This is a genomic window from Janthinobacterium lyxosi (genome assembly GCF_051380665.1).
Lineage (GTDB): Bacteria > Pseudomonadota > Gammaproteobacteria > Burkholderiales > Burkholderiaceae_D > Janthinobacterium.
Map to the genome: position 1 here is coordinate 57,672 of NZ_JBNYXM010000006.1, position 57,671 is coordinate 115,342.

General features: G+C 62.7%; 45 protein-coding genes (2 of these 45 cut by a window edge). 16 read left to right on the top strand and 29 right to left on the bottom strand.

The annotated features are described in order from the left end of the window. A protein-coding gene (locus ACQ4WP_RS07730; RefSeq protein ID WP_436519427.1) for an STM4011 family radical SAM protein crosses the window boundary here: on the top strand, positions 1-850 show its 3' portion. 29 nt of this gene lie to the left of the window's left edge; only the last 850 of its 879 coding nucleotides appear in the window; its start codon lies off the left edge, out of view; the stop codon is at positions 848-850. A 52-nt stretch (positions 851-902) separates the two neighbouring features. On the opposite strand, the gene ACQ4WP_RS07735 is transcribed toward ACQ4WP_RS07730, so the two are convergent. Beyond that, positions 903-3,083, bottom strand: a complete 2,181-nt coding sequence (locus tag ACQ4WP_RS07735) for a prolyl oligopeptidase family serine peptidase (RefSeq protein ID WP_436519428.1) — start codon at positions 3,081-3,083, stop codon at positions 903-905. Between the two features lie 415 nt (positions 3,084-3,498). Here ACQ4WP_RS07735 and ACQ4WP_RS07740 point away from each other — a divergent pair, with 415 nt between their 5' ends. Further along, a complete protein-coding gene (locus tag ACQ4WP_RS07740; protein ID WP_436519637.1) occupies positions 3,499-5,286 on the top strand; it encodes a GGDEF domain-containing protein in 1,788 nt (595 codons plus the stop codon). 68 nt (positions 5,287-5,354) lie between these two features. On the opposite strand, the gene ACQ4WP_RS07745 is transcribed toward ACQ4WP_RS07740, so the two are convergent. The 4 genes from ACQ4WP_RS07745 to ACQ4WP_RS07760 all read right to left on the bottom strand — a co-directional run bounded on the left by ACQ4WP_RS07745 (position 5,355) and on the right by ACQ4WP_RS07760 (position 9,481). Further along, positions 5,355-5,831 carry a DUF4262 domain-containing protein gene (locus ACQ4WP_RS07745; protein WP_436519429.1) on the bottom strand — a complete coding sequence of 159 codons (477 nt, stop codon included), beginning with the start codon at positions 5,829-5,831 and terminating at the stop codon, positions 5,355-5,357. 133 nt (positions 5,832-5,964) lie between these two features. Then, complete coding sequence (locus ACQ4WP_RS07750; protein ID WP_436519430.1) at positions 5,965-7,353, bottom strand: tetratricopeptide repeat protein; 1,389 nt, start codon at positions 7,351-7,353, stop codon at positions 5,965-5,967. A gap of 209 nt (positions 7,354-7,562) precedes the next feature. Next, complete coding sequence (locus ACQ4WP_RS07755) at positions 7,563-8,192, bottom strand: 3'-5' exonuclease (protein WP_436519431.1); 630 nt, start codon at positions 8,190-8,192, stop codon at positions 7,563-7,565. 38 nt (positions 8,193-8,230) lie between these two features. Then, complete coding sequence (locus ACQ4WP_RS07760; RefSeq protein ID WP_436519432.1) at positions 8,231-9,481, bottom strand: Hsp70 family protein; 1,251 nt, start codon at positions 9,479-9,481, stop codon at positions 8,231-8,233. Between the two features lie 284 nt (positions 9,482-9,765). Between ACQ4WP_RS07760 and ACQ4WP_RS07765 the strand changes: the two genes are divergently transcribed. Together ACQ4WP_RS07765 and ACQ4WP_RS07770 are read left to right on the top strand one after the other, a co-directional pair. Next, positions 9,766-10,788 carry an Ig-like domain-containing protein gene (locus ACQ4WP_RS07765; protein ID WP_436519433.1) on the top strand — a complete coding sequence of 341 codons (1,023 nt, stop codon included), beginning with the start codon at positions 9,766-9,768 and terminating at the stop codon, positions 10,786-10,788. Between the two features lie 298 nt (positions 10,789-11,086). Then, positions 11,087-11,554: a substrate-binding domain-containing protein gene (locus ACQ4WP_RS07770; RefSeq protein WP_436519434.1), complete on the top strand. Its 468-nt coding sequence runs from the start codon at positions 11,087-11,089 to the stop codon at positions 11,552-11,554. 52 nt (positions 11,555-11,606) lie between these two features. On the opposite strand, the gene ACQ4WP_RS07775 is transcribed toward ACQ4WP_RS07770, so the two are convergent. Continuing rightward, positions 11,607-12,026, bottom strand: a complete 420-nt coding sequence (locus ACQ4WP_RS07775) for a YidB family protein (protein ID WP_436519435.1) — start codon at positions 12,024-12,026, stop codon at positions 11,607-11,609. A gap of 260 nt (positions 12,027-12,286) precedes the next feature. On the opposite strand from ACQ4WP_RS07775, the gene ACQ4WP_RS07780 reads away from it, so the two are divergent. Then, the gene (locus tag ACQ4WP_RS07780) at positions 12,287-12,499 is read left to right on the top strand and encodes a hypothetical protein (protein WP_034751103.1); all 213 of its coding nucleotides are present in this window, start codon (positions 12,287-12,289) and stop codon (positions 12,497-12,499) included. A 467-nt stretch (positions 12,500-12,966) separates the two neighbouring features. Then, on the top strand, positions 12,967-13,440 hold the full coding sequence (locus ACQ4WP_RS07785; RefSeq protein WP_436519436.1) for a DUF6328 family protein: 474 nt from the start codon (positions 12,967-12,969) through the stop codon (positions 13,438-13,440). Positions 13,441-13,444: 4 nt separating this feature from the next. Here ACQ4WP_RS07785 and ACQ4WP_RS07790 read toward each other — a convergent pair whose 3' ends face one another. After that, positions 13,445-13,903, bottom strand: coding sequence for a DUF421 domain-containing protein (locus ACQ4WP_RS07790; protein WP_436519437.1), 459 nt, complete (start codon positions 13,901-13,903; stop codon positions 13,445-13,447). 38 nt (positions 13,904-13,941) lie between these two features. Beyond that, positions 13,942-14,109, bottom strand: a complete 168-nt coding sequence (locus ACQ4WP_RS07795) for a hypothetical protein (protein WP_436519652.1) — start codon at positions 14,107-14,109, stop codon at positions 13,942-13,944. A gap of 364 nt (positions 14,110-14,473) precedes the next feature. Between ACQ4WP_RS07795 and ACQ4WP_RS07800 the strand changes: the two genes are divergently transcribed. Next, positions 14,474-15,691 (top strand): MFS transporter, encoded by a 1,218-nt coding sequence (locus tag ACQ4WP_RS07800; RefSeq protein ID WP_436519438.1) that lies wholly within the window; start codon positions 14,474-14,476, stop codon positions 15,689-15,691. A gap of 45 nt (positions 15,692-15,736) precedes the next feature. Here the strand turns inward: ACQ4WP_RS07800 and ACQ4WP_RS07805 are convergent, their stop codons facing one another. The 6 genes from ACQ4WP_RS07805 to ACQ4WP_RS07830 form a co-directional block, all read right to left on the bottom strand. Then, on the bottom strand, positions 15,737-16,435 hold the full coding sequence (locus ACQ4WP_RS07805; RefSeq protein ID WP_436519439.1) for an aspartate/glutamate racemase family protein: 699 nt from the start codon (positions 16,433-16,435) through the stop codon (positions 15,737-15,739). 68 nt (positions 16,436-16,503) lie between these two features. Next, a complete protein-coding gene (locus tag ACQ4WP_RS07810) occupies positions 16,504-17,397 on the bottom strand; it encodes a hypothetical protein (RefSeq protein WP_436519440.1) in 894 nt (297 codons plus the stop codon). Between the two features lie 55 nt (positions 17,398-17,452). After that, the gene (locus ACQ4WP_RS07815) at positions 17,453-17,974 is read right to left on the bottom strand and encodes a hypothetical protein (protein ID WP_436519441.1); all 522 of its coding nucleotides are present in this window, start codon (positions 17,972-17,974) and stop codon (positions 17,453-17,455) included. A 24-nt stretch (positions 17,975-17,998) separates the two neighbouring features. Then, the gene (locus tag ACQ4WP_RS07820) at positions 17,999-18,775 is read right to left on the bottom strand and encodes an ATP-binding response regulator (protein ID WP_436519639.1); all 777 of its coding nucleotides are present in this window, start codon (positions 18,773-18,775) and stop codon (positions 17,999-18,001) included. 15 nt (positions 18,776-18,790) lie between these two features. Beyond that, a complete protein-coding gene (locus ACQ4WP_RS07825; RefSeq protein ID WP_436519442.1) occupies positions 18,791-19,525 on the bottom strand; it encodes a histidine kinase dimerization/phospho-acceptor domain-containing protein in 735 nt (244 codons plus the stop codon). 20 nt (positions 19,526-19,545) lie between these two features. After that, positions 19,546-20,376, bottom strand: coding sequence for an alpha/beta fold hydrolase (locus tag ACQ4WP_RS07830; RefSeq protein ID WP_436519443.1), 831 nt, complete (start codon positions 20,374-20,376; stop codon positions 19,546-19,548). 228 nt (positions 20,377-20,604) lie between these two features. Here ACQ4WP_RS07830 and ACQ4WP_RS07835 point away from each other — a divergent pair, with 228 nt between their 5' ends. Then, positions 20,605-21,852 carry a PepSY-associated TM helix domain-containing protein gene (locus ACQ4WP_RS07835; RefSeq protein ID WP_436519444.1) on the top strand — a complete coding sequence of 416 codons (1,248 nt, stop codon included), beginning with the start codon at positions 20,605-20,607 and terminating at the stop codon, positions 21,850-21,852. 371 nt (positions 21,853-22,223) lie between these two features. Beyond that, positions 22,224-24,527, top strand: a complete 2,304-nt coding sequence (locus tag ACQ4WP_RS07840; protein ID WP_436519445.1) for a TonB-dependent receptor — start codon at positions 22,224-22,226, stop codon at positions 24,525-24,527. Between the two features lie 26 nt (positions 24,528-24,553). On the opposite strand, the gene ACQ4WP_RS07845 is transcribed toward ACQ4WP_RS07840, so the two are convergent. The 4 genes from ACQ4WP_RS07845 to ACQ4WP_RS07860 form a co-directional block, all read right to left on the bottom strand. Further along, positions 24,554-24,682 carry a hypothetical protein gene (locus tag ACQ4WP_RS07845; protein ID WP_436519446.1) on the bottom strand — a complete coding sequence of 43 codons (129 nt, stop codon included), beginning with the start codon at positions 24,680-24,682 and terminating at the stop codon, positions 24,554-24,556. Positions 24,683-24,956: 274 nt separating this feature from the next. Further along, on the bottom strand, positions 24,957-26,843 hold the full coding sequence (locus ACQ4WP_RS07850) for a glycoside hydrolase family 15 protein (protein WP_436519447.1): 1,887 nt from the start codon (positions 26,841-26,843) through the stop codon (positions 24,957-24,959). Next, entirely contained in the window at positions 26,815-27,606 is a 792-nt protein-coding gene (gene otsB / locus ACQ4WP_RS07855; protein ID WP_436519448.1) for a trehalose-phosphatase, read from the bottom strand. The genes ACQ4WP_RS07850 and otsB overlap by 29 nt, the downstream gene beginning before the upstream one ends. Continuing rightward, entirely contained in the window at positions 27,606-29,873 is a 2,268-nt protein-coding gene (locus ACQ4WP_RS07860) for an alpha,alpha-trehalose-phosphate synthase (UDP-forming) (protein ID WP_436519449.1), read from the bottom strand. Before ACQ4WP_RS07860 ends, otsB begins: the two co-directional genes overlap by 1 nt. Positions 29,874-30,131: 258 nt before the next feature. Between ACQ4WP_RS07860 and ACQ4WP_RS07865 the strand changes: the two genes are divergently transcribed. The 3 genes from ACQ4WP_RS07865 to ACQ4WP_RS07875 all read left to right on the top strand — a co-directional run bounded on the left by ACQ4WP_RS07865 (position 30,132) and on the right by ACQ4WP_RS07875 (position 33,903). After that, complete coding sequence (locus ACQ4WP_RS07865) at positions 30,132-31,247, top strand: mechanosensitive ion channel family protein (protein ID WP_436519450.1); 1,116 nt, start codon at positions 30,132-30,134, stop codon at positions 31,245-31,247. Between the two features lie 62 nt (positions 31,248-31,309). Then, complete coding sequence (locus tag ACQ4WP_RS07870; RefSeq protein ID WP_436519451.1) at positions 31,310-32,605, top strand: cation:proton antiporter; 1,296 nt, start codon at positions 31,310-31,312, stop codon at positions 32,603-32,605. A 107-nt stretch (positions 32,606-32,712) separates the two neighbouring features. After that, positions 32,713-33,903, top strand: a complete 1,191-nt coding sequence (locus ACQ4WP_RS07875) for a serine hydrolase domain-containing protein (protein ID WP_436519452.1) — start codon at positions 32,713-32,715, stop codon at positions 33,901-33,903. Here the strand turns inward: ACQ4WP_RS07875 and ACQ4WP_RS07880 are convergent. Then, positions 33,900-34,283: a YkvA family protein gene (locus tag ACQ4WP_RS07880; protein ID WP_436519453.1), complete on the bottom strand. Its 384-nt coding sequence runs from the start codon at positions 34,281-34,283 to the stop codon at positions 33,900-33,902. The two genes, ACQ4WP_RS07875 and ACQ4WP_RS07880, sit on opposite strands and share 4 nt — an antisense overlap. 92 nt (positions 34,284-34,375) lie before the next feature. On the opposite strand from ACQ4WP_RS07880, the gene ACQ4WP_RS07885 reads away from it, so the two are divergent. Beyond that, positions 34,376-35,473, top strand: coding sequence for a DNA topoisomerase IB (locus ACQ4WP_RS07885; RefSeq protein WP_436519454.1), 1,098 nt, complete (start codon positions 34,376-34,378; stop codon positions 35,471-35,473). Here ACQ4WP_RS07885 and ACQ4WP_RS07890 read toward each other — a convergent pair. Then, a complete protein-coding gene (locus tag ACQ4WP_RS07890; RefSeq protein ID WP_436519455.1) occupies positions 35,433-35,657 on the bottom strand; it encodes a hypothetical protein in 225 nt (74 codons plus the stop codon). The two genes, ACQ4WP_RS07885 and ACQ4WP_RS07890, sit on opposite strands and share 41 nt — an antisense overlap. A 266-nt stretch (positions 35,658-35,923) precedes the next feature. On the opposite strand from ACQ4WP_RS07890, the gene ACQ4WP_RS07895 reads away from it, so the two are divergent. Beyond that, on the top strand, positions 35,924-39,310 hold the full coding sequence (locus ACQ4WP_RS07895) for a hypothetical protein (RefSeq protein ID WP_436519456.1): 3,387 nt from the start codon (positions 35,924-35,926) through the stop codon (positions 39,308-39,310). Between the two features lie 25 nt (positions 39,311-39,335). Here ACQ4WP_RS07895 and ACQ4WP_RS07900 read toward each other — a convergent pair whose 3' ends face one another. The 4 genes from ACQ4WP_RS07900 to ACQ4WP_RS07915 all read right to left on the bottom strand — a co-directional run bounded on the left by ACQ4WP_RS07900 (position 39,336) and on the right by ACQ4WP_RS07915 (position 43,349). Then, positions 39,336-40,160, bottom strand: coding sequence for a ferritin-like domain-containing protein (locus tag ACQ4WP_RS07900; protein ID WP_436519457.1), 825 nt, complete (start codon positions 40,158-40,160; stop codon positions 39,336-39,338). A gap of 72 nt (positions 40,161-40,232) precedes the next feature. Continuing rightward, on the bottom strand, positions 40,233-41,153 hold the full coding sequence (gene dsdC, locus ACQ4WP_RS07905; protein ID WP_436519458.1) for a DNA-binding transcriptional regulator DsdC: 921 nt from the start codon (positions 41,151-41,153) through the stop codon (positions 40,233-40,235). 20 nt (positions 41,154-41,173) lie between these two features. Next, positions 41,174-42,493 carry a D-serine ammonia-lyase gene (gene dsdA, locus ACQ4WP_RS07910; protein ID WP_436519459.1) on the bottom strand — a complete coding sequence of 440 codons (1,320 nt, stop codon included), beginning with the start codon at positions 42,491-42,493 and terminating at the stop codon, positions 41,174-41,176. A 118-nt stretch (positions 42,494-42,611) separates the two neighbouring features. After that, the gene (locus tag ACQ4WP_RS07915) at positions 42,612-43,349 is read right to left on the bottom strand and encodes an NYN domain-containing protein (RefSeq protein WP_436519460.1); all 738 of its coding nucleotides are present in this window, start codon (positions 43,347-43,349) and stop codon (positions 42,612-42,614) included. A 271-nt stretch (positions 43,350-43,620) separates the two neighbouring features. Between ACQ4WP_RS07915 and ACQ4WP_RS07920 the strand changes: the two genes are divergently transcribed. Continuing rightward, positions 43,621-43,845, top strand: a complete 225-nt coding sequence (locus ACQ4WP_RS07920; protein WP_436519461.1) for a hypothetical protein — start codon at positions 43,621-43,623, stop codon at positions 43,843-43,845. A gap of 340 nt (positions 43,846-44,185) precedes the next feature. Here the strand turns inward: ACQ4WP_RS07920 and ACQ4WP_RS07925 are convergent, their stop codons facing one another. The 3 genes from ACQ4WP_RS07925 to ACQ4WP_RS07935 form a co-directional block, all read right to left on the bottom strand. Next, positions 44,186-46,273 (bottom strand): TonB-dependent receptor, encoded by a 2,088-nt coding sequence (locus ACQ4WP_RS07925; RefSeq protein WP_436519462.1) that lies wholly within the window; start codon positions 46,271-46,273, stop codon positions 44,186-44,188. A gap of 89 nt (positions 46,274-46,362) precedes the next feature. Further along, the gene (locus ACQ4WP_RS07930; RefSeq protein WP_436519463.1) at positions 46,363-46,761 is read right to left on the bottom strand and encodes a DUF2946 domain-containing protein; all 399 of its coding nucleotides are present in this window, start codon (positions 46,759-46,761) and stop codon (positions 46,363-46,365) included. Positions 46,762-46,827: 66 nt separating this feature from the next. Further along, a complete protein-coding gene (locus ACQ4WP_RS07935; RefSeq protein WP_436519464.1) occupies positions 46,828-48,963 on the bottom strand; it encodes a TonB-dependent siderophore receptor in 2,136 nt (711 codons plus the stop codon). A gap of 243 nt (positions 48,964-49,206) precedes the next feature. Here ACQ4WP_RS07935 and ACQ4WP_RS07940 point away from each other — a divergent pair, with 243 nt between their 5' ends. After that, complete coding sequence (locus ACQ4WP_RS07940; protein ID WP_436519465.1) at positions 49,207-52,698, top strand: DUF748 domain-containing protein; 3,492 nt, start codon at positions 49,207-49,209, stop codon at positions 52,696-52,698. A gap of 31 nt (positions 52,699-52,729) precedes the next feature. Here the strand turns inward: ACQ4WP_RS07940 and ACQ4WP_RS07945 are convergent, their stop codons facing one another. Together ACQ4WP_RS07945 and ACQ4WP_RS07950 are read right to left on the bottom strand one after the other, a co-directional pair. Beyond that, positions 52,730-55,024 (bottom strand): ATP-binding cassette domain-containing protein, encoded by a 2,295-nt coding sequence (locus ACQ4WP_RS07945; RefSeq protein ID WP_436519466.1) that lies wholly within the window; start codon positions 55,022-55,024, stop codon positions 52,730-52,732. A gap of 205 nt (positions 55,025-55,229) precedes the next feature. Beyond that, positions 55,230-57,671, bottom strand: the 3' portion of a protein-coding gene (locus ACQ4WP_RS07950; RefSeq protein ID WP_436519467.1) for a membrane-bound PQQ-dependent dehydrogenase, glucose/quinate/shikimate family. Its footprint extends 9 nt past the window's final position; only the last 2,442 of its 2,451 coding nucleotides appear in the window; the start codon falls outside the window, past its right edge — the gene reads right to left on this strand; it ends in the stop codon at positions 55,230-55,232.

A 57,671-nucleotide genomic window follows, 5' to 3' on the forward strand; every position in this document is an offset into this window, starting at 1 on the left:
CCTGCTGTACCGCGGCACGCTAGCGAGCTGCAATTACGCCTGCGGCTACTGCCCGTTTGCCAAGAAGCGCGACAGCCGCGCCACACTGGCGCGCGATGCGCGCGAAGTGGCGCGCTTTACAGATTGGGTAGCACGCCAAACGCGCCCTATCGGCATCCTGTTTACGCCCTGGGGCGAAGCGCTGGTACGGCGCCACTACCGCACCGCCATGCAAACCCTGGCCAGCCTGCCCCACGTGCGCCAAGTGGCGCTGCAGACGAATCTGTCCGGCCCCTTAGGCTGGTTGGATAACATGGACGGGCTGGAAAAAATCGGCCTGTGGTGCACCTACCACCCGGACCAGACCACCCTGGCCCGCTTTCTCGCACGCTGCGCGCGCCTGGACGCCATGGGCGTGCGCTATTCCGTGGGCGTCGTGGCGATGAACGAGCACCTGGAAGCCATCGGCGCCCTGCGCGCAGCACTGCCGTCCCACGTGTATCTGTGGTTGAACGCCTACGACCGCCGTGGCCCCGGCTACTACACGCTGGAAGACCTGGCCTGGCTGGACGCCATCGACCCGTGGTTCGCGCAAAACCGCCGCCCCTCTCCCTCGCGCAGTAAACCTTGCCTGGCGGGCGAAGCGTCGCTGTCCGTCGATGGCGATGGCGAACTGGCGCGCTGCCACTTCGTGCCCGAGCGGCTGGGGAATTTGTACGCGGATGAACTGGCCGACCTGCTGCAGGAACGCCGTTGCCCGCGCTTCAAGTGCGACTGCTATATCGGCTACGCGCAGCGCAAGGATTTGCCATTCCAGACCACGTTTGAAGATGGGGTACTGGCGCGCATCGCGCCTTTGCATCGGACGTAAAAAAGCGCGGGCCAACTGCGCCCGCGCTTTTCAATGCACAACGATTACAGGCTTACTGCGCCGCCACCTTGGCCGGCTCCGCCACTGTCGGCGTCATCTTCAGCGAACGGCTTAGGAAGCCCCAGCGATCCGCCACTTCTTCGATCTGCTTGGTCGTCGGCTTGCCGGCGCCATGGCCCGCCTTGCTGTCGATGCGAATCAGCACGGGCGCCGCGCCGCCTTGCGCTGCCTGGGCAGCGGCGGCGAACTTGAAGCTGTGGGCAGGCACGACGCGGTCATCGTGGTCGGCCGTGGTGATCATGGTGGCTGGATAGCAACCGCCCGCCTTCAGGTTGTGCAGCGGCGAGTATTTCACCAGCGCCTTGAACTGCTCGGCATCGTCCGACGAGCCGTAGTCAGGCACCCAGCCCCAGCCCACGGTGAACTTATGGAAACGCAACATGTCGAGCACGCCCACTTGCGGGATCGCCGCCGCGAACAGGTCGGGACGCTGCGTCATGGCCGCGCCCACCAGCAGGCCGCCATTGCTGCCGCCGCCGATCGCCAGTTTCGATGGCGAGGTGACCTTGTTGTCCACCAGCCACTGCGCTGCGCCTATGAAATCGTCGAACACGTTTTGCTTGTTCAGCTTGGTGCCAGCCTGGTGCCAGGCTTCGCCATATTCGCCGCCGCCGCGCAGGTTGGCCATCACGTAGACGCCGCCCATTTCCACCCAGGCAAGATTGGCCACGGAGAAGCTAGGCGTGAGGGAAATATTGAAGCCGCCATAGCCGTACAGATAGGTTGGGTTGGAGCCGTCCAGCTTCATGCCTTTTTTCGAGACGATGAACATCGGCACCTTGGTGCCATCGCGGCTGGTGAAGAATTGCTGGCGCGTTTCAAAGGCGCTCGGGTCGAAATCGACCTTCGGCTGGCGATACACCGTGCTCTTGCCCGATGTCATGTCGTAGCGGTAGATGGTCGCTGGCGTCGTAAAACTGGTAAACGAGTAGAACGTTTCCGTGTCACCACGCTTGCCGGCAAAGCCGCCCGCCGAACCGATGCCCGGCAAGGCCACTTCGCGCACCAGCTTGCCGTTCAAGTCGACGATCTTGATTTGCGTTTGCGCATCTTTCAGGTAGTCGAGCACCAGTTGGTTGTTGATCAGGTTGACAGCAACCAGGGTTTCCGCGCTTTGCGGCACGATTTCCTTCCAGTCGGCGGGCGCCGGTTTGCGCGTATCGATGGCGATCACGCGCGATTTCGGCGCCTGCTTATCCGTCTTGAAGAAGAACACGGGACCGTCATTATCGATGAAGGAGTAGGAAGCATCGAATGCTTCCAGCAAACCCACGACCTTGGCGTTTTTCTGGCGCAAGTCCTTGTAAAAGACGCGATTCTTGCGTTCCGTGCCCTGCGACGCCGTGATGATCAAGTAATTGCCATCGTCGCTGACGACGCTGCCGCCAAACGCCCATTCCTTCTGGTCGGGACGGTCGAAGACCAGCACGTCGTCGCTTTGCGGCGTGCCGATCTTGTGGAAATACAATTTCTGGAAGTAATTGATATCGGCCAGCTTGGTCGCCTCATTCGGCGCGTCATAGCGGCTGTAGAAAAAACCCTTGTTGTCCTTGGTCCACGACGCACCGGAGAACTTGGCCCACTTGATGTGGTCCGTCAAATCTTTGCCCGATTCGATGTCGCGCACCTTCCACTCGTTCCAGTCGGAACCAGAGGCGGACGTGGCGTAGGCCAGGTACTTGCCGTTCGGGCTGATCGAGGTGCCGGCCAGCGCCACCGTGCCATCCGTGGACAGGGTGTTCGGATCGAGCAGCAGACGTGGCTCGTCCGTCAGTTTTTTCACCGTGTACAGCACGGCCTGGTTCTGCAAGCCGTCATTGCGGCTGTAGAAGTAACGGCCACCCTGCTTCGTTGGCGTAGAGAAACGCTCATAATTCCACAGCTTGGTCAGGCGCTGCTTGATCGCGGCGCGCTCGGGGATGGTGCCCAGGTACGACTGCGTCAGCTTGTTTTGCGCCGCCACCCATTCGCCCGTCTCGGCGCTGTTGGCGTCTTCCAGCCAGCGGTAAGGATCGGCGATGGTGGTGCCAAAATAGCTGTCTTGCTGGTCGACTTTTTTGCTGACCGGATACGACACGGAGGCGCCATCGCCGGCCGGGCAGGATTGCGCCATGGCATTGCCACCGAAAGCGGCCAGCAAGCTGAATATGAGGGTTGCACTACGTAATTGCATGGGTTGTTTGTCTCATTGTTGGATGTCGAGGAAAGCAGGCCGTTCAAACACGCGTCGCGGCTGCCCATGTTGACTTTCGCCAAGAGAAATCATAGCGCGGATTGCCACTTTTAAAGCACAGTTATCTGATGGATTTGCCGTCTTTTGTTTGGACAATTCACATGAATCGCCATGATAAATCTCGCTTTCACCGGAATCAGCAAACTGACGTTCATACAAGAAACATTATCAAAAGCAAAGTCGTTTCATCATGCCGTCATAAATCCTCTTTACTATCGGCAACATGTTCATGGCCCGTCCAGAGGCCGTGCCGCCACATCCGCCTATGCACACTCTCGCCCTCCCTACCGCCACCGCCGCGCCGCCCGGCGCGATGCCATCGAATGTGGCTTACCTGAAGCCGCCATCGACCCCCATGTCCGTCGAAGGAACGGATGCCTTGCACGAGATCCTGGCGGGCCGCAAGCTCAACGCCCTGTTTCAGCCCATCATCCACATGCACAGCGGCGACATCATCGGCTACGAAGGTTTGATACGGGGGCCGTCCGACAGCCCCCTGCACGCGCCGATGAATTTGTTCAAGGTGGCGCGCGCGCATGACCTGACCCTGGAAGTGGAACACCTGTGCAGGCAAGTGGTGCTAGAGCGCTTTGCCGAACTGCAACTGCCCGGCAAGCTGTTTCTCAATGTCAGCCCCGAATGCCTGCTGCTGCGCAATGCGCGCCATGGCGAAACCCTGGAATACATCGAGCACATCGGCATCAATCCGGACCGTGTCATCATCGAACTGACGGAAAACCAGCCCACCTACGATTACGAGCTGATGCGCGAAGCGGTGCTGCATTACCGCAACATGGGTTTCCAGATCGCCATCGACGACCTGGGCGAAGGCTTTTCCAGCCTGCGCCTGTGGTCGGAACTGCGCCCGGAATACGTGAAAATCGACATGCATTTCATCCAGGGCATCAATCATGATCCCGTGAAACTGCAGTTCGTGCGCTCGATCCAGGAAATCGCGGAAAAATCGGGCACCCTGGTGATCGCCGAAGGCATCGAGGCGCAGACGGAATTGCTGGTCTTGCGCGACCTGGGCGTGGCCTTCGGACAAGGCTATCACCTGGGCCGGCCCAACGCAGTGCCGGCGCGCGCCCTGCCGGCCGAAGTGGTGCAGGCGCTGGGGCGCAACGGCGTGGCCGTGTATCCGCAGCGCAGCAGCCTGGAGAAGAATGGCGCCAGCATCCGCAAGCTGCTGCACCGCGTGGTAGCCGTTTCTCCAGAGAAAAACAATAACGAGGTGTACGACATCTTCCTGAAGGAACCGAAGCTGATGATCATCCCCGTCGTCGATGACGGCGTGCCGCTGGGCCTGATCAGCCGCTTCGAAATGATCGACCACTTTGCCCGCCCCTATCAGCGCGAACTCTATGGCAAGAAATCGTGCAGCCTGTTCATGGATGCCACGCCCCTGATTGCCGACCACGAGACGAGCTTGCAGGAACTCAGCTACACCATGGTGCAGTCGGATGCCCACCACCTGTTCAACGGCTTCATCATCACCGAACAAGGCCGCTACCTGGGCATGGGCACGGGACATGACCTGATGCGCGAAATCACGCAGATGCAGATCAATGCGGCCCGTTACGCCAATCCGCTCACGCAACTGCCCGGCAACGTGCCCATCAACGAGCATATCGACCGCCTGCTGCACAGTGGCAGCCGCTTCTGGGTCTGTTATTGCGACCTCGACCACTTCAAGCCCTTCAACGATGTGTACGGCTACCGCAAGGGCGACGACGTGATCCAGCTGACGGGAGAAATCCTCAGCGGCCATTGCGATCCGAACCGCGACTTCATCGGCCACATCGGCGGCGACGATTTCATGATTTTGTTCCAGAGCGAAGACTGGGAAACGCGCTGCCAGGCCATGCTGGACGACTTCGCGGCCGCCATCCCCGCCTACTACAGCACGGGTGACTGCGAACGGGGCGGCTACCTCAGCGAAGACCGGCAGGGCAAGAAAGTGTTTTATTCGTTGATCAGCCTATCGCTGGGCGTCATCAAGGTCGAGGCGCACCAGTACTACACGCACCATCAGATTGCCACGCAGGCGGCCGAAGCGAAGAAGCAGGCGAAGAAAATCCACGGCAACAGCCTGTTCCTGGACCGGCGGCAAGGCACGGGCGTGGTACGCATGGATGCGTAGTCAGCTTGCGGGGATACACACGCACAAGGTTGCCGTGCCGGTCACAATTCTCGTGGACGTGTCTGCCGTCATGCGGCCAGCGGCGCCGGCCCCAGCAGAGGCTGACTATCCACATATTGCGCACTGGCTTGCGCCTGCCACGGGAAGTGCCCATCGCGCGACGGCCAGACGATCTGGTACAGCGTAAAATCATCGCCCTGGTAATACCAGCGCGCATAGCCGACGTAGTTGCGGTATTGCTCGACGGGCACGCGCACGAAGGCGCACGGATGGCCTTCCAGCAAGACGTCCGTGGTGGCCGTGAAATCCGTGATGGCGCCGCTGCGCACGGCGTCCAGCGCCAGGTCGAGTATCTGGTGGGCCATGGAGCGCGGCAAGCCCATGATGAGAAGTTCTGGCTGGCCGAAGCTGTGGCCAGCACCTATCGTGAAGGCATAGCCGGGACCTTCTTCATCAGCACTGATATGGACGCCATGCCAGCCATGCGTGGCGATGTCGTCGATGACTTTTTGCTCGGATGCATCCTCGCCTGCCTGCCTTACCATGTTCCACCTTTCACTGTGCCAAAAACCCGCGCCGCATGCACGCATTGTGCACGCATTGCCTCATGCCTGCGCGACATGCCTGTAGGCAATTATCGCATGCGGCGCGCGTCCATGCGCACACAGTGGCTGCGCTTCAGTCGGGCGGTGGCAGCGGCGGGGAGCGCCCCTGGTGCCATTGCCGCATGCGCTGCTGCACCTCCTGCAAGTCGACAGGGTCCAGCTTTGCGGCAGCCACCTCCCTGGCCCGGGCCGCCCCACTATCGCCGCCCTCGGCCGCCAGCGCCAGCCACATGTAGCCGCTGAGCAAATCCCTCTCCACGCCGCGCCCGCTGTTATACATGCCGCCCAGGTTGTACTGGGCCAGCGCATGGCCCTGGCCGGCCGCGCGCGCATACCATTGCACGGCCAGGCCATCGTCTTGCGGCACGCCATGGCCGTTCGCATACATGACGCCCAGATTGTTTTGCGCGCTGGCATCGCCCTGCTCTGCCGCCGTGCGGTACCAGCGCACGGCGCACACATCGTCGCGCTCCACGCCCTGGCCATTGGCATACATCACGCCCAGGTTGAACTGCGCATTCGACGCGCCCTGGGCCGCCGCCCTGGCATACCAGTCCAGCGCCTGCTGCAAGTCGCGGGAGATGCCGCGCCCGCCCGCATACATGCCCCCCAGATTGTATTGCGCCATGCAATGGCGCTGCAGGGCGGCGCGCCGGTACCAGGCCACGGCACGCGCCTCGTCCTTGTCCACGCCTTGGCCGCGTGCCAGCATCAGACCCAGGTTGAACTGGGCGTCGGCATCATCCTGCTCGGCCGCCCGCTGCAGCCAGGCATAGGCGCGCAACTGATCGGGCACCACGCCCAGGCCTTCCGCATACGCCACGCCAAGTTGCCGCTGCGCCACGGCCAAGCCCTGGGCAGCGGCCTGGCGGAACCAGGCCAGCGCCTGCGCATCGCTTTGCACCACGCCCTGCCCGCGCTTGTAGACGAGTCCCAGGTTCAGCTGCGCCTGCGCATCGCCCTGCAAGGCCGCCTTGCGGAACCAGGCCAGGGCCAGCGCATCGTTCTTTTTCGCGCCCAGCCCCTGGGCATACGCTTCGCCCAGCAAGGATTGCGCGCTGGCTACGCCCTGCTCGGAGGCGCGGTAAAACCACGCCAGGGCCAGCTCGTCGCTCTGCAGCACGCCCCGCCCCTTGCGGTACATCTGCCCCAGGTTTTGCTGGGCCGAGGCATCACCCTGGGCGGCCGCGCGGCGAAACCACAGCACGGCGTCTTCGTCGCTCTGCGGCACGCCCCGGCCGTGATAATACAGGGCACCCAGGTGGTTCTGCGCGAACGCCAGCCCTTGCAGCGCGGCCAGGCGTAGCCAGACAAAGGCGCGCGCATCGTCCTGCGCCACACCTTCGCCCTTCTTGTACATCAATCCCAGGTTGAACTGGGCATAGGCATTGCCCTGCTCGGCAGCCGTGCGGAACCAGATATACGCCTGGTGGCTATCTCTGGCAGTGTGGTGCTTGTCCATGTGCGCCCCCATCCACATTGCGCTTGCCGGCAGCACGCGCAAAACGGCGGCCCAGGGCGACGAAATCGTGTGTGTTGCCTAAATTTTAAATTCGATGCGGGGGAAGGACTTGAGCAGGCTCAAACGAAATAACAAAATTATATCATTTTGATGAGCCCGCTTCGATGCGAAGCGAGGTACTGCACGCCCAAACTGGCATGCCGCAGGAATTACCGGCGCGCCGGATGCTTTTGCAGGAATTGCGGCACTTTCGCGGCGGCCAGCTTGTTCAGCGATACCAGCAGGTCGGCGTCGACATCGGCGATGCCATAGTTGCTGCGCAGGTGGCGGCCGATATGGATCAGCACTTGCGCCGCCACTTCCGCATCCGACTCGGCCCTGTGGGCAGCGCTCTTGAAGGCGATGCCCAGCTGACTCGACAGCAAGCCCAGCTTGTAGCTGGCCATGCCGGGAAACACGCGGCGCGACAGTTTCAAGGAGCACACGAGCGACTGGTGTGCGGGCGTCAGCTTCAGCCTGGCGCTTTCCGCGCGCAGGAATTTTTCATCGAAGCTGGCATTGTGTGCCGACAAGGCATCGCTGCCGATGAAGTCCAGCAACTGCGGCACCACCTCGGCCACGGGCGGCGCCCTGTCGACCATCGCCTGCGTGATGCCCGTCAAGCCCGTGATGAACGAGGGAATGCGCGCATTGCAGTTGATCAGGGTCACATAGCGGTCCGTGATCTGCCCGCCTTCGATGCGCAAGGCCGCCACTTCCGTGATGCGGTCGCCCATGTCGGGTGACAGTCCGGTCGTCTCGAAGTCGATCATGACGATCGGTTTGTCAAACACATTCATGAAATAAGGCTCTTTCTGCGATGCTGCGGTGGGCCAGCTTAGCCGAACTTGCGCACGGCGTCCAGCGCCAGGCCCGCGCCGATACTGCCGAACAGGTCGCCTTCGACCTTGCGCGCGGCCGGCACCAGGGCGGCGATCTTTTCACGCAGCAAGCGCACGCCGCTCGATCCGCCCGTGAAGAACACGGTGTCGACGGCGTCCGGCGCCACGCCCGCGTCACGCAGCAAACGCAGCACGGTTTCTTCCACGGAACCGCACAAATGGCCGATGGCGTCGTCGAATTGCGTACGTTTCAGCAACAGGTTTTGCGCGGGCGACAAACGCTCCAGCTCGAGCTGCACTTCGGCCGCGTCGGACAGGGCAATCTTGCCCTCTTCCACTTTCATCGCCAGCCAGTGGCCGGCGCGCTCGTCGATCAGCTTTTGCAAACGCCCCATCTTGTCTTGCTCACGCGCATCACGGCACACGTCGGCCAGCTGTACCCAGATCTTCTTGGTGTAGGCCAGGTTGATCGTGTGCCAGGTAGCCAGGTTGAAATAATAGCTGGACGGCACTTCGCTATTGTTATGCAGCCGGCTGCCATAGCCGAGCAGGGGCATGACGGATGACAGGCTCAGGTATTTATCGAAGTCCGTGCCACCGATGTGCACGCCGCCGGTGGCGAGGATATCGTCGCGCCGCTCCGCCTTTTTCGCCCGTTCCGGCGACAAGCGCACCAGCGAAAAGTCGGAAGTACCGCCGCCGATGTCGGCGATCAGCACCAGCTCTTCCTTGTCGATCTGCGACTCGTAGTCGAATGCAGCAGCGATCGGCTCGAACTGGAAGGCGACATCCTTGAAGCCGACGGAACGGGCCACTTCGGCCAGGGTGTCCTGCGCCAGCTGGTCGGCCTGCGCATTGTCGTCGATAAAGAAGACGGGACGGCCGAACACGGCGGACGAGAATTCGCGGCCGGCGGACTGCTCGGCGCGGCGTTTCACTTCGCCTATGAATTGCGCCAGCAACATGCGAAATGGCAGCGCCCGGCCGCCCACTTCCGTCTGGCCATCGATGAGACTGGTACCCAGCAAGCTTTTCAGCGAGCGCATCAAACGCCCCTCGTAGCCGGCCAGATAGCCGGCCAGCGCCGCGCGGCCAAAACTGACTTCCTCGTCTTCCGCATTGAAGAAGACAACGGACGGTAAGGTCGTCTTGCCATCTTCCAGGCCGAGCATGGTGCTCTGCCCGGGACGTGCCCAGCCTACCGTGGAATTTGACGTGCCGAAATCGACGCCGCAAGCATTGGCCATGTCGACCCTTCCCTGAATAAAGGGGCGTTATTTTATCAGAAGACAGGCCATTGCACCAGAAAAATACTTCCGGCACGGCCAAGACAACAAGCTTGCTTTGCATCAAGTAGGGACGGCGTGCAAAAGCTACTCTTGAGAGTGACGCCGAGCAACTCGGCAAGCTCCCGGAGACCCATCGTGCCCCTCGCCCCCCCCTGCGCCGCCCGCGCCACCTGCCCGCTACTTTACTGGCTGCCTTCTTCGTTTCCCTCGCCGGCTGCGGCGGCGGCGGCACCGATACGCAGGTGTCCGGCGGCTGTTCGCTGCACAGCACGACAGGCTGCGGCGGCAGCCCGCCACCGCCCGTCAATCCGCCCGTGACGCCGCCAGTCACCCCACCGGTGACGCCACCCGTGATTCCGCCCGTCACACCGCCCGAGCCTGCCAACCTGGCCAGCGCCGTCAACCTGGTGTTTTCCAGCACGGAACTGGCCTCGGCGGGCCTGGCCGGCAGCGAAGTGGCCGTCACGGCCCTCGTCAAGGATGGCGCCAACCTGGCCTTGCCAAACGCAAAGATTTCCTTTGCCACCGATTCCGGCATCCTCGGCAGCGTCGATGCCGTGACGGACAAGAACGGCCAGGCGCGCGCCCTGCTGGGCATAGGTGGCGCGAACAGCAACCGCAGCATCACCGTGACGGCCAATGTGGGCGCGCGCAGCGGCAAAGGCACGGTGGCTGTCACGGGCAGCAGCGTGGAACGGCTGGGGCCGGCCGCACTGATGCTGGGCCAGGGCGCCGACCTCACCGTCACCGTGCGCGATTCGGCAAAGCGGCCCGTGGCCGGCGCCGCCATCGCCTACAGCACGGGCGCCGGTAATGGCGTGCGCGTCAAGGATGGCGGCGCGGCGCTCAGCAATGCGCAAGGCCAGCTGGTGCTGCGCCTGACGGCAGGCAGCCTGGGCAAGGATGCCGTCTCGGTCAGCGCCCTGGGCGCCGCCGCCACGCAAGCGTATGCCGTGGCCGGCAGCGACCTGCGCCTGAGCCCGGCCGTGGGCCAGGACGCCAGCGGCGCGGACGTGCTGCCGGAAGTGACGACCCTGGCGTGCCAGCCCATCGATGCGCGCTACGACAAGGCGGGCGTGGCGCAAACGGGCAGCGCTAGCCTGTCCACCTCGCGCGGCAGCCTGTTTGCAGACAGCGCCTGCAGCCAGGCCCTGCCCGCCAGCTTGGTTTTTAGCAATGGTAACTTGCCGCGCAGCTATGTGCAGTCGCCCAACGCGGGCGTGGCACTTGCCATTCAGTCATATTTTTTGCAACATGAACAATAAGCGTGAATAAGTATGCAGTCTTGCCACACGACAATCCTTTGCGCTATGCTCGTTCTGCCCGCCCTGCCGCCACAAACGGCCGGGCCTGCAGGAATGCTTTGAGACAGCTTGCTTGCCAGACCAATATGCGAAAAAAGAATACTGTAGACCGGACACCCAGCACCACCCGACCCGTATCCGGTGCCGGACGGCGCGTGACCTCGTATGACGTGGCCCTGCTGGCCGGCGTGTCGCAATCGGCCGTGTCGCGCTGCTTCAAGCCCGGCGCCAGCATCTCGCCCGCCAGGGCAAGCGTTTATTGCTATTTACCCTGGAGTGCGAAGCGGACATCGGCAAGGTCTTGAGCGATGTGTGGCAATACCAGGTCGACGGCGCCATCGTGGCCGCCGGCCTGTCGGACGAGCAGATGGCCGAATTCGGCCGGCGCGACGTGCCGCTGGTGCTGTTCAACCGCAGCCCCCGCGAGCATGCCGTGCATGCCGTTCTGTGCGACCAGGCTGAAGCGGCGCGCCTGCTCGTCTCGCGCCTGGCCGAGGCGGGACACCGCCAGTTCGCCATCATCGACGGCCCCGGCGACTCGGCCGTCGCGCAGGAACGCAAGGCCGGTGTGCTGGACCGTTTGCTGACCCTGGGCTTGCCCGCGCCCATCGTCGTCAGCGGCAACTACGATTACGCCAGCGGCGGACGCGGCTTGCGCAAGGTCATCGACCGCCTGGGACGGGTGCCTGACGCCGTCATTTGCAGCAACGACATCATGGCCACCTGAAAACAGAAAACCTCGCATCGCTGCGAGGTTTTTTGTTATTGCGTCGGCTGTATCAACCGAAGATCTTGCCCTTGAGCATATTCAAGCCCTGGCTCACGAGGTCATTGCCTTCTGGCACTTGACCGTTCGGCGTCAGCTTGTCGATCAGCTGGGGCAGCAAGGCTGCCAGGCCGCCCGAAGCCGCGTCCGGGGCGACGCCCGCTTTTTCAGCGATCTGGGTGATCGTGTCGGTGCCCAGCGCATCCTTGATCTGGTCGCCGGACACGGGCGCATTGGCGCCGGTGCCGATCCAGCTGGCTACCTGGTCGCCCAGACCGCTTTCCTGGAATTTCTGCAGCAGGCCGGGCAAGCCGCCATGCTGGTTGACCAGGTCCATCACACTGGCCATCAATCCCGATGGCGCTTCCCCATCCGCGCCCTTGTTGCCCAAAGCGCCCATCGCCTGTCCTGCAAGTTGATCTAGCAAACTCATCGTATTCTCCTGAACGCTATCGATTCGTGCCGCGTGACCGCGACGTCCGGCATGGCGCAGACCATTCTGCGCCATGGAAAACATTATACTATGAATAATAACAATGCTATAATTACAATCTCGCGGCGAGCGCGTGGACGAACTCACTGTCGAGCCGCCCACCTCCATCATATTTACTTCGGCATAACATGCAAGCGTAAATTGACGGTTCGCGAAACCGTGTAGAATTAATTTTCCTACTTACTGAGGAGTATCAACACATGAACATTAATAAAGCGGTAGACAAAGCCTACGAAAAAAAGACGTTCAAGGAAATCGCTGATGCGCCCGTCGATGCGCTGCAAGGCGTGAGCGAGAAGGATGCGGAGCTGCTCAAGCAGGCGTTCAATATCAAGACCGTGCGCGATCTGGCGAACCTGAAATACTCGAAATGGGCGCGCGCCATCGTCACCCTGGCCGATACGGAAGAATAGACCGGGCCATGCCCTTGGCAACCCCGTCAGCACAGCCGCCCCAGTCGGCGGGTTTTTTCATTCCGGCCGGCTAGCGGCTGGCAAGCCGCTAGCCACCCGGGGGCGCCATTGGCGACGTCGCTGACCCTGCCCGATATCTGCAGGCCCCTGCAAGCGAGCACGGGCCATCTTGCCGTCACCACCGCCACATCACTGGCCACTTTCGCGCCGGCGCGGGGGAAGACGCCATCGTCCTGTGCCACCTGCTACCCGCCGGAAAGTTTCGCAATGGCGCGGCACGCCATTGGACTGCAGCGACTGCGGTCAGTGCGGCCATGACGCCTCGCACAGCGCCACGCCTGTCGTCTCGACGCCCCTGTGGCGCTTGCGTCTACACATCACGCAATGCTTCTGAAGGTGCGCCGCGCCACAGTCGGCCTGGTCGCTTGTGCGTAGACTGGCCCCATCACCACCACGAGGACGGTCACATGCCACACGCGCAACACCAGGATGAAGATGGCCAGCCAGGCGACGATGGCGATTTGTCCGACCTGCTCAGCGAATTGCGCATCCTCTTGCCGGGCGCGCAGATGCTGACGGCCTTCCTCATCATTCTGCCCTTCAACGGCGGTTTTGCGAAGATCGTGCAGGCGGAAAAGATCGTCTTCCTGCTGACGTTTTTCCTTTCCATGACCAGCCTGGTGCTGCTCAGCGCGCCAGCCATCCAGCACCGCATCATGCGCCCCCTGCAAGACCGCGAGCGCTTCAAGCGCGTGGCCGACCGCATCATGATGGCGGGGGCACTGTCGCTGGCGCTGGCATTCATCCTCGGCACCAATCTGGTGATGTCGGAAGTGTTCGGCCACATCGCTGGCATCGTCGCATGCACGCTGATGGGCTCACTCATCATCTGCATGTGGTGGTGGCTGCCCTTGCACTTGAAGCGCGACAGGGAAATCTGATCATTTACTTTTGCAAGATAGTGATCTTGCCATCCGCTTCCAGGAACGCGCATTTCATGTCCGGCAACGGACAATCGGCCTCGCGTAGCGCCTGCTCGACATCGCCGCTGGCCACGCGGCATTTCTTTACCACGTCGTTGAAAATCACGCCATCGCGGCCCAGCAGCACGGGCGTGCCATCGACCAGCTCGGCAAGCTTGCGGCTGCGCGAAGTGATCCAGGCAATCAGCATGTTGAGACAGATCAAAGTCAAGGCCAGGATCAAGCCGCCGGAAATCGAATCGTCGCCGCCCGACAGCGAGTTCGATACCGCTTCACTCAGCAGCATGACGACCAGCAAGTCAAACGGCGTGAATTGCCCCACCGTGCGCTTGCCCGTCATGCGCACCATCAGCAGCAAGGCTAGGTAGACCATGACGGCGCGCACCACCAATTCCCACGCAGGCAAATCCAGATCGAACATGGCAATCCTCCCGACAGGTGATTGCCTTATTTATACGTCTATTTGCTCCGGCAGACCACACCGCTGGCCTGCTCCAGCAGGGTTACGCTGAAAATCCCCACCAGCGGACGCAAATTCACCTTGTTATACAGGCGCTCTGCGGCGCGCCCCACGTGTTCTTCCTCGGCGACGGCGCTGAAGTATTGCTGCTGGCGAATATCGAGCATGTCAGACCTTATGGGAATCAAGTTAAGCTAACTATGTCTACGACGAGCTTGACTTGCCCAGCCATTCTGTCTTCACTCCGCCACACCAATTTCGCCACAGCCATGCAATCTTCGCCCACCTGTGGCGGAATGCGGGGGATTCTGTGTTATCGTTAACAACAAGCGCAAGCGCTGTCGTGTGCAGTGCAGCAGATTTTAGCCATCCCCCAGCAGAGCTGGCCCGAATCTTTTACAATGTTGTCTTTGGGCAGTTCTTATAGCCCGAAAATACTCGCCGGCCATCGACTCTGGTGGCGCATTGCCGCCTCCGGCTGGGCCTCAGCGCGCCTCTCCACCTGTCATTCTTTACCCAACCAATAAGAACATGCACGCCTCCGTAGATCCCCTGATTCCGCGCGTCACTGCGCCTTTTGGCGCTGGCTATGCCGACCTGGCCCTGGCCATCGGCGGCCTCGCCATCGGCACGGGCGAATTCGCCTCCATGAGCATCTTGCCCGTGGTGGCCGACGACCTGGGCACGACCTTGCCGCAGATGAGCCACATGATCAGCGCCTACGCGCTGGGCGTGGTCATCGGCGCGCCATTAATCACCATCTTCCTGGCGCGCATGCCGCGCCGTTTGATGCTGATCTGTCTGATGCTGATGTTCGCTGGCGGCAACTTGCTCAGCGCCATCGCCCCCAACTACGGCTTGCTGGTGGTGGCCCGCTTTGTCGCCGGCATTCCCCATGGCGCGTATTTTGGCGTGGCAGCCCTGGTGGCCGCCGCCCTGGCCGAACCGGACAAACGGGGACAAGCTGTCGCCCGTGTCCTGATGGGCTTGACGGTGGCCAACATTTTCGGCGTGCCGCTGGCCACGTATATTGGCCAGACCCTGGGCTGGCGCTCGGCCTTCTTGCTGGTCGCCGCGCTGGGCTTGCTGACCATGCTGATGGTGCGCATCTTCGTGCCCATGGTCGCCGCAGGCGATTCGAGTCCGCGCCGCGAACTGGGCGTGTTCCGCCGCCTGCAAGTGTGGCTGACCCTGCTGATGGTGGCGATCGGCTTCGGCGGCATGTTTGCCGTCTACACGTTTATCACGCCCACCTTGCTGGAAATCACGAAAGTGTCACCGCTGGTCATCTCCATCTTGCTGGCCATCATCGGTGTCGGCATGACGTTGGGTAACCTGATCGGCGGCTGGCTGGCCGACCGCTCGCGCCTGTGGACCATCTTCGGCGTGCTGCTGTGGAACGTGGCCGCGCTCGCCGCGTTTACTTATACCAGCAGCAATGTCTGGCTGACGGCGATCAACCTGTTTGCCATCGGCGCCGGCATCGCCGTCGCCCCCGCCGTGCAGACGCGCTTGATGGACGTGGCCGGCGACGCGCAAACCGTGGCTGCTGCCCTCAACCATTCCGCCTTCAACATCGCCAACGCCCTGGGCGCCTGGGCCGGCGGCATCGCCATCGCCATGGGCATGGGCTTGCGCTCGACAGGCTGGGTCGGCGCCATGCTGGCCTGCGGCGGCATCGTCGTGCTCGGCATTTCCGTGCTGGTGGAAAACCGCAGCCGGAATGTGAGCGGTGCGCAGCCGGCTTGATGGTGTAAGCGAGCGACGGCCTGGCGGCCGCTCATGTGCGAGCGGCTAGTCTTCGATGGCAAACGCCACCGCCGCCTCGCAATGAATCGCCATCGTATTAAATAACGGTAAGTCGACATCGCCCTGTTGGATCAGCAGCGGTATCTCCGTGCAACCCAAAATCACGCCCTGTGCGCCTTGCAGCCGCAATTTCTCGATGATGCCCAGAAAGATCTTCCGACTGGCATCGGTAAAGATATTCTGCACCAGTTCCGTGTAGGTAATCTCGTGGAGGATTTCCTGGTCTGCCGCGTCGGGCGTCACCGTCGCGATGCCGCACTGTTCCAATGCCTGGTGATAAAAGCTGCCCGCCATCGTTTGCTTGACGCCCAGCAAGCCGACTTTCTTCAAACCTGATTCCCGCACCCGCTTCGCCGTTTCCTCGACGATGCTGATAAAAGGCAGGCCGATCCGCGGCACGACGGCCGGGGCGAAACGGTGCGCGCCATTCGCGCACAGCAGGAAGAAATCCGCACCCATGCCTTGCAGGCGCCGCCCCTCGCCGACCAGGAATTGTTCGATGGCATGGGAATCGGGCTGCGATGCGTGCGCGACAAAATCGGCCTGGTCGATGCTGACCAGCACGATGCGCGCGCTATGCGCCGGCCCGATGCGCGCTACCAGCATTTCATTGAGGAGCCGGTAGTATTCCAGGGTGGAAGCCCAGCCGATGCCGCCGATCAAGCCTATCGTCTTGTGTTGCACGTCTGTCCTAGCGAAAAGAATTGCACAAATTATACGTCGAGGTCAGTCAGGTGGATACGGGGACAGACTCATGCAACATCAATACTCTCGCCTTGGAGCGCACGCCGAGCATATCGCACGGCAGAGGCATCGTCGGACTTCTTGACAGACTGTGCTCCAGACATCAGGTTATCCTGTTCAAACTGGCGCAATTCCTGCAGCAGCGTGTCCAGCGCCGTTTCACCGCAACGGCGCACCAGCCCTTCCATGGAATACAGGCCATAGGCATCGACCAACCGGTAAAAGCCATCCGTCATTGCCAGCAGTTGCGATTGCCTGTCCATGTCAAAAGCATATTGTCTGGCCTTGAATTCCCCTTGCGGATACATGCACAGTATGCCCGGCGCCTCGTGCAAGTTTTGAAATGCACGCCTGTCCCGCAACATCGGCAGCAAGGCCGCGAATACTTCCGCCTTGTCCTCGATACCTTGCGCTTTTAACTGCGCAATGGCTGCCTTCAGAATGTCTTCCTGCGCATTCTCATAGGGATCGATATCACGCACGTCCCCGGCTGCGCTGGAGACAAATACCTTGCAATCGCCGAGAGCATATATCTGTACAGCGGCGCCAGCGTCACCTTCGATAATACGTGCCCACGTCACGGCGGCAATTGGATAGGCATACGCAGGAATGTGCGCCAGATCAAGACGCGCCTGCACATCGCGCTGGAAACGCGCCAATGCCAGCTTGATGCTGTCGTGCTGGCTCAATCCGGGCGCGACCACCTCTTTCAGCAAGGCGGCAAAAGTCGCCACGAACCAGGCGGCATCGCCCGCTACCGTATCGAAATAGTTCTTTTCGGACACTGAACTTGCGCCATCAAAAATCAGGATATCCACGATTCCCGCATTGTGTAGATAAACCGTTACCAGATCTTCATTATTCTTTGCGCCGGCTGCATCGGATACGTGGACAATTTTCATTAGTTTTATGGATTCTTCTCTTAAGGATTGTTGGCGAGGCCGGTATGGCCATTCCCTAGCCCAGCATGACATCATGCCGGTTCGACGTCTCGCGGCTGTATTCACGTTCGAACGCGGCCAGACTCTCCGCCTGCGCCCACAAGCTGGCGATATAGTGAAATTCCTCCTCGAACGGCTGCTCGAAATTCGGCACATCCGTCGCATACTCGCAATTGCGGCTCAGCATGACCAGCCAGTCCGGATAATCGAGCGCCGGATACAGGCGGGTAAAGATGGCATCGAGCGACGACACGTTTTCCCGCCCCGCCAGGTAAGCTGCGCGCAGTTCGACAATGTATTTGCCGCCGAGGAATTGGTCCTCCAGGCGCTGCGCGCCCCGATAGCGCTCGATGATCACGTCGGCCAGCGGCAGCACCTCATCGCGGCCACGGGCGCTGGCCAGCAGCACAACCTCCAGGTCGTCGCCTTCCTGGTCCAGGCGCAGGCGTTCCACGGCCCAGTCCACGCAGCGGTCCGCGTGCGCAAAGCCCATGCGGAGCTGGAAAACGGCGATTTCAAGTTCTGTCAGTTGTTCCATTACTTTCATCTGCTAATACCATCCTCACTGCGCCTGCAGCATCTTTTGCAACACCATATCGAGCTCATAAAAATCCACGGGCTTGGTCAAGTGCAAATCAAAGCCCGCATCGGACGCCATCTGGCGGTCCTTGTCCTGGCCCCAGCCCGTGACGGCCACGAGGATGGCGTTCCGCCCGCAGGGCTGGCTGCGCAACAGTCTTGCCACGTCGTAGCCATTCATGTGCGGCAAGCCGATGTCGAGCAATATCACTTGCGGCATGAAACTTTGTGCTGCCGCCATGCCCGCCGCGCCGTCGTAAGCCGTGCGCACTTCGTAGCCGAGGATGTCGAGCGCCAGCGCCAGGCTTTCGGCCGCATCGGCGCTGTCGTCGATGACCAGCACGGTGCCCTCGCGCGTGCCGGCCAGCAGGCGGCGGCTGGGCTCGGGCGGCGCTTGCAGCGGCACGGCGGGCAGCGGCAGGCGCAGCTCGAACGTACTGCCCTGCCCCACGCCATCGCTGTGCGCGCTGATGCTGCCGCCATGCAATTCGGCCAGGCCGCGCACCAGCGACAGGCCGATGCCCAGGCCGCCCTGGGCTCGCGACAGGGCCGGCTCCAGCTGCGAAAACAGGTCGAACACCTTGTCCAGGTGCTCGGGCGCGATGCCGATGCCCGAATCGCGCACGCTGATCAACACTTCCTCTTGCGTGCAGGCCACTTCCAGCCCGATGACGCCGTTGGCAGGCGTGTACTTGACGGCGTTGGTCAGCAGGTTGGCGATCATCTGCCCCAGGCGCGTGGCATCGGCGTCGAGCCAGATGGGCTGCGGCCATTGCTACACGTGCACGCTGTGGCCGGACTGCGCCGCCAGCTCGGCCACGCTGTGCAGGGCCGCTTCCACAACGGGCGCCAGTTCCACGCTGGCACGGCGCAATTCCAGGCGCCCCCGCGTGATGCGCGACACTTCCATCAAGTCGTCGACCAGGTGCGTCATGTGGGCCACCTGGCGGCCCAGCACGTCACGGACCCAGCGTAGCTGCGGGTCGTCCAGCTGGGCCAGGCGCAGCACTTCCAGCACATTGCGGATCGGCGCCAGCGGGTTGCGCAGCTCGTGCGCCAGGGTCGCCAGGAATTCGTCCTTGCGCCGGTCGGCCGCGGCCAGCTGCTCGTTGAGCGCGCCTGCTTCCTTGCGCGCCAGCTGCAGCTGCTGCTCGTATTTGCGCCGGTCGCTGGCGACAAAGGCGGCGATTTCGTCATAGCGCACGCCGTCATGCACGCGGCGCACGGCATTGAACAGCATGGGGATGGATAGCCCCTGGCGCTGACGCATGTCGAGCAAGATTTCCGACACGCTGCCCTGCACCTGCATCAGGGGCAGCCAGTACGTCTGGTGGAACACGCGCCCGCCGATGGTCAGCAAGTCTTGCAGTTTCTTCTTCCCGAGCAATTCACCTGCGCCATAACCGAGCCAGCCGCAAAAGGTGGCGTTCGCCTGCACGATGGTGCCATCGGCCGTGCACAGCAGCAAACCGCAAGCGGCATGCTGGAACAAAGTATGGGTGTCAGGCAAGGAAGGTATCGTATCGCGCATTACAGGTGCAGGCCGTCAAGAAAGTGGCGGATGGCGCGGTAACTGGCATCAGGCACGCTCATGTGCGGGCAATGGCCCACATTCTCGACCACCTGCAAACTGCTGTGCGGCAACATTTCGCACAAGTACTGCCCCACGGACGGCGGCGCGATGAAGTCGTCGCTGCATTGCACGATCAGGGCCGGCGTGCTGTTGCGCGGCAAGATGGCGCGGTGATCGGACAAGAACGTGGCTTGCGCGAAATGCCGGGCAATGACGGGATCCGTGCGGCAAAAGCTGTTCACCAGGTCTTGTCCCAGCGCCGGCTGCCCGGACGCACCCATGATGGCCGGCGCCATGCTGGCGGACCAGCCCAGGTAGTTGCGGTCCATGGCGTCCAGCAAGTCATCGATATCGGCACGGCTGAAGCCGCCCCGATAGCCGGCAGCCGCATCGTCGACATAGCACGGCGACGGTGCCAGCATGACTTGCGCGGCGAACAGCTCCGGTTCGACGATGGTCGCCAGCAAGGCGCTCATGGCGCTGACGGAATGGCTGACGCAAATCACGGGGCCGCCGCCGACGGCATGGATAACTTGCCGCAAATCGGCGCCATGCGCGTCGAGCCGCGCGTAGCTATCGAAATCATAGGCGCCCAGGTCCGAAGCGCCGCTGCCGACCAGGTCGAACAGCACGGTACGGTAGTGGGGACGAAACAGCGGCTCCAGGTAACGCCACATGGTCTGGTCGCAGCCGAAGCCGTGCATGAGCACCATGGTGGTTGCCGCGCCCGCCTCTGGCGCAGCGCAGCATTCGCTCACGCGGACATTGTTCCGATCTTCTATGCGCATGCCTTGAATATTTCCATGTGGAATGTAAATTAACTTCTTGCTAGCATCTTAGCATGCGCGATTTGACCCTGGGCAACACCATTGGTGCTGGACAAATGCCATGCTGCGGCGGATAATGAGAACGATTCCCATTATCAAACTACCAGGCGTATGCCTGGCTTTCCCTATGCGCCGCGATGGCGCCCGCTGGCGGCAACAAGCCGGTTTCATGTTGAAGGTTTGTAACGCATGCGCGCTTTCTGGACTGTCATACACCGCTGGGCTGGCCTGACCATCGCCCTCTTCCTCATCGTCGCCGGCCTCACGGGCGCCGTCACGTCGTGGGACCACGAACTGGACGAATGGCTCAACGCCGACATCATGGACACGCCGGGCCGCGGCCCCCTGCAGGCGCCGTTTGCGCTGGCGCACAAGGTAGCTGCGGCCGACCCGCGCGTGGAAGTCAATTACATGACCCTGGGCCTGGAAGAAGGCCATGCCGCCGCCTTCATGGTGCGCCCGCTCACCGACCCGAGCACGAACAAACCGTTCGTGCTCGACTACAACACCGTCTACATCGACCCCGTCACGGCGCACATCACGGGCACGCGCGATTCGACGGCCATTTCCCTGTCGCGCCGCAGCCTGATGCCGTTTTTGCGGCACCTGCACTACAGCCTGCACGTGCCCGCCTTCTGGGGCACGGACCGCTGGGGTTACTGGCTGATGGGCAGCGTGGCCCTGATCTGGCTGCTCGACAGCATGGTGGCGTTCTATCTCACCACGCCACGCCGTTTGCGCCCGCGTGAACATGACGAGGCGCCGCGCCACCGCGACGCCGCCAACTGGTGGCAGCGCTGGAAACCGTCCTGGGTGGTGCGCTGGGCGGCCGGCGGCTACAAGCTCAACTTCGATTTGCACCGCGCAGGCGGCCTGTGGGTATGGGGCATCATCCTCGTCGTGGCGTTTACCTCGTTCTCGCTGAACCTGTACCGCGAAGTGTTCTATCCCGTGATGTCACTGGTATCGACCACCACGCCGGGCCCCTACGAAACGCAGACGCCGGCACCCTACGGCACGTATATCAAGCCCTTGATCGGCTTCGAGCAGGCAGTAGACATTGCCAAAAAGCAAGCCGTACAACGCGGCATCATGGCGCCCATCGGGGGCATTTATTATGGTGGCAATTATTCGTTCTATAACGTTTCGTTCTTCGACCCGGCCGACGAATTCGGCGCGGCCGGCATGGGCCTGTCGAACCTGTACGTCGATGGCATGGACGGCAGCATCATCGGCCAGCACAAGCCGTGGGAAGGCACGGCCGCCGACGTCTTCGTGCAACTGCAATTCCCTTTGCACTCGGGCCGCATCCTCGGCCTGCCGGGACGCATGTTGATGTCCTTCATGGGCATCATGGTCGCCATGCTGTCGGTGACGGGCATCGTCATCTGGGAGCGAAAACGGCGCGCGCGCCGGCTGCAGGCGAAGAGCCATTAAAGTCACCTGAAGTAGCGACTCCACAACGGCGCAGGCGGACTCAGCTATTTCAGTCTGCGCCGCACACTTTGCCACCAGCATGATCACACGCAAGGCGTAAGGCCATCGCACCTCCCCACTTTGCTACACAGTAGCTGGCACATGCCGGCTGTCTGCGCTGCGCGCTTTCCGTGCGCCAGCCCGGCAACGGCCCCTTCCTCGTCCCGACCGTTCAATGTCATCAAATGCAGTTTACTTGCAATAGCGTTGCGTGCAAGCTATTATTGCAACTTGATTGCATCTACACCCTTGCGCTGCGCCTGCGTCCAGCGCCAGCACCACATTCCGCCTTTTTAGAGAGTCCTATGCGCCATCACGTATTCGCAGCTGCCATGCTGTCCACTGCCCCGCTCGCTTACGCGGCAGACGACGTCACCCTGCAGACCATTAAAGTCCGGGCAGACAAGCCTTCAAGCATCGACAGCGTCGTTCTGGTTGAGAATACGCAAGCCCAGAACAGAACGCTCGGCGGCATGCTCGAGCATGTCTCGGGCGTGCAAAGCAGCGCTTTCGGGCCGAATGCCGGTGCACCGGTGATACGCAGCCTGAGCGGAAGCCGGGTACAAATCCTGGAAGACGGCCAGTCCATCCTCGGCATGAATGCGCTCAGCGGCGACATCAACATCCCTTTCGATCCGCTCTTCGTGCGCAGCGTTACCGTGAACAAATCGTCGGATAGCGTGCGTTTCGGCGGCAATGCGATTGGCGGCAGCGTCGACGTCGATTCCGGCATCATTTCCAGGAAAATGGAGGCCAGGGAGAAAGACCTGGAACTGATCCTGCGCAAGGGCTTCAACGATGCCAACGCCCAGGGCTTGCGCATGAACTTCAACGACCAGAAGCGCTTCTCGACCAATCTGCAGATGTCATTCCAGAAGATCTCGCATTATGATATTCCGGGAAACAGCAAGGCAGGCGCTTGCAATAGCCAGCTATTCCCGTTGAAGGGCGGCGTGAATACCTTTTTGGCCGACAGTTGCCAGAAAGAAGCGAGAATTCAGCAGATCTACAACAAGGCTTCGCAGCCCTTTATCGACCAGTTCATGACAGAAAATCCGGACTGGGCGGACGGTGATTTTTCCTTCTATACCAATCAGCCGACGTCCGTCTGGCAGCGCAAGACCTACGTCAATCCGGCCAACGCCGCTTATGTGCCGGGCACGCCATCGATGATCCAGAAGAAGATCAACAAGGACGTGACTCCGGATTACCACGGCACCCTGGGCAACAGCTATGCCAGCAATTCCCACTTTGCCGTCGGCACCACCTACTTTTTCGATCGTGGCTACGTGGCCGCCAGCCTCGATACCAAGAATAGCGAATATGGCGTCCCGGGCTTTTCCATGGAAAACAAGTCTTTCGGCGCAAATCATGACGAAGGGCTGCCCGTCGGCGTGGTGATACAGCAGGATAAATATGCGCTGGAAGCCCATCTGCTCGACCCTGTTGCTTACCTTGAAAGCGCGCAATTGCGCGTGTCACGCTTGAACAATGCATCGGGAGAACGTCTGGGTACGGCCAAGGCGAATGACTACCGGTTTGACACCAATCAAGCCGAGCTTCTGATGGCGCACCGGCGCGCAGGCCCCTTGAGCGGCTTGCTTGGTTTGAGCCATAAGGCCAGGGATATCGCCGGTACCGGGTCGCAACTTTACCTTCCCGATGCGAACACGGTCAGCAACGCGCTGTTCGTCAAGGAGAGCCTCGACTTCGACTGGGCCTCCTTCGATGCCGGCTTTCGCCATGAAAAAGTGGACCACGCGATCCGCAAGAGCGGATTCAAGACGTCGAGGAATGCGAGTAATTCCAAACTCGAGGACAAGGCGTTCAGCCTGAACAGCTATAACCTGGGGGCCTCGGCCAAACTTGGCCGGCTTTTCGGTGCGAAGGTGCGCTATGCATCGTCGGAAAGAGCGCCCGATGTCAATGAGTTGTATGCGAGCAACCGCCACTATTCGATCATGACCCAGGAAGAAGGAGACCAGAACCTGAAGGCCGAGCGCGCGAGGAATACCGAACTCACCGCCCTGTTCGGCAATCGCGGCTTGAACCTGTCGGCAACCGCCTACGTCATGAAGTACGAAAACTATCTCTACCTTGGTCACTCGGGGATGCAGACGGCGAATCGGCTGCCATTAAAATATTGGAAGCAGACCGACACGACGGTCAAGGGATTCGAGATCGACGCCTCCCAAGTCTTTCAGCTGGGCAGCTACGGCAAGGTGAATATCTCCGCATTTGCCGACTTGGTCAAGAACAAGGCGGACAATCCTGACAAGCTGCGCGCGCACAACGACGGGGAATATCTGCCCAACATGCCCACCAACCGCTACGGCGCGAATCTGCTGTGGGAGAACAAAGGCTGGAAGGCCAGGGTATCGAGCACCTGGTACGACAAGCAGAAGTACCTGGGCAAAAGTGTCAGCGAGGAAGTGCCGCTCGATGGCTACACCATGGTGAACTTCCAGGTGAGCCGCGAACTCCAGGTGCCAAATTCGCCCTTTGCAGGCATCGAAGTGTTCATCAGCGGCACCAACCTCCTTGATGACGATGCCAGGCCGCACAATTCCCCACTGAAGTACATTGCGCCCTTGCCAGGCCGTGGCTTCCAGCTTGGATTGAGCGCCAGGCTGTAATGCGCGGTGGCAACGTGCCGTGACGGTCAGTTGCCACCCCGCTCCCTGCCCACCAGCGCCAGCAAGCTGTCGCCCCGGTTGCCGTCGCTGCAGACGGCCACGCCATCCGTGAAATCGGGCGCCGGCAGGCGCATCAGCACGCTGCCCGGCGGCATTTCCGGCACCAGCCGGGCGCCCCGTTCCCACGCTAGACTGGCACATGGTCGAGGGTCGACTCATCCTAGAATAGGCCATAGGTGCGAGCCCGCTCGCTTAAGGACTCCGGCATAGGTTTGATGCCGGGCATAGACGCAGTTTGGCCTGTGCACTTCGGCGCGCTCTCCTTTCGTGAAATCGTCTCGATTATAGATTGCGTTTGTACCGGTCTGCGGCTGGCGCTTATTTTTTCGCTGCCGGTGGGGTGCGAGCCACGTTTCGCCTCCCAAACCTTTACACCGCGCTATCCCAAGGCGCCGACAGCCGCACGGCGCAGTTGATGAGCCCCACCATCGAATACGTCTGCGGAAAGTTCCCCCACATTTCGCCCGTCACGGGATGCGTGTCTTCCGACAGCAAGCCCAGGTGGTTGCGCGCCAGCAGCATGGTCTCAAAAATTTTGCGCGCCTCGTCCTTCCTGCCGATGCGCGCCAGGGCGTCGATGCGCCAGAAGGTGCAGATGTTGAAGGCCGTTTCGGGTTTACCGAAGTCGTCGGGCGCTTCATAGCGGCGCATGTAGGGGCCGTCGCACAGCGACGCTTCCAGCGCGTCGACGGTGGCGATGAAACGCGGGTCCCTGGGGTCGATGAAGTTGACTTCCGCCATCAGCAAGACGGACGCATCGAGGTCGCGCCCGCCCAGGCTTTCGGCGAAGGCCTGGCGCTCCTCGCTCCACGCTTCGCGCAGCAGGCGTTCGCGGATCAGCACGGCGCGGCTGTTCCAGTGGTCGGCCCGGTCCGGCAAGCCCAGTTTATGCGCGACCTTGGCCAGGCGGTCGCAGGCGGCCCAGCTCATCAGCATGGACGAGGTGTGGACCCTGGCCCGCGTGCGCAGCTCCCACATGCCCGCGTCCGGCTCCGCGTGCAGGCGGAAGGCCTGGTCGCCGACGGCTTCCAGTGCGGCAAACTCGGCCTTGCCGGCCCGGTGGAACAAACGGTGGTCAAGGAAGGCCTGCGCTGCGCCTAATACAATATTGCCGTACACGTCGTGCTGGAAATGTTCCTGCGCCTGGTTGCCCACGCGCACGGGACCGTTGCCCCGGTAGCCGGGCAAGTGGTCAAGCTTGGATTCCGGCAACTGTTCTTCCAGGCCGATGCCGTACAGAGGCTGGATGTGGCCGCCCTTCGAACGGGCGACGATATTCGTCAGCCAGCGCAAATACTCTTCCATCGTGCCCACTTCGGACAGGCTGTTCAGGGCGCGCACGACAAAGAAGGCGTCGCGCAGCCAGCAATAGCGGTAGTCCCAGTTGCGGCTGCTACCGGGTGCTTCCGGGATGCTGGTGGTCATGGCGGCGATGATGGCGCCCGTGTCTTCATATAAAGACAGTTTCAGGGTGATGGCGGCGCGGATGACCACGTCCTGCCATTCCAGCGGCACGGCCAGCCGGCGCGTGTAGGTGCGCCAGTAATTGATGGTTTCCTTTTCGAAGATGCGCGCCGTCTCGTCGATGCCGCCGGCCAGGGTTTCATCGGGGCCCAGCAGGAAGTTGGCGGTGCCCCCCAGCACGAAATACGTTTCACTCAGTACATAGTTGAGCGATACATCCGTGTTCAGGCGCAAGGTCTGTTCCGGCCCCACATAGCGGATGTGGTGGCTGCCCTGCGTGATCTGCGGCGCCAGCCTGCCCCAGTCGTAACGGGGGCGCAGGCGCACGCGGATGCGCACAGCGTGGTCGAGCGGGCGCACGCGGCGGATCAGCATCAGCGGGCGGAACATGCGGTCGCGGCTGAGGAAACGGGGCGCGAAATCCGTGATTTCCACGCCGCGCCCTTCGGTGTCGTACAGGCGCGTGCGCAGTACGGCCGTGTTCGGCTCGTAGAATTGCTCGCTGCGCGCATAGTTTTCAATGTCGATGGCCCACACGCTACCGTTTTCCGTGTCGTCCAGCAAGCGGTTGAAGACGGGATCGCCATCGAAGCGGGGCAGGCACGACCAGACCACCTGCCCGGCCTGGTCGATCAGGGCGCTGAAGGCGCAATTGCCCACCACGCCGCAGTTGAGGCTAGCCTGGATGGGCGTGGCGGGCGCCGACGCGCTGGCCGCCGCGGTGGCGGAAGCGACCTGCGAGGCGGCGGCACCGCTGGGCGTGTCATACGCTTGTTCTTGGGAACTCGTCATCATCTACTCCTTCTGGGGATACGGAGGCGGCCAGCAGCGTGGCGCGCAAGGCGCCAGGGCTGGCCAGGCGCAGGGTGGCGGCGCTGGGGCCGCTGCCCACTTTCACGCCCTGCCCGCCAACTAATTGTACAAAGGCAAAGCCTGCCTCATCGGTGGTGTCGTCGCCCGCGAACACGGGGCGGCGGCCGGCGAATGGCGCCTCAAGCAGGAAGGCGGCGATGGCGCCGCCCTTGTCGGTGGCGGCCGACTTGGCTTCCAGGACCATTTTGCCATGCAACAGCAATACCCCGGGGCACGCTTGCACGGCCGTTGTCATTTCCTGCAAGCACAATTGTCCGAGTTCAGGCGCCAGGCGGTAATGCAGGGCCACGGCGCCCCGCTTCTGTTCCACCAGCAAGCCGGGGTGGACAGAGGCCAGCGCCCGGGCGCGCGCCAGCACGGGCGAGACGTCGGGCGTGGCCGCCACATGCAGCGCGCCATCAGCGCTGCGCCGCTCCACGCCATGCACGCCCGCCACGGGCAGCACCAGGGGCGCCAGCATGGCATCGATCTGCGCCACGGGACGCCCGGAAATGAGGGCCAGCGCGCCGCCGTGGCGCTCGGCCAGCAGCGCCAGCGCTTCGACCACGCCCGGTTCCAGGCGCACGCCGTCGGGCGTGGGCGCCAGGTCGACCAGGGTGCCGTCGAAGTCGAGGAAGACGGCGCTGCCGGAGGTACTCAGCAGCTGCAACAGGGCCGCGCTATCGTCAGGCATCTCCGTCATCAAATCCCCTTGCGCCGCTTGATGCGGCTGTGGGCGTCGATCTTGGTCATGACCTTGTCGCGCTGGCGCAAGCGGGCCGCGTCCAGCAGCATGCGCCCGGCCCAGCGGTAAACATTGAAATGTTTTACGCGTGCCCGCATGCTCTTCATGCGCTCGCGCTGTTCCACGGGCGGCATCACCAGGCCACGGTACAGGGCCTCGGCGCCCTGCTCGATATGGTAAGGATTGATGATCAGCGCTTCATGCAGTTCGCGCGCTGCACCCGTGAACTGACTTAGAACAAGTACACCCATCTCGTCGTCGCGCGCGGCAATGAATTCCTTGGCCACCAAGTTCATGCCGTCATGCAAGCTTGTCACCATGCACACTTCCGAGGCGCGGAAATAGCGCTGCAAATCGTCCTGACCATGGTGCTCCGCTTTCAGCAGGATGGGCACATAATCGCCGCTGCCGAAACGGCGGTTGATGCGCTCGACCATCTTGCGCACGCGCGCATCGAAGCTTTGATATTCATCGAGCGAAGCGCGGCTGGGGGCGGCGATTTGCACAAAGGTAAAATTGCCCACCATGCCGGGCTGCTGTTCCAGCATGCGCTCGACGGCCTGGAAGCGCTCGACGATGCCTTTCGTGTAATCGAGGCGGTCCACGCCGATGCCCAGCAAGTGGTCGGGCGCCACGCCCAGTTCGGCACGGATTTGCATGCGGCAGGCGGCCACGTCGGGCTGGTCGGGATTATCCTCGGGCCAGGCGATGGAAATCGGATAATCCTCCACCTGCGTCATCTCGCCGCCGTAGGAAATGGTCGACGCTTCCGGTTCGATGCGGGTTTCCAGGTAGCGGTCCACCGTTTCCAGGAAATTCTTGCGGTGGAACGGCGTGTGGAAGCCAAGAATCGTGCTGCCCAGCAAGCCGTCGAGGATTTCTTCGCGCCAAGGACAAATGCCGAACGATTCCGAGTTCGGCCAGGGAATATGCCAGAAGGTAATAATCGTCGCTTTCGGCAAAGCTTCGCGCACCATGCGCGGCAGCAAGGCGAAGTGGTAATCCTGCACCAGCACGACGGGATTGTCCGTCTTCGCCTCGGCGATCACAGCTTCGGCGAAGCGGCGGTTGACCTTCACGTACTGCTCCCAATCGGACGAGCGGAACACGGGGCGCACGTGGGCGATATGGCACAGCGGCCACATGCCTTCATTGGCAAAACCATAATAATAGCCCTGCTCTTCTTCTTCCGTCAGCCACACGCGGCGCAAGGTATAGCTGGGATGGTCGGGCGGCACGGGCACGTGGTCGAGCTTATCGACCGTTTCGCGGTCGGCGGAACCGGCGCCATGCGCGATCCACGTGCCGGAACAGGCGCGCATCACCGCCTCCACGGCCGTCACCAGGCCGCTGGCGGGGCGCTGCACCGTGATGCCTGCGTCCGTTTTGGTGTGGATATACGGTTCGCGGTTCGATACCACCAGCACCTGGTCGCCCTGCAAGTCCGCTTCCAGCAGGGCGCGCAGTTTGTCCGGCGTCCAGTCGGATGACCAGCCGTTATCTCCCTGGCGTTCCAGATGGTATTCCTGCAGCAATTCGCGCAAGTCGCCGATCAGCGGCTGCATTTCCGGCGGCGGCGCGGGCGCGGCGGCGGGCGCATCGGTGGCCTGGACGGCCGTGACGCTGCGCGGCAGCAACTCGCCCCGTAAAATATCCTTCACGGCCGACAGCCAGCCGCGCCAGCTCAGGTGGGCCACGAAGACGGTCATCAGGGAAATCAGCACGGCCAGCACGGCCAGGAAGGCAAAGATGAAACGCTTGGTATCGGTATTGCGGCGCTCGACAAAGCTCATGTCCTGCACCAGCACCAGGCGGCCCAGCTGGGACGCCTCCTGCATGACAGGCGTTTCGCTGATGTGGACTTGCCCTTGCGGCAATTGCGCCAGGGATTTGTACAGGCCGCCCGTGGGAGGCGTGCTCCAGCAGCCGATGGAAGCCGGATATTGCGTGGACTGGTAGACCAGGTGGCCCGCGTTGTCGCAAAAGCCGATGGCGATCAGGCGTTCATCGCGCGTGGCGCCCTGGAACAGTTCGCCGATGCGGGTGGCATCTTGCGCGGGCAGGTATTCGGTGAGTGAGGGCCGGAGGGTTCCAGCGAGCAATTCCGCTCGGCTGTCGAGGTCGCGCACATACCAGCGCAGGGTAATATTATCGAGCAGGGGTACCACAATATAAGCAAACAATCCCAGCACCAGGGCCAGCGGCAGGATGAAGCGCAAGGACATTCGGAGTGATCGTACTATCATCGTTTTCCTTTGCAGACATGAACAACCATTGCAAGTATGGCTATATTTCCATCACGGCGGCGCCCGTTTGCTTTGCGTAGTGAAACGTCAACCTGGCATGGCGCACCGCAGCAATTTCTGCCAGTATCCACCTTGAGGCAGGTCTTATCCGTTCGGCAACGCACGCCCCCGCGACGTCATCTACCCGTAAAATAACCGCTTCCGACATCCTTCACCCATTTCAAGGAGTTTTCGCCTATGGATCTCAGCACGTTTCACTCGCTGATGGGAGGCCCGCTGCGCTCGGCGCTGACCGTGCTCGTTTCCGCCCTGCTCGTCACCCTGGTCGCCATCGTCGTGCACCGGGCCGGCATCGGCTTGCTGAAAAAACTGGCCAATGGCCGTCCGTTCACCAGCAACGTCGCGCGCGTGGCCTTCCGCGCCAGCCAGCTGTGCATGATCGTCTTCGGCCTGCGCATGGTGCTGGCCGGCGCGCCGGACGACACGCCGGGTCTGGTCGCCATGTCGCATCTCACCAGCGTGGCGCTGATCATCGCGCTGACCTGGCTAGCCATGCAATGCATCGAGTCGCTCAGCATCACGATTTCCCAGATCAATCCCGTCGACGCGGCCGACAACCTGCGCGCGCGGCGCAGAATCACCCAGGCCCGCGTGCTGACGCGCAGCGCGCACGCCATCGTCGTCATCCTGGGCCTGTCCTTCGTGCTGCTGACCTTGCCCGGCGCGCGGCAGATCGGCGCCAGCCTGCTGGCTTCGGCCGGCGTGGCGGGCCTGGTGGCGGGTATCGCCGCCCGCCCCGTGCTGGGCAATTTCATTGCAGGGCTGCAAATTGCGTTCTCTCAACCCATCCGCATCGACGACGTCCTGATCGTCAATGGCGAATGGGGCACGGTGGAGGAAATCAAGGGCACGTATGTGGTCGTGCGCGTGTGGGATGAACGCCGTTTGATCGTGCCGCTGCAATGGTTCATCGAAAATCCGTTCGAGAACTGGACGCATACCTCCTCGGACATCCTGGGCACGGTCTTTCTGTGGCTGGACTTCAGCATCCCGATCGAGCCGCTGCGCGCAGAACTGACGCGCATCTGCGCGTCCGCCACACAATGGGATGGCCGGGTCTGCACCGTGCAAGCGACGGATTCGAATGAGCGGGCCGTGCGCGTGCGCTTTCTGATCAGTGCGATAGATTCGGGCACGGCCTTCGAGTTGCGCTGCCTCGTGCGCGAGCAGATGCTGGCCTTCATCACGGCCCACTACCCGCACGGCTTGCCCCGCTTGCGCTCCACGCACGACCCCATCGAAGTACGCGAGATGCAGGCGCAGAACGACAGCGTGTCGCTGTACAAGGTTTAAAACAAGGCTTAACAAACCCTGCAGCGCGCTGCCCTTGCCCGCACGCCGCTACAATGGGGCGCATGAGCACCACCGCCTGGTTCATCCTGATCGGCTGCCTGATGCTGGCGCGCGGCCTGGGCGCCGCCGGCATCGCGCGACTGCCATGGACCTCGGCCATGGCTTACCTGGGCGTGGGCTTGCTGCTGGGGCCCATGTTCCTCGGCCTGTTCTCATTCGACCTGCTGCAGCAGGCGCCCCTGCTGGAAACCCTGACGGAAATCGCCGTCCTCATCTCCCTGTTTTCCGCTGGCGTCAAGATGCCCGTGCCGTTCAGCCTAGCGCGCTGGCTGCCGTCGCTGCGCCTGGCCTGGCTGTCGATGGCCATCTCCGTGGCCCTGGTGGCGGCCTTCGCGTGCCTGGTGCTGGGCCTGCCGCTGGGCGCGGGCGTGCTGCTGGGCGCCATCCTCGCGCCCACCGACCCCGTGCTGGCCACCGACGTGCAGCTGCGCCATGCGGGCGACAGCGAACAATTGCGCTTCATCCTCACCAGCGAAGCGGGCATGAACGATGGCAGCGGCTTTCCTTTCGTCATGCTGGGCCTGGGCTTGCTGGGCCTGCATGAGCTGGGACCGCATGGCGCCACCTGGCTGTGGCGCGATTTATTCTGGGCCAGCGCAGCGGCCATCGCCCTAGGCGCGGCCTGCGGCGCGCTACTGGCCTGGCTGGGCTGGCAGGTGCGCGCCAAGGAACCAAAACATGCGATGCTGGACGACCTAGCGGCCCTGGGCTTGATCGCCTTCGTGTATGGCGTGGCCATGTGGCTGCACGCCTGGGGCTTTTTGGCTGTGTTCTTTGCCGGCGTGGCCTTGCGCCAGACGGAACTGCAGCTGGCCGGCGCGCCGCAAGACAGGCAAGGCTTGTTGCAGGCGGAGGAAACCCATGCCGTGTCCGCCACTAAACCGCACGCCAGCGAGGTAGCGCTGACCGTCAGCGGCGAGTCCCTCGTCTTCAAGGAACACCTGGAACGCCTGTCCGAACTGACCCTGGTGCTGTTGCTGGGCGGCACCGTCACGGCCGCCGCCTGGAGTTGGCAGGCGTGGAGCGTGGCGCTATTCCTGCTGCTGGTGGCGCGCCCGGCCAGCGTGATGCTCGGTTTGCTGGCCTCGGGCACCAGCGTGCGCCTGCAGGGACTGGCCGCCTGGTTCGGCGTGCGCGGCATCGGCTCCTTGTACTACCTCAGCTATGCCATCGCGCATGGCTTGCCGCACGGCCTGGCGCGCGAACTGGCCGACATCACCCTCGTCGTCGTCATTTTATCCATCGTCGCGCACGGCCTGACGGTCAAACCCCTGCTGGAACGCTACTGGCGCAAATAAGCGCCGGTTTGCCCCTTTGTCACTGCTGTAAAGCAATGTTTTGTCAATCGCCCCTATGGCGGGCGGAAATGTTGTTAAGATCATTAAAAACAGCAAAGAGAGAATCAATGAAACGACGAAGCGTGCTGGGACTGGGCGTCTCACTGGCCCTGCTGCAAACGGGCTGCGCCACCGATCCGGCCAGGCTGGCGTGGGAAACGGAATTTGACGGCTTCATGCGCGATGGCCTGGCCCGCACGGAAACGCCGGGCATGAGCGTGGCCGTGGTGCGCGGCGAGCAAACCATCTTTGCGCGCGGTTATGGCTGGGCCGACATCCAGGCCGGCAAGAAAGCCGATGCCAACACGGTATTTCATGTCGCCTCCGTCAGCAAGCTCGTCACTGCCACGGCCGTCATGATGCTGCTCGAACAGGGCGCCTTCCAGCTCGACGACAAGGTGGCGGCCTATCTGGACTTCCCGCTCATGCATCCGAAGTTTCCCGACGTGCCCATCACCTTTCGCCATTTGCTCAATCACACCTCGGGCATTTCCGATGCCGTGTACGACAAGACGACGGCGTTTGCCGTGCAGGGCGATCCGCGATTACCCCTGCGCGACTTCGTCAAGGGCTATCTGTCGCGCGGCGGCGCCTGGTATGACGCGGATGTGTCGTTTGCTGCCCGGCCCGGCACGGAATGGCGCTACAGCAATGTGGGCATCGCCCTGCTCGGTTATCTGGTGGGCCGTTTGAACCCCGATGGCCTCGACGCCTACGCGCACGAGCACCTGTTCGAACCGCTGGACATGAACAGCACGGCCTGGAACCTGGCCGGCTTGCCCCGGCGCGCCGTCGTCGCCCAGCCGTATGCGCACAAGGAGCCGGGCCTGCAAGCGCTGCCGCCCGTCGGCTATCCCGACTGGCCTGCCGGCCTGCTGCGCAGCTCGGCGCATGACTTTTCCCGTTTCCTGGCCATCTTCAGCAATGGCGGCCGGGTCGATGGTCACCGCTACCTGCAAGATGCCACCTTGCAATTGTTTTTTGCCCCGCAAACGGCCGCCGTCGTGCCTGCCGATGCGTCCGTGCGCCAGGCCCTGGTCTGGCTGCTGCGCGACGTCGACGGCAAGCCGCTGGCCACGCACAGCGGCGGCGACCCGGGCGCCGCATCCGTCGTCTGCGTCGACCGCGCCAGCAGGACAGCCGTGCTGGCCTTCGCCAACGTCAGCGCCGACAAGGAGTTTCGTTCATTCCAGAAAGAAGTCGTGCTGCGCCTGCTGGCCCATGGGGGCAGCGGCGTGCCGGCGGCAAAAAAAGGCTAGGCGCCGAACCAGCCGCGCAGCTTGTCGGCGGCGCGTTCCTTGACCTCGGCCGTGATGTAGGTGGCGACCGTGGCGACGGCCGCCGCCAGCACGGCCAGGTCATCCGCATAGCCGACCACGGGCGTGATGTCGGGAATCGCATCGATGGGCGAAATGAAATAGCCGAGTGCGCCGTAAATGGCCGTCTTGGCCCACAGCGGGGTATTCGGCTGCTGCGCCGCGTAGTACAGCCACAAGGCTTTTTCGATGACTTCGCGTCCCGCCGTCCTGGCGAACTTGACGACCTTGTCCCAGAAGCTGTCTTCCGTGTATTTCTTTTCATACTGCTTGTCGGTCTGGGGGGCGTGGTCTTCTTCCAGATTCTTTTTTCTGCCAAACATCTGCTGCTCCTGTCTGCCGCGCACGGCGTTACGAATGCGCACCTTAGCATAACGGCGCGCCGGGTGCGCGGCGTGCAAGGTAAGCTATCGTCATGGAAATATCTGCCACCACCACGGCCCGCGCCGCCGGCCTGCGCTACACGGGCGACCACCAGAAGGGCATCGCTCGCCTGGGCAAGCCCGGCAAGTTCCGCTACCGCGACGCGGATAGCCAGCTCCTGCGCGATGCCGCCACCTTGATGCGCATCAAGGCGCTGGCCATTCCGCCCGCCTGGACAGACGTGTGGATCTGCCCGCGCGCCAACGGCCACCTGCAGGCGACGGGACGCGATGCGCGGGGCCGCAAGCAATATCGCTACCATGCGCGCTGGCGCCAGGTGCGCGACGAAGTGAAATATGAGCGCATGCTCAGCTTTGGCAACGCCCTGCCCGCCATCCGCGCCGCCGTCGCGCGCGGCATGCAGCTGCCGGGCTTGCCGCGTGAAAAAGTGCTGGCCACCATCGTGCACCTGCTGGAATTGACGATGATGCGCATCGGCAACGAGGAATACGCGCGCACGAATAAATCGTTCGGCCTGACCACCCTGCGCACGCGCCATGTGCAGGTCGACGGCAGCGCCGTAGCCTTCCACTTCAAGGGCAAGAGCGGCGTGCGCCACGATATCCGCCTGAGCGACCGGCGCCTGGCCAGGGTGCTGCAACGCATGCGCGAACTGCCGGGGCAGGAACTGTTTCAATATGTCGACGACGATGGCGAGCGCCACGGCGTCGATTCCGGCGACGTCAACGATTACCTGCGCGAAGTGACGGGCGAAGAGTACACGGCCAAGGATTTCCGCACCTGGTCCGGCACCTTGCTGGCCGCGCTGGCCCTGCAGGCGTTCGAGCAAGTCGATTCCGAGGCGCAAGCGAAGAAAAACATCGTGCAGGCGATCGAGTCGGTGGCAAAAAAGCTGGGCAATACGCCGACGATCTGCCGCAAGTGCTATGTGCACCCGGCCGTGCTGGAGTCGTATCTGGATGGCAGTTTATTGGAAGGCATGCGCGCGCGGGCGCGGCAGCAGTTGCAAGAGGACTTGCCGTCGCTGGCGCCGGAAGAAGCGGCCGTACTGGCCTTGCTGCAGCAGCGGCTGCAAGGGGCCGCTCAGATCAAGCCTGGCGCCCAGGCTGGCAATGTGCCGACAATGTGAGGGCATCGCTACTGCAGACCGGCAAGGCGCCGTGGCCAGCTTCGCGCGCCACTGGCGCTGGCGCGGCGTCGCCCGTCTGCGCATCGCCCGTATTCATCAAGGTGGCCGCCAGGGTCGAGAAGGTGAACAGGCAGATCAGCAGAAACGGCTTGTTCAAATGGCTGGGCTTGGCTAGCTTGGGCATCGCATACTCCGTCGGACTGGTTGGCTGTTGCAGCATGAACACGATCATCGCGTGTTTCCGCAAGGCATACAATCAGACAGTTTCGACAAGATGGGTAGGACAGCGCTGACAGCGCTCATCCCTAAAGACCCGTGTCGGGAGATTTGACACCGGCGCCGGCCCGTATCAGCCAAGTCCTTGTTTTTGCAGCACAATTTATACGGGAACGCTTCCTGCTTGACCTCTTTCCCGGGCACGCTTGGCGCCAGTCAACGGGGAGAACGATCATGAGCTTTATCAAACAGGCGCTGCTGGCGCTGCTGCTGTGCGCGATGTCTGCCGCGCACAGCAGCAGCATCGGCTACACGGCGACATCGCTGGGCGGCACGCAGTGGCGCTACGACTATACCGTCAGCAATACTACCCTGGCCATCCCCATCGAGGAATTCACCTTGTTCTTCAGCGTGGGCCAGTACGCCAACCTGCACAACGTCTCCACGGCGCCGGGCTGGGACGTGCTGCTGGTACAGCCCGACGTGGCCATTCCCGCCAGCGGCTACCTCGACGCGCTGGCGCTGGCGGGCGGCATCGTCCCCGGCGCCACGGCCACGGGCTTTTCCGTCACCTTCGATTACCTGGGCGCGGGCAGCCCCGGCGCGCAGCTGTTTTCCATCCTCGACCCCGTTTCCTTCATCGAACTCGAGACAGGCATCACGCAGCCGGCCGCCGTCGCCCTGCCGTCCACGCCATGGCTGCTGCTGGCCGGCGTGCTGGCCATCGCCTGCCTGCGGCGGCGCCAACTGGCCACCGCCGCGCTGGCCACTACCCTGGCGCTGGGCCTGTGCGCCTGCGGCGGACCCGGCGATCCCACCCAGCCGCCCGCGCCGAAAGCCATGCTGGCCGCCACAGCGACTACCAGCACCACCGCCCAGGCCGCCGGCGACTTCGAAGTGACGCAGCTGGAGAAAGTGGCCGAGCAGCGCGTCAGCCGCACGGTCTGGGACTACACCTACCGCGTGCACATCCGCAACAACAGCCGCGCGGCGGCCAGCAATGTGCAAGCCGTGCTGACCAGCGCACCGGAAGGCAGCAGCATCATTGATGGCGAGGTGCTGGCCGGCAGCATCGACGCGGGCGCCACCGTCACGCCCGACGACACCATCATCCTGCGCATCGAGCGCAACATCGCCTTCCAGAGCGCGGCCCTGGCGTGGACCTTCAGCGCCAACGCCAGCATCGAACTCGATCCCGTGCTGCCCGCGCAAGTGGTGACGCTGTCGCTGGATGACCTGGGTTTTACGGACGGCGCCGATAGCGTCAAGGTCAGCGGCGCCGTCACGGACGTGCTGCTGCAGGACGGCAGCCTGCGCTTTTCCACGCCCGGCGACACGGGTGTGGACCAGCACGCGCAATTTTCCCTCAGCAAGGGCAACAGCGTCACCACCCTGAACCTGCTGATCCAGACGGACTTGCCCACGGCCGTGGAAACCTATGTGGAGCCTGACGACGACGGCAACTTGCCGGCAACCGCGCCCGTGCTGGCCATCACGGGCCTGGGGCCGAACAACCGCCTGCAGCCGGGCGCCCTGGCGTTCCGCCTGGTGGCCGCGCCCACCATGGCCCTGCAAGACGACAGCGACGGCTTGCTGTCCAGACCGAACGGCGTGGCCGTCAGTCTGAAGCAATATTGGGTCTTCGATGCGGCCAGGGGCACCTTCAGCATCAGCGCCACGGCCATGCAGCAATTGCTGGCATCCTTGCCCAACGGCAGCTACGACCTGAACCTCAATTTCGTCTCGCAGGATGGCGAATTCACGGCCAGCTATGCCTTGATCGTCGTCAAGTCCTCTACCTCCCTGCAAGGCCAGCTGCGCACGCCCACGGGCGGCAATGCCACGGGACTGGCCGGCAAGAAGATGTTATTGGTTGGCTACAACAGCCACCAGCGCCAGGTAGCCGTGGTCGACGCCACGGGCGCCTTCCACTTCGATGGCGTGCTGCCCGACACCTACCAGCTGACCTTGAACGACCTGGTCCACCCGAACGTGGTCAGCGTCAGCGCCGTCGTCTTCGACAACAGCAGCAGCGTCAGCGTCGGCATCGTGTATCCGTACGGACCCGGCCTGGCCCAGCGCACCGCCTCGGCGCAGAGCTATGTGGCGGGCAGCGTCACGCAGGATGGCGCCGGTCCGCCCGCGCGCGACGTGCCCGCCAGCCCCCGTGGCACGGGCGACGTCACGCCGCAGGCTGACGAGGGCAGCAAGACGTTTACGGCCACGGCAGCCGCGCAAAACCAGACCATCACCTCGCCCGTCGCCTTCACGGTGCCCAAGGGCACGAAAAACGTGGGCGTGAAAATCACCGTCAGCACGGCCGAGTATCCCGTCTACACGACGGCGCAAAGCCAGTACAACGATACCTGGTCGTACGCCGTAACGGGTTTGCCCGGGGTCAACCTGGCCGCCACGGGCGCCGTCAACCAGACGCATTACACGCAGGGCAGCATCGTCAGGACGGAATGCGTCGACGTCAGCAAGCAAACCAAGGAGGGGGCGCTGGCCCTGGGCGGCAGTGTCAGCGCCACGAATATCGGCGACAGCGCCCTGGCCACCGTCACGACGGTGGAACTGAGCCTCGTGTGCAAGGGTTTGAAGGTGACGCAGGCGAAATTCCTCTCGCCCAACAAGGCCGCCCATCCCGTGCTGCAGCCGATCAAGCTGACGGGCAATCTGCCGGGGCCGTATGTGTCCGTCTCGCAAGGCGCGGCCACGGCCACCCACACCTTGCCGCTGGAATTGCACTACACGCCGGCGGCGGCGACGATTACGGAAGTCAATATCGGCATTTCGTCCGGCGGCGGCAATCCCGCCTTCAGTACAGAGAATTTATTGTCCCAGACCAATACCAAGACTGCCGGCACAGTGAAATTTCCCAGCCTGGTGCTGCCCGCCTTTGCCGGTGCCAAGCTCGACAAGAAGGCCGTCGTCACGCTGCGCCTGAAGGGCCGCATCGACAATGCCGATGCCAGCTCCGACCCGGCCGAAGGGGGGCAAGTGGAGTTCAAGGGCAGCACGGCCTACATCCCCCTGTACCTGGCCAACAACGAGGCGGCGCTGGCGGCGCGGCGCTACGGCACGCGCGACGCGGGCGGCGATTCATGGGCCACGCGCCTGGCCATCGCCTGGCTGGCCGGCAAGGCTTACCGTTTCGACGACATCAGCGGCCAGCATGTGACGCAGACGGCGGCGGGCGATTCCATCCTCGGCCACCGCGGCCACAGCGACGGCCAGCAGATCGACTTGCGCTACGCGGACGGCGCGGGCGGCTACTCGGATGCGCTGGGCGGTCAGAACAATGGCGCCGCCATTCACCAGTTGATCATCGACGCGAAGGCGGAAATGGTGGCCAACCCCGCGCAAAAGCCGAAACTGGCAGCCCTGCTGGCGTGGATCGCGGCGAACCGGGCCATACTGGCCCAGGAAGCGGCACCGGCCAGCACGCGGGTCGTCTACATCGGCCCCAGCTTCGTCAAGTTGGCCCTCGTCGACGGGCGTTTTTCCGCCGCGCCGGCCGACAAGATTCCCGGCGCAGGCGCCTGGCTCAAGCCCATCAAGGTGCATATCGAAGCGGGACATCTGAGCCACTGGCACATCAGCCTGACGGCCCATCCTTGACCATGACCATGCAGCAACGATGGCTTCAGGCGGGCAAGTCGGACAGCTCCAGCTCCGAAAACCCCGCCCGGCGCCGCGCTTCCAGGTTGAACGGCCCGCGCAGGGTGGGCGCTTCGTAGCGCAGCGCCAGTTCGGCATACGTGGCGCGCAATTCCAGGCCGCGCTGCTGGCACAGGTAGCCATACCAGCGGTTGCCGATCTCGACGTGCCCCACTTCATCGCGCAGGATGATGTCGAGGATGGCGGCGGCGGCCATGTCGCCCGCCTGCGCCAGCTTGGCGCGCAGCGGCGGAATCGCGTCCAGGCCCCGCGCTTCCAGGGTGCGGGGCACCAGCGCCATGCGCGCCAGCACGTCGCCACGCGTCTTGTCGACCATTTCCCACAGGCTGTCGTGGCCGGGAAAGTCGCCATACGTATGGCCCAGCACCTGCAGGTGCGCCTGCAACATGGCAAAGTGCGTCGCTTCTTCCTTCGCCACGCGCAGCCAGTCCGTGTAGTAGTCAAAGGGCAGCTCCGGGAAGCGCCACAGGGCGTCCAGCGCCAGGTTCATCGCATTGAACTCGATATGCGCGAGCGCATGCACGAGCATGGCGCGCCCTTCCGGCGTGATCATCGAACGCCGCCCCACCAGGCGCGGCGGCACCAGTTCAGGGCGCTCGGGACGGCCCGGCACGGCGCCGGTGGGCGCCAGCGGCGATTGCGCATCGAGCGAAAGTTGCGCCTCGGCCATGGCGGCCACCATCGCCACTTTGGTTGCCGGGTCCGGTTCCAGCAGGCAAGCGAGCGCATATGCGCGCAGTTCGCGCAAAACCGGCGGCGTGATGGCAGTCAATAGGGATGATGTGTGCATGGTGCTTCCTTCCTGCGCTGATTCCAGCAAGGGCCGCAGTGTATCAAATGTGGCTGAAGTGGCGTACTGGGGTCAGACCCGCCGGGTCTGACCCCGGCCCTGCACCAGCAGCCAGTCGAACAACGCCTGCACTCTCGCCGGCAGCGCGGCGCGTCCGCTGTGCACGAAGTAATACGCCTGCGGGCTGGCCAAGGTAAATCCGCCGAATGGCAAGACCAGCTGGCCGCTGGCCAGCCACGGCTGCACCAGCTGGCGCCGGCCCATGGCCACGCCCGCGTGGTGGATGGCCGCCTGCGCGCACAGGTCGGCGCGGTCGAAACGCAGGCTGCACGCGGGCAAGCGCACGCCTGGCGCCTGCACGTCCAGCCACAAGCGCCATTCGGCATCGGGCGCGCAGGCGGGCCAGGCCAGTGTGTCGTGCAACAGGGTCGCGCTGGACAGGTGTTGCGGCGCATCTTGCAAACCGTGTTCGCGCGCGTACGCGGGACTGCAGACGGGCGCCAGCCATTCATCCATCAGCTTGCGCGATGCCAGGCCGGGAAAGCTGCCGTCGCCATAGTGCAAGGCCAGGTCGACCTGGCCGGCGCGAAAGTCCACGCTATCATTACCCACGCGCAAGTCAATCGACAAGTCCGGATATTGCGCAGCGAACCCCGCCAGGCGCGGCACCAGCCAGCACTGGGCGATGGAGGGGCGCGCATGCACGGTGATGCTGCCCGCCAGCGCATCGCTGCCGGCAATGGCTGCATGCAGGCTGTCCCAGCTTGCTTGCAGGGCAACGAAGATGCGCTCACCGTCCTGCGTCAGTTTTACTTGCCGCGTCAGGCGCTGGAACAGCAGCAAGCCCAGGCTCGCCTCCAGGCGGGCGATGCGGTGACTGACGGCGCTGGGCGTGAGCGCCAGTTCCTGCGCGGCCAGCGCGAAGCTGCCACGGCGCGCCGCCACCAGAAAAGTGTGCAGGTTGGCGAACTGGCTGGCCGTCAGCGTGGCCATGCGCGGCGCGCCGGCCGGCATCACGCGGCCCCGGCCGCCAGCAGCGCGCGGCCACGCGCCACGTAGGCGGCCATTTCCTCTTGCGGCACCATGCTGCCGCCCGTGCCCCACACCAGGTGCGTGGCAGTAACCAGATGCTGCTGATATTGCGGCGCCGCCAGCACAGGCTTGATGCCCGCGAAACCGGCCACGGCAGACGGTTCCAGGCGCAAGCCTTGCGTTTGCTCAAGCAGCGCCAGCAAGCGGTACAGTTCTTCATCCGTGACGGTGGCATAGCCGTCGATCAGCCGCTGCATGGCGCGCCCGACGAAACCGGATGGGCGTCCCACAGCCAGGCCATCGGCGGCCGTGAGGTTGTCGATGCCGATCTCCTGCACGCTGATCCGATCGTGCAAGCCCGTGTGCACGCCCAGCAGCATGCAGGGCGAATGCGTCGGCTCGACAAACACGCAGTGAACGGCATCGCCAAACGCCAGCTTCAAACCAAAGGCCACGCCGCCAGGGCCGCCGCCCACGCCGCACGGCAAGTACACGAACAGAGGGTGCTCGGCATCCACCGCGACACCGTTTGCGGCGAACTGGGCTTTCAGGCGCTGGCCCGCCACCGCGTAGCCGAGAAACAGATCGTGCGAGTTTTCATCGTCGACGAAGTGGCAGCTGGGATCGTTCTCCGCCTGCCTGCGCCCCGCTTCCACGGCCACGCTGTAGTCGGTAGCGTACTCGACGACGGTGACGCCATGGCTGCGCAATTTATCCTTCTTCCACTGGCGCCCATCAGCCGACATGTGCACGGTGGCGCGAAAGCCCAGGCGCGCGCTCATGATGCCGATCGACAAGCCCAAATTGCCCGTGGAGCCGACGGCGATCGCATACTGGCCGAAAAACGCCCGCACGGCGTCGCTGGCCAGCAGCCTGTAATCGTCGCCCTCCTTCAGCAGCCCTGCATCGAGCGCCAGCATTTCCGCGTGTTTCAGCACTTCATAGATGCCGCCGCGCGCCTTGATCGAGCCGGAAATGGGCAAATGGCTATCCTGCTTGAGCCACAGCTGACCGTTCATCATGCCAAGCGCCGCCTGCATGCCTGGCAGCGGCACGACGGGCGACTCGATGATGCCGCCGCTGGCCTGCGTTTCCGGGAATGCCTTGGCCAGGTACGGTGCGAAGCGCGCCAGGCGCGCGCTGGCCTCCGCCACGTCGGCCGCCGTCAAGCCCACGTCATTCAAGGCCTCGGCCGCCTGCGCGATGGCGGGATTGAACCAGCTCAAGGGCTGCAAGGCCATCAGTTCATTGATCAGGGGAAATTTTTTGCACAGCGCGGCGATGGCGGGAGTGGGTAGCATGGCAACCTCGTGTAGGAACAAGCCATGATTAGACCGCATCCGGGCGCCGCTGGCAAAGGATGGTTGATCAGGCAATGGGTGACGGAAGATCATGTGTCATGATGGCCCGGCTGCTTCCCTATTTCAATTTAATGTACAGATGCATGGCGGGATTCTTTTCGCTTTGAACTTCTTTTATTTCAACGAAAGGAAGACGACGCACCAACTCACTCAATTTCTGGCATCCATAGTGGCGCGGATCGAAGGCCGGATTGTTCTTCACGATCAAACTACCGACGCCACTTAAGGACGCAAAACCATCGTCACGCGCTGCGGCGATGATGGCCTTGCGCAGCACTTCTTGCGTGTCCACGTCGAGGGAGACAGGCGCCAACGCATGTAAGGATTTTTGCTGCTTGCCGGCCAATGGCGGCGGTGTCACCAGCCGCAAAATCTCCGTATAAACGAACTTGTCGCAAGCGGCGACGAAGGCTGGCGGCGTCTTTCTTTCGCCAAAACCATACACGGCGAGTCCTGATTCACGAATACGTGTTGCAAGGCGCGTGAAATCACTGTCAGACGATACCAGGCAAAAGCCGTCCAGCTTTTCAGAGTGAAGCAAATCCATGGCGTCAATGATCAACGATGAATCGGTTGAATTTTTACCTGTCGTATAGCTGAATTGCTGGATCGGCTGAATGGCCATCAAATGCAGGGTTTCTTTCCAGCCTTTCAAATTGGGCGTAGTCCAGTCTCCATAGGCACGTTTCACCGATGCGGTACCAAAGGTGGATACCTCAGTCAGCAATTCCTTGATAATCGACGCCTGGGCATTATCTGCATCGATCAAGACTGCCAGCTTGGCATTACTTGTCATATTTTTTTGGCTTCAAAAAGTTGATATTCCCACCGTGGCTCAATACTAATGGACACGGGTCAATCAGGTATCCGCAGTTTGTTTGCAATCCCTACTATGCAGTCAAATGTTCCGGTAAGCAATACCCAAACCCGCAACTGATCCCTGCCGATAGCTAAATTTAATTCTTGAATGCACTATCGATTAAAGAAAAATTTCCACAAAGGCACAAAAATAAGTTATCTTTAAGGCAAAAAAAGGAGACATTTTTCTCTTTTCTACCGAGGCAAAAATGCGCTCCAAGAATGACAAAGCCACTGCTACCGATATGGACCTCCTGGACTGCGCAAGGCAGGACGATCTGACGGCCCAAAAAGTCGAAGTCGGCATTATCTTCCAGGAAATGCTCGATACCGCCACGGCCGCCGCCTACCTTGCCAAGAACAAGGTGCCGATTGCCACCGCGCTGCGCGTCCTGACGGGGTCACGGCGAAAAAAGAGCGGAGGCGGAAATTGATGGCTTTATGCCGGATTACCTGGGGCGCGCGCTGGATATGCGACGCCAGGCGCACCCGCTCTCCAGAAACATTACTGTAGGCAACGCTGGAAGCGCTCCCACACCTGACGCTGACATAGCCTCGTTGAACAGGTCAGGGTTTCAGGGGAAGAGAAGCCACTTCATACCACACCCGCAGACCCCGCTCAACCTGGGTTATCGTCACATGGAGAATACCAAATTACCGAAAAGAAACATGCACACATTGTCACAAACACCTGATTACCGTCGAGGCGGTGACTCTCGCAGACGCCTTCCACCACAACCGGCAGCAGGAAGGCGCTATTGCTGACGATCGGCCTTAGAACTTCAGTTGCAACCCCACATCAATCGACCTGCCCTCGGCCGGCAAGGCTTGCAGCGCCCCGCCTTGCGCCTTCAAGCCCGACAAATACACGCCACCCAGCGGGTCCGCATACGCGCGGTTGAACAGGTTGCTCACGCCCGCGCTCAGGCTGGCCATCTTGCTCAATGCCACGCTGCTGCGCAGGTTGACGAGGGCATAGCCTCCCGTTTCCGGTTCGAAGCGGCGCGCATCGACCTTGTCCTTGCGGGCAACGATCTTCGTTTCGATGCGGCTGCTCCAGGCGCCCAGCTTGTGCTCGACGGCCAGCAAGGCGTTCAGCGGCATCATGCGGTACAGGTCGCCGCCATCGCTGCGCTTGCCCCACGTGTAAGCCGCGTTGCCCGTGGCCATGAAGCGGCCCCAGCGCGCGCTGCTGGCCAGCGGCAACTGCCACGCCACATTGGCACCGTACAGCTTGGCGTCGTGATTGGCGAAGCGCAGCAAGTTGCCGTTCGCGCCCATTTTCATGTATGGGTGGAAAGACGCCAGCACATCGACGTCGATGTAATTGTCCACCTTGCTGTAGTAGGGGTTGACGCGCAGGAACCAGCCCTCCTCGCCGCCGCCATGCCAGTCGGCCGTGAACGCCGCCGTGTAAGCCGTCTCGGGCTTGAGGTCGATATCGCCCACATAGCCGTTGCCGTCGCCAAACCAGTTGGTCATGGTCATGGCCATCGAGCCGCGGCCCCACGAGTAGCGCTCGTACAGATTCGGCGAGCGCACCTTGCGCGCCAGCGCGAATTCATAGCTGCTGGCGGCATCCGGCGTGAAGCTGGCTTGTGCGGAGGCATCGATATTTGTGTCGCGCTGGCTACGGCTGCGCGCATTGAAGGCCCTGGCGGCCATCACGTCCGGCATGTTCATCATGTTGGTGCCGTACGATTGCACGTCGCCCGTATCCATGCGCACGGATTCGCCGCGCAAGCCCAGCACGCTGCTCCAGCGCGCATCGTGGCGCGTTTCCAGTTCGCCAAACAGCACAGTGCGGTCGCGCTTGCCGTCATTGATATTCAGGTAAGTGCGCGGCCCCATCATCATGGAACCGGGCACGGCCGGCCAGTAATCGTCGAGGCGGAAACCATGCCACTCGTGGCCCAGGCGCAATTCGCCCGCGCCCGTGGGCAAGCTGGCCATCAGCGCATAGCCCGTATTGCGCCCGTGCGTGAGCATCGGCATTGTGCCCGTACGCTCGGAAGAGAAAAAGCCCATTTCATGGTCCGTCTGCTGCCAGTAGGCGCGCGCATCGAGCACGCCCCAGCCGAATTCGCCTTTGTAAGCGAGATTGGCGAACTGGCCGTGGTTATCCGTCATGTCCATGTACTGGCTGGGAAAGCCCTGGTACGGGATGTGCTGCACGCCGGCGCGCAGGGTCAGCTGCTGGCCCTGGCCTTTCGCCGCCAGCACGATGGCCTGGTTGATGCTCTCGAACATGCTGCCCAGCACCTTGTTGCCGTGGCCATCGTCATAGCTGTGGCCGCGCGTGTAAGCGCCGCTGTAGCCGATGCTCAGCATATCGCTGGCGGCCGAGGCATTCACGCTGGTCGCCATGCTATTGTTGACGCTGCGTCCCGACACGGCAAAGCTGCCTTGCGTCAGCAGCCCCGCGCCAGGCTGGGCGAACACGGGCGCGTTTGACTGCACCTCGATGGTGCCGCCGACGCTGTCGCCGCCCGCGCTGACGGGCGTCACGCCCGCGATCAGGCGGATGCGCTGCACTTGTTGCGGATCAATGTAGGACAGCGGCGCATTCATATGATTGGCGCAGGCCGATGTCAGTTCCATGCCATCGATGCGAATCTTGATGCGATCATCGGCAAAGCCATTCACCACTGGCAAGCCGGACACGCCGCCGCCTGCCACCACGCTGTAGCCGGGCGTACTGCTGAGCATCAGCACCGTGTCGGCGACGGGACGGTAGCCGTCACCAATGGCTGTAACGATGACTTTCATCTCGGGCAAGACGGTGGTGCCTGCTTCACTGCGGGATTGTGCCAAGGCAGGCATGGCGATGGCGAGGGAAATCAATAACGGTAAATGTTTCATGGTGCTGCTTTCAGAATCTGTATAGGTAAGACGAACAGACGCAAGCGCACGACACGCGCGGCGCAAGGCAGTTCAGGGAAAGGGACAGATCAGAAAGCGGCGGGCGGCCCACGGGGCTGGACAGGCGTCCAGGCGAACAGGGGCGTGGCGGACTGGTAGAACAGCACGGGCAGCAAGCCCGTGATGAGCTCGCCGGAGGCGAGCACGAGGGAGGTGAGGGGAATCGATAAAGTGTCCGCATGCATGCTGCAGCACGGACAGTCAGCCATGCGCATGCCCTGCTTTTCGGGCGCGGAGGGCTGTTGTACATCGAAGCGGGCGGGCATGGCTTGCATGCCGCCCGCCACCGAGCAGATTTCCAGGCTGGGCACGGCCATGCCGCTGGCGACCGTCAGCGTGCGCGACACCGTAGGGGCGAGCGTGGCCAGGAAGATGGCGATACACGCGATCCACAGGACGATGCTGGCCTTGCTTTTGCTGATGAACATGGCAATATTGTATCAGGGCAAGCACCCTGCGCACAGGGCGCAGGTCAAAGCCGCCTCTTTCTCTCCTTACAAATCCACCTTCATCGACAGCTTGATGGCGCGCGGCGCACCGGACGCCAGGCGCGTGCCGGCGCCAGCCCAGTAGCGCTTGTCGGCAAGGTTCTCCACGTTGAGTTGCCACACGACGGTCTTGTCCATCACGCGGCGGGCATAGCGGGCGCCCGCGCTGAACAGACTCACGCCACCGAGGAAAGCCTGGTTCAGGTCGTTGACGGGACGGGCGCTGTAATAATATGCGCCGCCGTTGACGGACAAGCCCGGCACGCTGTCAAACGCATAGGCGAGAAAGGCGCTGCCCGTGCGTTTCGACGCGTTTTCCGGCGCCTTGCCGTTGTAGTCGGCATTGATGTGGGCAAACTTGGGGTCGAGGAACTGGGCCGAGGTCTGCCACGACAGCTGGCGCGTCAGCTTGCCCTGGGTCGACAGTTCCAGGCCACGGTAGCGCTGTTCGCCATCCGAGGTAAACACATTGCTGGCGTTGGTGTAATAGCCGGGGCGCGTGATATCGAACAATGCGGCGGAGACCAGGGTGCCGCCCGGCCTCAGCCAGCGCGCGCCCAGTTCTTTCTGCTTGCTCACGCCAGGCGCCATCTTGACGCCCTGGTTGACCGTGCCCGTCGGGCCAGTCTCGCCCTCTTCCAGCCCCCGCGCCGTGGATGCGTAGAACGACAGTTCGGGCGTGGCCTTGTAGATCAGCGAGGCCATCGGCGTCGTCTTGCTGACGTCGTAGTGGCTGGCGCCCTGCTCGCTCTGGTAGCTGCTGCGGCGCACGCCGATGATGCTTTGCCATTGCGGGTTGAAGACCATGCGGTCGAGCGCATACAAGCCCGTGTCGCGCGTGTCCAGCGCGGCCGTCGTCGGCGAAGTCGGCTTGGGGCCGAACACGACATTCGTCACGGGCACGGGGTTGTACAGATTTTGCGACGCAATCGTATAGTTGCTCTGATAAATCGGATCTTGTGACTTGTCCGTGCGCGAGGCGCCCAGGGTCAGTTCATGGGCGATGAAACCCGTGTTGAAGTTGCCGGCCAATTCCGCGCGCAGCAAGTCCGACGCCGTCACGCTGTGCTGGATATTGCCCGTGATGCGCCCCGCCCCCGTGGCCAGCGCGGCCGCGTTGTTCAGGCGGAAGATGGCCAGGCGGCGGTCGCGCGCCGTTTCCGAGTGGCCCGCCTCGACCGTCAGTGCCCAGCCATCCGTGATGGCGTAATCGGCGCGCAATTGCGCGTTTTTCGTTTGCGCTTCGAAATTCGACCAGTCGGGGCCGATCAGCTGGCGCGGATCGACGGCGCGCGGCAAGGCAATCACGCCTTTCACGGCGGCCGGCAAGGCTACGCCCGCCTGCTCCGTCACCTTGCGGCGGTCGTATTCCAGGTCCGCCTTCAGCAACAGTTTATTGCTCACGCGCCAGTCGAGCGCCGTGGAGAGAAAGCTGCGGTTGCCGTTGCCGACATGGTCCAGATAGGAACCCAGGGTGCCGCCGGCCGCGTTGATGCGTACGCCGAATTCCTGCTGCACGCCGAAGCGACGGCCCAGGTCGACATTCGCCACGGCACTGCCGCGGTCATCGAGAATCAAGCCCATGCTGCTGACGGGCTTGCTGACGGCCCGCTTGGTGACGAAGTTGACCACGCCGGCGGGCGACGTGAAACCGTAGTACAGGGCCGAGGCGCCCTTCAGCACTTCCACCCGCTCCTTGTTTTCCATGGGCACTTGCGAGAAGTTCATGATGGGCATGGAACCATTGAGACGGTAATTCGTGCGGTTTTCCACGGCAATGCCGCGTATCACCAATTGATCCCACGTCTCGCCGCCGTTTTGCTGGCGCGTCACGCCGGCCGTGTTGCGCACGGCATCGTACAGGCCGGACACGGCTTGCTGCTCCAGCAATTCGCGCGTGATCACGTTGACGGTCGATGGCACGTCCATGATGTTGGCGCCGCGAAAGCTGCCCGCCTCCGTGGTGACGGGCACCAGGCCTTGCGCGCGGGCACCCGTCACTTGCACGGCTTGCATGACTTTCGCATCGCCAGCCGTCAAGTCGTCCTGGCCGCTGGCAGCGTTGGCCACGTGGGAAGCAAAGGCCAGTGACAGGGCGGCGGCGACTGGAAGTAAGCGAGTGCGAGGAGAGATGACAGGCATGACATCGGGCTTTCAATGAAAAAGAGGTACAAATGGGAACTTACGGTTAGCGGCCATGATACCGATAATGAGAATCATTATCAAGAAAGGGTGAATGTGTGTGAGTTTTACAGAAGAAACAAGGTCACCCTGGCGCCTGTTATCACTTGAACACGTTTGAATTTTGCAGACGAGGCCGCAAAGAGGCATACTGACAGTCACGGCGCGCAGGTGTGCCGCCCAACAAGATCAAAAGGTCAGTTCGTGAACACAATCGACAACAAAAGCGTGCAGACGAAAACATTTCGCTGGAAACGCTGGCAGCGCTGGGCCGTCGGCACAGGCTGTGCCTTGGCCGCCTACAGCGCGGCCGGTTTCTGGCTGGTGCCCTACGTCATCAAAAACCAGCTACCCAAATTTGCTGAAAAGGAATTGTCGCGCCAGGCCAGCATCGCCGACGTGCGCTTCAACCCGTTCACCTTGCGCCTGGAAGCGGACCAGATCGCTTTCAAGGAAGCGGCCAGCGCAGATGGCAAGAGCGGTACGAGCGGTGCACCGCTGCTGTCCATCGGTGCGCTGGCCGTGCAGCTGGAATGGAAATCCATCGTGCGCCGCGCCTGGAGCCTGGCGGAAATCCGCGTCACGGCACCACAGACTCATTTGACCATCACGCCAGACGGCAAGTTCAACCTGGCCGAAGTGCTGGCCACCTGGCAACGCCGCCACCCGGAAAAGAGCGACGGCGGCATGCCGCGCCTCGTCATCGCCCACTTTGCGCTGGAACAAGGCAAAGTGGACTGGCAAGACCAGAAGGCGGGCTACGCAGACAATTTCACGCCGATCAACTTCACGCTCGACAATATCTCGACCCTGCCCGACGCCAACGGCAGCTACAGCCTGAGCGCCGACGCGGCGCGCGGCGGCAAGCTGCACTGGCGCGGCACGGCCTCGCTCAGCCCCATCCGGGGCGAAGGCGAGCTGATCCTGAACGATGCTTCCCTGCCCGGCCTGGCCGCGTATTTAAAAGCCTACACGCGCGCGACCGTCGCCAGCGGCAAGTTGTCGGCGCGCCTGCCCTACGCTTTTTCCTATGCAGATGGCACGCTGCAAGCCACGGTCAAAGGCGCCGGTTTGGCCTTGCGCGACCTGGCGCTGGTGCAAGGCGGCAAGGGCGAACCGTTTACGTCGCTCGCCACCTTGGGTATCGCCGGCGTGAACGTTGACCTGGCGCGCCAGAGCGTCACGGTCGACAAGATCAATCTGTACGGCGGCAAAGTGGCCATGCGCCGCGACAGCAAGGGCGAGATCGACGTGGCGAACCTGATGCTGCCTGGCAATCCCGCACCCGTTACCGCCGCGCCTGCAGCCCCGCCAGCGAAGCCGGGCAAGTGGAAGGTGGACTTGAAACAACTGGCGCTGGCCAACGTGGACGTGTCCGCCATCGATGAAACCGTCTCGCCGGCCCTGCAGTTGAGCGCCAGACAGCTGCAGCTGAACTTGCAGCTGGCCTTGCAACAGGGGCCATCGGGCATGGTCACCGTCATCGACGGCGCCAGTTTCGAGCTGGCCGATCTGGCCATGCAGCGGGGCGCGCAAACGCCATTCAAGCTGGCCCAATTGGGCTTTACGGAAGGCAAGATCGACCTGGCCGCACGCAAGGTGCACCTGGGCGCGCTGACGGCCAGCGGCGCGCAAATCGACCTGGCGCGCAATCGCCAGGGCGAGTTTGCGATTGCGCAAAAGCTGCCCGTGTTTGCCTCAAGCAAAGCCGACGCGGGCAAGGATGCACCGTCCGCGCCATGGTCCACCAGCATCGCCAAGGTGGAACTGAGCAAGTTCGGCGCCCGTTTCGATGACGCGGGCACTGGCATCAAGGGCAACTTGCAGGATGCTAGATTGTCCCTGCACAACGTCAGCAACGATATGCAACAGGCGCTGCCGTTCGAGCTGGGCGTGGGTTTGCGCGAAGGAGGCTTGCTCACCGCCAACGGCAAGTTCGTGCCGGGCACGGGCGCCGTCGATGCGCAGCTGAATCTGAAACAGCTGACCCTGGCACCCGTGCAACCGCTGCTGGCGCAGCATGTGAAACTGAAGCTGGCGGGCGGCTCGCTCTCTGGCAGCGGCCGCCTGACGACGGGCGGCGGTGCGCCGAAAGCACCCAAGGTCCGCTATGTGGGCGGCGTGGATATCGCCGGCCTGGTGCTCAATGAAACGGATGGCAAGCGCTTTGCCTCATGGAAAAGCGTGCGCGCAGACAAGCTGACGGCCAGCGTGGGTCCCGATTTTGTCGACATCCCCGAACTGCGCGTAGTCGAACCAAACGCCCAATTGATCATCGAAAACGACCGCAGCCTGAACGCGCAGCGCTTGCTGGTGAAGGCGCCGGAGCCAGCTGCCGCACAAACGGCTACCGCGGCGCCAACAACAGCCAGCGCGCCGGCCGCCGACGCCGCCTTCCCCATGCGCGTACGCCGCGTGCGCCTGCAAAACGCCAAGCTGGACTTTGCCGATCTCAGCCTGCGCCCCCAGTTCGCCGCCAAGATTTATGAACTCAATGGCGTCGTCACGGGCCTGTCAACCAAGCGCGATGCGCGCAGCCAGATCGAACTCGATGGCCGCATCGACGAATTCGGCCTGGCCCGCGTGCGTGGACAGCTGAATCCGTTCGCGCCCACCGACAACACGGACTTGAACGTGGTCTTCAAGAACGTCGACATGGTGTCCGCCTCGCCGTACACGATGAAGTTCGCCGGCTACAAAGTGGCCGAAGGCAAGATTTCGCTGGACTTGCAGTACAAGGTGCGCAACCGCCAGCTCGACGGCACCAACCAGATCGTGCTCGACAAGCTGACCCTGGGCGAGCGCATCGACAGCCCGGACGCCCTGAAACTGCCCCTGGAACTGGCGCTGGCCATCCTCAAGGATAGCGACGGGCGCATCGACCTGGGCTTGCCCGTGTCGGGCGACATGAACGATCCGCAATTCAGCTATGGCGCCCTGATCTGGAAAGCCGTGGGCAATGTGCTGACGAAAATCGTCACGGCGCCGTTCCGCGCGCTGGGCAACTTGCTGGGCATCAGCGCCGACAAGCTCGAATCGATCGACTTCGATGCGGGCAGCGCCGTGCTGCTGCCGCCCGAGCGGGAAAAACTCAAGCAGGTGGCGCAAATCCTGGCCAAGCGCGAACAGCTGAAGCTGGCCGTGCCGGGCCAGTACAGCGACACGGACGGGGCCGCCCTGCGCGCCCAGGCCGTGCGCCGCGCCGTCGCCGCCAAGGCCGGCATCAAGCTCGAAGCGGGCGAAGAACCGGGACCGTTGAACCTGGGCGAACGCAAGATACGGGGCGCCCTGCGCGAGCTGTACGGCGAACGCTTCGGCAAGGGCGAGCTGGACAAGCAGAAGAAGGCGGCGGAGTCGGTTGCCCCTGCGGCAGTGGCGGCATCCGCCAGCGCCTCCGCTCCAGCGGCAGCAGCTAAAATCCCCGTCTTGCAGCGCCTGGGCAAGCTGATCGAGGGCGAACCGCAGGTGGCCGATACGAGCGCGTTTTATGCCGGCTTGCGCGAGCAGCTGGAAGCCAAACAGCCCTTGCCAGCCGATGCCTTGAGCAAGCTGGGCGCCCAGCGCAGCGCGGCCATCCTGGCGGCCCTGCAGCAGGATGGCACGCCGGCAGCCAGGGTCAGTGCTGGCGCGCCGGAAAAAACGGAGGCCGCACCGGGCAAGCTGGTGGGCTTGAAGCTGGGATTGGCGGCACAGTAAAAAGGCGCTGTCATGGGGGGCAGAATGGCGCTCAAGCCACCATCACACGCCGTTTGAGAAACACGCCGGTCACCGAGTGGACATCGTGCGTCAATTGCGCTGGCGTTCCCTGTGCCACGATCTGTCCACCCTTGCGGCCGGCGCCCGGCCCCATGTCGATGACCCAGTCGGCACGGGCGATGACATCCAGGTTGTGCTCGATCACGATGACCGTGCTGCCTTTGTCGACCAGGCGATCAAGCAAGGCGATGAGGCGCGCGACATCGGACATGTGCAGGCCGGTGGTGGGTTCGTCGAGAACGTAGACCTTGCCGTTATTCTCCAGCTCGGTCGCCAGCTTGATGCGCTGGCGCTCGCCGCCGGACAAGGTACTCAGCGGTTGGCCCAGCGCCAGATAATCGAGCCCGACCTCCATCACCCGCTGCAGCGTCTGACAGATCGCAGACTGTTCGGCGAAAAAGCTCCGTGCGCTCTCTATGGTGAGGCGCAATACTTCGTCGATATTCTTGCCACGATAGCTGAGCGCCAGCACTGCGTCGGTGTAGCGGCGGCCCTTGCAAACTTCGCACACGCTCGTGATCGCGTCCATGAAGGCCAGATCGAGATGCGTCTCTCCCAGGCCTTTGCAATTCGGGCAGGCGCCCGCCGAGTTGGCACTGAACAAGGAGGCATTCGACGCATTGGCCTGTGCGAACAGCCTGCGAATCGGATCGAGTATGCCGGTGTAGGTCGCAGTATTGGAGCGGCGCGAGCCGACCAGCGCGCCCTGATCGATGTAGACGATCGTGGGATAGCGCCGCATCAGTTCACCGCTGATCAGGCTGCTCTTGCCGGAACCCGCCACGCCAGTGACCACCGTCATCACACACTGGGGAATGTCGACGCTGACGTCCTTCAGATTATGCAGCCTGGCGTTGCGCAGTTGCAGATATCCCCTGGGCACGCGCACCTCGGCTTTCAATTCTGCGTGGCGATGCAGATAACGGCCGGTGAGCGTTTCCGCTTTGGCCAGGCCGCTCAGCGAACCCTGATACACGACCTCGCCGCCGCGCGTGCCGGCGCCAGGCCCCATGTCGATCACATGGTCGGCGATGGCGATTACGTCGGGGTCATGTTCGACTACGAGCACGGTATTGCCCTTGTCGCGCAACTGCCGCATGAGTCCGTTGAGCTGATCGACATCGCGCGGATGCAGGCCGATGCTGGGTTCATCGAGGATATACGTCATGTCGGTCAAGCTGCTGCCCAGATGGCGTATCATTTTGATGCGCTGCGATTCGCCGCCCGACATCGTCGCGGTCGGTCGGTCCAGGCTCAGGTAACCAAGCCCGATGGACACCAGGTTGTGCAGCCGCTCAAGGATAGCGGCGACCATCGTCGGCGCGCGTGGATCGTCGATGCCTTCGATGAACGGGATCAGATCGTCGATCTGCAAGTTCGCGCACTGGCCGATGTGCTTGCCACGGATCTGGCACGACAGGATAACGGAATTGAGCCGATAACCCTCACAGGCGCGACAAGGACCGCGCGTCACCACCGCCGCGACGGCTTCGCGCTCCTGTGGTTTAAGCTGGTCGATGTCTTTGGATAGATACGCCTTCTCGAAACGCGGCACCACGCCTTCGTATTTGGCGGTCGGCGGCCAGCCGGGCGGCGCGCCCTTCAGCGGCATTTCTTGCTGATGTAGCAACATTTGCAACTCGGCCTCGCTGTAGTGCCTGAGTTGTTTATCGTTGTCGAACAGCCCCGAGGTGACATAACGCTTCCAGCGGTAGCCGCCGACCGGGAAGCCGGGCAGTATCAAGGCGCCCTCGTTGAGCGAGCGCCCCTTGTCGAGCAACTTTTCCAGGTCCAGCATGGCGACGCTGCCCAAGCCCTGGCAGCTTGGGCACATGCCTTCGGGATGATTGAACGAAAAGACGTTGGAATAGCCGACGAAAGGCGTGCCAATGCGCGAATAGAGCAGCCGCAGCAAAGCATGGATGTCGGTGACCGTGCCGACGGTGGAACGCGCATTGCCGCCGAGCCGCTTCTGGTCGACGATGATTGCCGCCGATAGATTGCTGAGCGTATCGACATCGGGCTGGCCATAATGCGGCAGGCGATGGCGCACGAAGGACGAAAAGGTCTCGTTCAACTGGCGCTGCGACTCGGCGGCGACAGTATCGAAAACCAACGAGGATTTGCCTGAACCGGACACGCCGGTGAACACGGTGATGACCTTCTTGGGGATCTCCACACTGACATTTTTAAGATTGTGCTCGCGCGCGCCGACGATCTTGATGGGGGCTGGACGGTTGCGTAGCTTCTCTTTCAAGGCGCTCATGAATACTCCAACAAATAGTGTAAAAAGCGCCGAATCAGGGACATGGCCGGACGCTCACGACTGCGCGCGGCGAACACGTAACCGCACCATCACTCCCCGCATTGCACAAAACGACGATACCCAGCTTCCAGAAAGCGATTCTGGCGCCGGGGATCAGAGACAATGCGGCAGCACCAGAATGGCAGTGCCGCTGCGCATCATGTCCTTATTTTGTCTTTCCTTCTTCCTTGACCACCCCTTCCGGCAAGGCAAACGCCACCAGGCTATCGCCCATCTTCGTACCCAGCGAACCGTGGCCGCCAGCCATCACCACCACATATTGACGCCCCGTCTTGTCGGAAACATAGCTCATCGGCGTGGCCTGGCCGCCGGCCGGCAAGCGGGCTTTCCACACGGTCTTGCCGTTACGCACGTCGTAGCCACGGATGTAATAGTCGAGCGTGCTGCTGAGAAAGGCCACGCCGCCGCCCGTGGTACTCATGCCGCCCAGGCTGGGCACGCCCAGCGGCAAGGCGATGGGCACGGGAGCGCTGTCGCGCGTGGTGCCATTCTTGTGCATCCACACTTTTTTCATGGTGCGCAAGTCGACGGCGGCGATATAGCCCCAGGGCGGCGCCTGGCATGGGAAGCCCAGCGGCGACAGGAAGGGCTTGATTTCCACGGCAAACGGTACGCCCGTCTGCGGCTGCAAGCCCATTTCCGAACCCGTGCCGCCCTTCGCGTTGGCTTGCGCGCGCGGCACCAGGCGCTCCAGAAAGCCCATGTAGTCCGGATTGACCAGCAGCAACTGACGCACCGGATCGACGGCCGCCCCGCCCCACTCGAAGATGCCCAGCGGGCCCGGCGAGATGATGGCGCCCTTGATCTTGCCTTCGGCCACGGTTTGCGGCGTGAACGGCCCCTCATAACGGTGCTGGCGGAAGATGATGCGGCACGCCAGTTGGTCGAATGGCGTGGTGCCCCACATATCCGTTTCGCTGATGTTTTTCTCGGGCAGGAACGTCAGCGCCGAGAACGGCTGTGTGGGCGACAGTTTGTCGCCAGGGGCCGCGTTGGCGGTCGGCACGGGTTTTTCCGGCGCCGGCACCACCAGGCTGCCGTCGCGCCGGTCGATCACATAGATATCGCCGCGCTTGGTGGTTGCCACCACGGACGGCACCCGGCCTTTGGGCGTGTCGATGTCGACCAGGGTGGGCTGGCCGCCGATATCCATGTCCCATATATCGTGGTGCACGGTCTGATACACCCAGCGCACCTTGCCCGTTGCCAGGTCCAGCGCGACGATGGCGCTATTGTATTTTTCGCCATGGGGATTGCGGTTACCGCCCCAGGTGTCGGGGGTTTCATTGCCCATCGGGATGTACACCATGCCCAGCTTTTCATCCACGCTGGACACGCCCCAGGAATTGGGCGAATTGTTGGTATAGGTCTTGCCATCGGCAATCGGCGCCGTGTCGTCCGGGTTCGAGGCATCCCAGTTCCACATCAGCTTGCCAGTGACGGGATCGTAGCCACGTATCACGCCTGACGGTTCTTCCGTGGAAAAGTTGTCCGTCACGCTGGCCGCCATCACCACCACGTTCTGCGCCACGGCCGGCGGCGACGTGGGCATCAAAAAGCCCCGCTTCTTCATGCCCATGCCGTGGTACAGGCCGATCACCCCGTTTTCGCCGAAGCTTTTGCACGCTTCGCCCGTATCGGCATTCACGGCGATCAAGGTGGCATCCATGGTGGGCGCGAAGATGCGGCGCGGGCACTCCATGCCGGCCGCCTGCGGCGCCGGATCATCCTTGGCGCGGCCCGCGTTGACATCCCAGTACGCCACGCCGCGGCAGATCATGTGCTGGTAGCTGGATGCGTCGCGGTTGATCTTCGGATCGTGGCGCCACAGCTCCTTGCCCGTGTCCGTGTCCAGCGCGATGACGATGTTATGCGGCGTGCACAGGTACAGCATGCCGTTCACTTTCAGGGGCGTGACTTCGTTGGCGATCTCGCCCGGATCGTTCGGCCCCTTGAAGTCGCCCGTGTTGTAGACCCACGCCTGTTTCAGCTGCGAAGCATTGGCCGGCGTGATCTGCGCGGCCGGTGCGTAGCGGTCGCCATAGCCGGAGCGTCCATACGCGGCCCAGTCGTTGGGCGCCACGCCGGGCGCGAAATCGCCTTGCGGCGTGGCCGCCATGTTTTCAGCCGGCACTTCGCCGTGCAAGGTGGTGTAATCCTGGAACAGGGAAAACACGCCCACGGCCGCCGTCAGCACCACGGCAGCAGCCAGGGCGCTCTTGCCCGCGTCGCGCGGTTTCGCGCCACTGGCCAGGGCCGGCGTCAGCCGGCGGTCGATAAACGGCAGCAGCAGCCAGACGGCGGCGGCAAACCAGATATCTAGGCGCGGCAGCAATTGCCACCAGTCGAACTTCACTTCGATGACGGACCAGATCAGGGTGGCGAACAGCAGCAGCGCAAGGAACAGCTGGGCGCTGCGCCGCCCTTTCCACACCAGCGCACCGGCGACCAGCATGCCGATACCGGCCACGACGTAATACCAGGAACCGCCAAGGCTGACGAGCCAGGCGCCGCCCCCAAGGAGCGCTAGGCCCAGCAAGATGAAGATGACTGCGGTGATGATAAGCAAGGGTCCAGACCGGGCAGA

Excerpts from the sequence above, each read along its gene's own strand:
- ACQ4WP_RS07790 (WP_436519437.1), bottom strand. The coding sequence starts at position 13,903 with ATGTTCGATCTGGATTTGCCTGCGTGGGAATTGGTGGTGCGCGCCGTC.
- ACQ4WP_RS07785 (WP_436519436.1), top strand. The coding sequence starts at position 12,967 with ATGCCACACGCGCAACACCAGGATGAAGATGGCCAGCCAGGCGACGAT.
- dsdC (WP_436519458.1), bottom strand. The coding sequence starts at position 41,153 with ATGGCCACGCTGACGGCCAGCCAGTTCGCCAACCTGCACACTTTTCTG.
- ACQ4WP_RS07745 (WP_436519429.1), bottom strand. The coding sequence starts at position 5,831 with ATGGTAAGGCAGGCAGGCGAGGATGCATCCGAGCAAAAAGTCATCGAC.
- ACQ4WP_RS07920 (WP_436519461.1), top strand. The coding sequence starts at position 43,621 with ATGCGCTCCAAGAATGACAAAGCCACTGCTACCGATATGGACCTCCTG.
- ACQ4WP_RS07890 (WP_436519455.1), bottom strand. The coding sequence starts at position 35,657 with ATGCCCAAGCTAGCCAAGCCCAGCCATTTGAACAAGCCGTTTCTGCTG.
- ACQ4WP_RS07925 (WP_436519462.1), bottom strand. The coding sequence starts at position 46,273 with ATGAAACATTTACCGTTATTGATTTCCCTCGCCATCGCCATGCCTGCC.
- ACQ4WP_RS07900 (WP_436519457.1), bottom strand. The coding sequence starts at position 40,160 with ATGCACACATCATCCCTATTGACTGCCATCACGCCGCCGGTTTTGCGC.
- ACQ4WP_RS07885 (WP_436519454.1), top strand. The coding sequence starts at position 34,376 with ATGGAAATATCTGCCACCACCACGGCCCGCGCCGCCGGCCTGCGCTAC.
- ACQ4WP_RS07735 (WP_436519428.1), bottom strand. The coding sequence starts at position 3,083 with ATGCAATTACGTAGTGCAACCCTCATATTCAGCTTGCTGGCCGCTTTC.
- ACQ4WP_RS07750 (WP_436519430.1), bottom strand. The coding sequence starts at position 7,353 with ATGGACAAGCACCACACTGCCAGAGATAGCCACCAGGCGTATATCTGG.
- ACQ4WP_RS07740 (WP_436519637.1), top strand. The coding sequence starts at position 3,499 with ATGTCCGTCGAAGGAACGGATGCCTTGCACGAGATCCTGGCGGGCCGC.
- ACQ4WP_RS07870 (WP_436519451.1), top strand. The coding sequence starts at position 31,310 with ATGAGCACCACCGCCTGGTTCATCCTGATCGGCTGCCTGATGCTGGCG.
- ACQ4WP_RS07840 (WP_436519445.1), top strand. The coding sequence starts at position 22,224 with ATGCTGTCCACTGCCCCGCTCGCTTACGCGGCAGACGACGTCACCCTG.
- ACQ4WP_RS07945 (WP_436519466.1), bottom strand. The coding sequence starts at position 55,024 with ATGAGCGCCTTGAAAGAGAAGCTACGCAACCGTCCAGCCCCCATCAAG.
- ACQ4WP_RS07800 (WP_436519438.1), top strand. The coding sequence starts at position 14,474 with ATGCACGCCTCCGTAGATCCCCTGATTCCGCGCGTCACTGCGCCTTTT.
- ACQ4WP_RS07845 (WP_436519446.1), bottom strand. The coding sequence starts at position 24,682 with ATGCCGCCGGGCAGCGTGCTGATGCGCCTGCCGGCGCCCGATTTCACG.
- ACQ4WP_RS07810 (WP_436519440.1), bottom strand. The coding sequence starts at position 17,397 with ATGAAAATTGTCCACGTATCCGATGCAGCCGGCGCAAAGAATAATGAA.
- ACQ4WP_RS07775 (WP_436519435.1), bottom strand. The coding sequence starts at position 12,026 with ATGAGTTTGCTAGATCAACTTGCAGGACAGGCGATGGGCGCTTTGGGC.
- otsB (WP_436519448.1), bottom strand. The coding sequence starts at position 27,606 with ATGACGGAGATGCCTGACGATAGCGCGGCCCTGTTGCAGCTGCTGAGT.
- ACQ4WP_RS07875 (WP_436519452.1), top strand. The coding sequence starts at position 32,713 with ATGAAACGACGAAGCGTGCTGGGACTGGGCGTCTCACTGGCCCTGCTG.
- ACQ4WP_RS07930 (WP_436519463.1), bottom strand. The coding sequence starts at position 46,761 with ATGTTCATCAGCAAAAGCAAGGCCAGCATCGTCCTGTGGATCGCGTGT.
- ACQ4WP_RS07880 (WP_436519453.1), bottom strand. The coding sequence starts at position 34,283 with ATGTTTGGCAGAAAAAAGAATCTGGAAGAAGACCACGCCCCCCAGACC.
- ACQ4WP_RS07850 (WP_436519447.1), bottom strand. The coding sequence starts at position 26,843 with ATGACGAGTTCCCAAGAACAAGCGTATGACACGCCCAGCGGTGCCGCC.
- ACQ4WP_RS07915 (WP_436519460.1), bottom strand. The coding sequence starts at position 43,349 with ATGACAAGTAATGCCAAGCTGGCAGTCTTGATCGATGCAGATAATGCC.
- ACQ4WP_RS07760 (WP_436519432.1), bottom strand. The coding sequence starts at position 9,481 with ATGGCCAATGCTTGCGGCGTCGATTTCGGCACGTCAAATTCCACGGTA.
- dsdA (WP_436519459.1), bottom strand. The coding sequence starts at position 42,493 with ATGCTACCCACTCCCGCCATCGCCGCGCTGTGCAAAAAATTTCCCCTG.
- ACQ4WP_RS07755 (WP_436519431.1), bottom strand. The coding sequence starts at position 8,192 with ATGAATGTGTTTGACAAACCGATCGTCATGATCGACTTCGAGACGACC.
- ACQ4WP_RS07780 (WP_034751103.1), top strand. The coding sequence starts at position 12,287 with ATGAACATTAATAAAGCGGTAGACAAAGCCTACGAAAAAAAGACGTTC.
- ACQ4WP_RS07815 (WP_436519441.1), bottom strand. The coding sequence starts at position 17,974 with ATGGAACAACTGACAGAACTTGAAATCGCCGTTTTCCAGCTCCGCATG.
- ACQ4WP_RS07935 (WP_436519464.1), bottom strand. The coding sequence starts at position 48,963 with ATGCCTGTCATCTCTCCTCGCACTCGCTTACTTCCAGTCGCCGCCGCC.
- ACQ4WP_RS07830 (WP_436519443.1), bottom strand. The coding sequence starts at position 20,376 with ATGCGCATAGAAGATCGGAACAATGTCCGCGTGAGCGAATGCTGCGCT.
- ACQ4WP_RS07860 (WP_436519449.1), bottom strand. The coding sequence starts at position 29,873 with ATGTCCTTGCGCTTCATCCTGCCGCTGGCCCTGGTGCTGGGATTGTTT.
- ACQ4WP_RS07835 (WP_436519444.1), top strand. The coding sequence starts at position 20,605 with ATGCGCGCTTTCTGGACTGTCATACACCGCTGGGCTGGCCTGACCATC.
- ACQ4WP_RS07865 (WP_436519450.1), top strand. The coding sequence starts at position 30,132 with ATGGATCTCAGCACGTTTCACTCGCTGATGGGAGGCCCGCTGCGCTCG.
- ACQ4WP_RS07895 (WP_436519456.1), top strand. The coding sequence starts at position 35,924 with ATGAGCTTTATCAAACAGGCGCTGCTGGCGCTGCTGCTGTGCGCGATG.
- ACQ4WP_RS07795 (WP_436519652.1), bottom strand. The coding sequence starts at position 14,109 with ATGCTCGATATTCGCCAGCAGCAATACTTCAGCGCCGTCGCCGAGGAA.